56 protein-coding genes, 1 tRNA gene and 1 pseudogene (2 of these 58 only partly in view) are annotated in these 54,925 nt (G+C 69.1%); 23 read left to right on the top strand and 35 right to left on the bottom strand.

Annotated elements, in window-relative coordinates; genetic code table 11:
* From pheT to GGQ96_RS04580, 5 genes are all read left to right on the top strand, one after another.
* Positions 1-1,444: the 3' portion of a phenylalanine--tRNA ligase subunit beta gene (gene pheT, locus GGQ96_RS04600; protein ID WP_184111904.1), read on the top strand. It extends 908 nt beyond the left edge of the window; 1,444 of the gene's 2,352 nt are visible here — the last part of the coding sequence; its start codon lies beyond the left edge, outside the window; its stop codon occupies positions 1,442-1,444.
* 191 nt (positions 1,445-1,635) lie between these two features.
* Complete coding sequence (locus tag GGQ96_RS04595) at positions 1,636-2,511, top strand: aldose 1-epimerase family protein (protein WP_184111902.1); 876 nt, start codon at positions 1,636-1,638, stop codon at positions 2,509-2,511.
* 301 nt (positions 2,512-2,812) lie between these two features.
* Entirely contained in the window at positions 2,813-4,339 is a 1,527-nt protein-coding gene (locus GGQ96_RS04590) for a peptide chain release factor 3 (protein ID WP_184111900.1), read from the top strand.
* 262 nt (positions 4,340-4,601) lie between these two features.
* Positions 4,602-4,985 (top strand): GtrA family protein, encoded by a 384-nt coding sequence (locus tag GGQ96_RS04585; protein ID WP_184111898.1) that lies wholly within the window; start codon positions 4,602-4,604, stop codon positions 4,983-4,985.
* Position 4,986: 1 nt separating this feature from the next.
* On the top strand, positions 4,987-5,715 hold the full coding sequence (locus GGQ96_RS04580) for a class I SAM-dependent methyltransferase (protein ID WP_184111896.1): 729 nt from the start codon (positions 4,987-4,989) through the stop codon (positions 5,713-5,715).
* On the opposite strand, the gene GGQ96_RS04575 is transcribed toward GGQ96_RS04580, so the two are convergent.
* On the bottom strand, positions 5,620-6,747 hold the full coding sequence (locus GGQ96_RS04575; RefSeq protein WP_184111894.1) for a glycosyltransferase family 2 protein: 1,128 nt from the start codon (positions 6,745-6,747) through the stop codon (positions 5,620-5,622). The two genes, GGQ96_RS04580 and GGQ96_RS04575, sit on opposite strands and share 96 nt — an antisense overlap.
* A 240-nt stretch (positions 6,748-6,987) precedes the next feature.
* Between GGQ96_RS04575 and GGQ96_RS04570 the strand changes: the two genes are divergently transcribed.
* Positions 6,988-7,356 (top strand): CsbD family protein, encoded by a 369-nt coding sequence (locus tag GGQ96_RS04570; protein WP_184111892.1) that lies wholly within the window; start codon positions 6,988-6,990, stop codon positions 7,354-7,356.
* Positions 7,357-7,396: 40 nt separating this feature from the next.
* Here GGQ96_RS04570 and GGQ96_RS04565 read toward each other — a convergent pair whose 3' ends face one another.
* Positions 7,397-9,679, bottom strand: a complete 2,283-nt coding sequence (locus GGQ96_RS04565; protein ID WP_246360030.1) for a TonB-dependent receptor — start codon at positions 9,677-9,679, stop codon at positions 7,397-7,399.
* Between the two features lie 305 nt (positions 9,680-9,984).
* On the opposite strand from GGQ96_RS04565, the gene GGQ96_RS04560 reads away from it, so the two are divergent.
* The gene (locus GGQ96_RS04560; RefSeq protein WP_184111891.1) at positions 9,985-10,365 is read left to right on the top strand and encodes a hypothetical protein; all 381 of its coding nucleotides are present in this window, start codon (positions 9,985-9,987) and stop codon (positions 10,363-10,365) included.
* Between the two features lie 178 nt (positions 10,366-10,543).
* Positions 10,544-11,401: a serine hydrolase gene (locus GGQ96_RS04555; RefSeq protein WP_184111889.1), complete on the top strand. Its 858-nt coding sequence runs from the start codon at positions 10,544-10,546 to the stop codon at positions 11,399-11,401.
* Between the two features lie 90 nt (positions 11,402-11,491).
* Here GGQ96_RS04555 and GGQ96_RS04550 read toward each other — a convergent pair whose 3' ends face one another.
* On the bottom strand, positions 11,492-13,990 hold the full coding sequence (locus tag GGQ96_RS04550) for a TonB-dependent receptor domain-containing protein (protein ID WP_184111887.1): 2,499 nt from the start codon (positions 13,988-13,990) through the stop codon (positions 11,492-11,494).
* A 295-nt stretch (positions 13,991-14,285) separates the two neighbouring features.
* Between GGQ96_RS04550 and GGQ96_RS04545 the strand changes: the two genes are divergently transcribed.
* On the top strand, positions 14,286-15,440 hold the full coding sequence (locus GGQ96_RS04545) for an acyltransferase family protein (protein WP_221239758.1): 1,155 nt from the start codon (positions 14,286-14,288) through the stop codon (positions 15,438-15,440).
* Positions 15,441-15,581: 141 nt separating this feature from the next.
* On the opposite strand, the gene GGQ96_RS04540 is transcribed toward GGQ96_RS04545, so the two are convergent.
* The 8 genes from GGQ96_RS04540 to rfbC all read right to left on the bottom strand — a co-directional run bounded on the left by GGQ96_RS04540 (position 15,582) and on the right by rfbC (position 22,973).
* Positions 15,582-15,656: transfer RNA gene (locus tag GGQ96_RS04540), tRNA-Glu, on the bottom strand.
* 50 nt (positions 15,657-15,706) lie between these two features.
* A complete protein-coding gene (locus GGQ96_RS04535; protein ID WP_184111885.1) occupies positions 15,707-17,080 on the bottom strand; it encodes a class II 3-deoxy-7-phosphoheptulonate synthase in 1,374 nt (457 codons plus the stop codon).
* Positions 17,081-17,235: 155 nt separating this feature from the next.
* Positions 17,236-18,549, bottom strand: a complete 1,314-nt coding sequence (locus GGQ96_RS04530; RefSeq protein ID WP_184111883.1) for a UDP-glucose dehydrogenase family protein — start codon at positions 18,547-18,549, stop codon at positions 17,236-17,238.
* 88 nt (positions 18,550-18,637) lie between these two features.
* Positions 18,638-19,582 carry a hypothetical protein gene (locus tag GGQ96_RS04525; RefSeq protein WP_184111881.1) on the bottom strand — a complete coding sequence of 315 codons (945 nt, stop codon included), beginning with the start codon at positions 19,580-19,582 and terminating at the stop codon, positions 18,638-18,640.
* Entirely contained in the window at positions 19,579-20,442 is an 864-nt protein-coding gene (gene rfbA / locus GGQ96_RS04520) for a glucose-1-phosphate thymidylyltransferase RfbA (RefSeq protein ID WP_184111879.1), read from the bottom strand. Before rfbA ends, GGQ96_RS04525 begins: the two co-directional genes overlap by 4 nt.
* On the bottom strand, positions 20,439-21,341 hold the full coding sequence (rfbD, locus tag GGQ96_RS04515; RefSeq protein WP_184111877.1) for a dTDP-4-dehydrorhamnose reductase: 903 nt from the start codon (positions 21,339-21,341) through the stop codon (positions 20,439-20,441). Before rfbD ends, rfbA begins: the two co-directional genes overlap by 4 nt.
* On the bottom strand, positions 21,338-22,393 hold the full coding sequence (gene rfbB / locus GGQ96_RS04510) for a dTDP-glucose 4,6-dehydratase (protein WP_184111875.1): 1,056 nt from the start codon (positions 22,391-22,393) through the stop codon (positions 21,338-21,340). The genes rfbD and rfbB overlap by 4 nt, the downstream gene beginning before the upstream one ends.
* A 13-nt stretch (positions 22,394-22,406) precedes the next feature.
* The gene (gene rfbC, locus GGQ96_RS04505; protein WP_184111874.1) at positions 22,407-22,973 is read right to left on the bottom strand and encodes a dTDP-4-dehydrorhamnose 3,5-epimerase; all 567 of its coding nucleotides are present in this window, start codon (positions 22,971-22,973) and stop codon (positions 22,407-22,409) included.
* A gap of 93 nt (positions 22,974-23,066) precedes the next feature.
* Here rfbC and GGQ96_RS04500 point away from each other — a divergent pair, with 93 nt between their 5' ends.
* A complete protein-coding gene (locus tag GGQ96_RS04500) occupies positions 23,067-24,059 on the top strand; it encodes a M48 family metalloprotease (protein ID WP_184111872.1) in 993 nt (330 codons plus the stop codon).
* Positions 24,060-24,067: 8 nt separating this feature from the next.
* On the opposite strand, the gene GGQ96_RS04495 is transcribed toward GGQ96_RS04500, so the two are convergent.
* Positions 24,068-24,229 carry a hypothetical protein gene (locus GGQ96_RS04495; protein WP_184111870.1) on the bottom strand — a complete coding sequence of 54 codons (162 nt, stop codon included), beginning with the start codon at positions 24,227-24,229 and terminating at the stop codon, positions 24,068-24,070.
* A 72-nt stretch (positions 24,230-24,301) separates the two neighbouring features.
* On the bottom strand, positions 24,302-25,735 hold the full coding sequence (gene cysS / locus GGQ96_RS04490) for a cysteine--tRNA ligase (protein ID WP_184111868.1): 1,434 nt from the start codon (positions 25,733-25,735) through the stop codon (positions 24,302-24,304).
* Between the two features lie 170 nt (positions 25,736-25,905).
* Here cysS and GGQ96_RS04485 point away from each other — a divergent pair, with 170 nt between their 5' ends.
* The 3 genes from GGQ96_RS04485 to GGQ96_RS04475 all read left to right on the top strand — a co-directional run bounded on the left by GGQ96_RS04485 (position 25,906) and on the right by GGQ96_RS04475 (position 27,469).
* Positions 25,906-26,430, top strand: coding sequence for a ferritin-like domain-containing protein (locus GGQ96_RS04485; protein ID WP_184111866.1), 525 nt, complete (start codon positions 25,906-25,908; stop codon positions 26,428-26,430).
* A gap of 146 nt (positions 26,431-26,576) precedes the next feature.
* Entirely contained in the window at positions 26,577-26,783 is a 207-nt protein-coding gene (gene rpsU / locus GGQ96_RS04480) for a 30S ribosomal protein S21 (RefSeq protein WP_007404630.1), read from the top strand.
* A gap of 113 nt (positions 26,784-26,896) precedes the next feature.
* Positions 26,897-27,469, top strand: a complete 573-nt coding sequence (locus GGQ96_RS04475) for an FKBP-type peptidyl-prolyl cis-trans isomerase (RefSeq protein ID WP_184111864.1) — start codon at positions 26,897-26,899, stop codon at positions 27,467-27,469.
* Positions 27,470-27,559: 90 nt separating this feature from the next.
* Here GGQ96_RS04475 and GGQ96_RS04470 read toward each other — a convergent pair whose 3' ends face one another.
* The 3 genes from GGQ96_RS04470 to wecB all read right to left on the bottom strand — a co-directional run bounded on the left by GGQ96_RS04470 (position 27,560) and on the right by wecB (position 30,068).
* Positions 27,560-28,033 carry a hypothetical protein gene (locus tag GGQ96_RS04470; RefSeq protein ID WP_184111862.1) on the bottom strand — a complete coding sequence of 158 codons (474 nt, stop codon included), beginning with the start codon at positions 28,031-28,033 and terminating at the stop codon, positions 27,560-27,562.
* A 100-nt stretch (positions 28,034-28,133) separates the two neighbouring features.
* Positions 28,134-28,892 carry a metallophosphoesterase family protein gene (locus tag GGQ96_RS04465; RefSeq protein WP_184111860.1) on the bottom strand — a complete coding sequence of 253 codons (759 nt, stop codon included), beginning with the start codon at positions 28,890-28,892 and terminating at the stop codon, positions 28,134-28,136.
* Between the two features lie 54 nt (positions 28,893-28,946).
* Positions 28,947-30,068: a non-hydrolyzing UDP-N-acetylglucosamine 2-epimerase gene (gene wecB, locus GGQ96_RS04460; protein ID WP_184111858.1), complete on the bottom strand. Its 1,122-nt coding sequence runs from the start codon at positions 30,066-30,068 to the stop codon at positions 28,947-28,949.
* Between the two features lie 156 nt (positions 30,069-30,224).
* Here wecB and galU point away from each other — a divergent pair, with 156 nt between their 5' ends.
* Positions 30,225-31,085, top strand: coding sequence for a UTP--glucose-1-phosphate uridylyltransferase GalU (gene galU / locus GGQ96_RS04455; RefSeq protein WP_184111857.1), 861 nt, complete (start codon positions 30,225-30,227; stop codon positions 31,083-31,085).
* Positions 31,082-32,083 carry an NAD-dependent epimerase/dehydratase family protein gene (locus tag GGQ96_RS04450; RefSeq protein ID WP_184111855.1) on the top strand — a complete coding sequence of 334 codons (1,002 nt, stop codon included), beginning with the start codon at positions 31,082-31,084 and terminating at the stop codon, positions 32,081-32,083. Before galU ends, GGQ96_RS04450 begins: the two co-directional genes overlap by 4 nt.
* Here the strand turns inward: GGQ96_RS04450 and GGQ96_RS04445 are convergent.
* The 8 genes from GGQ96_RS04445 to GGQ96_RS04410 form a co-directional block, all read right to left on the bottom strand.
* Positions 32,068-32,832: a HesA/MoeB/ThiF family protein gene (locus GGQ96_RS04445; protein WP_184111853.1), complete on the bottom strand. Its 765-nt coding sequence runs from the start codon at positions 32,830-32,832 to the stop codon at positions 32,068-32,070. The two genes, GGQ96_RS04450 and GGQ96_RS04445, sit on opposite strands and share 16 nt — an antisense overlap.
* A 122-nt stretch (positions 32,833-32,954) precedes the next feature.
* A complete protein-coding gene (locus GGQ96_RS04440) occupies positions 32,955-33,179 on the bottom strand; it encodes a hypothetical protein (protein WP_184111851.1) in 225 nt (74 codons plus the stop codon).
* A 238-nt stretch (positions 33,180-33,417) separates the two neighbouring features.
* Entirely contained in the window at positions 33,418-33,798 is a 381-nt protein-coding gene (locus GGQ96_RS04435; protein WP_184111849.1) for a hypothetical protein, read from the bottom strand.
* The gene (dut, locus tag GGQ96_RS04430; protein WP_184112257.1) at positions 33,795-34,253 is read right to left on the bottom strand and encodes a dUTP diphosphatase; all 459 of its coding nucleotides are present in this window, start codon (positions 34,251-34,253) and stop codon (positions 33,795-33,797) included. Before dut ends, GGQ96_RS04435 begins: the two co-directional genes overlap by 4 nt.
* Positions 34,253-35,446 carry a bifunctional phosphopantothenoylcysteine decarboxylase/phosphopantothenate--cysteine ligase CoaBC gene (gene coaBC, locus GGQ96_RS04425; RefSeq protein WP_184111847.1) on the bottom strand — a complete coding sequence of 398 codons (1,194 nt, stop codon included), beginning with the start codon at positions 35,444-35,446 and terminating at the stop codon, positions 34,253-34,255. The genes dut and coaBC overlap by 1 nt, the downstream gene beginning before the upstream one ends.
* Positions 35,443-36,537 carry a hypothetical protein gene (locus GGQ96_RS04420; RefSeq protein WP_184111845.1) on the bottom strand — a complete coding sequence of 365 codons (1,095 nt, stop codon included), beginning with the start codon at positions 36,535-36,537 and terminating at the stop codon, positions 35,443-35,445. Before GGQ96_RS04420 ends, coaBC begins: the two co-directional genes overlap by 4 nt.
* Positions 36,538-36,544: 7 nt before the next feature.
* Positions 36,545-38,080, bottom strand: a complete 1,536-nt coding sequence (gene ubiB / locus GGQ96_RS04415) for a 2-polyprenylphenol 6-hydroxylase (protein WP_184111843.1) — start codon at positions 38,078-38,080, stop codon at positions 36,545-36,547.
* A gap of 7 nt (positions 38,081-38,087) precedes the next feature.
* Positions 38,088-38,819 (bottom strand): class I SAM-dependent methyltransferase, encoded by a 732-nt coding sequence (locus GGQ96_RS04410; RefSeq protein WP_184111841.1) that lies wholly within the window; start codon positions 38,817-38,819, stop codon positions 38,088-38,090.
* A 55-nt stretch (positions 38,820-38,874) separates the two neighbouring features.
* Between GGQ96_RS04410 and mutM the strand changes: the two genes are divergently transcribed.
* From mutM to dnaA, 4 genes are all read left to right on the top strand, one after another.
* Positions 38,875-39,690: a bifunctional DNA-formamidopyrimidine glycosylase/DNA-(apurinic or apyrimidinic site) lyase gene (gene mutM / locus GGQ96_RS04405; RefSeq protein ID WP_184111839.1), complete on the top strand. Its 816-nt coding sequence runs from the start codon at positions 38,875-38,877 to the stop codon at positions 39,688-39,690.
* A 119-nt stretch (positions 39,691-39,809) separates the two neighbouring features.
* Positions 39,810-40,073, top strand: a complete 264-nt coding sequence (gene rpsT / locus GGQ96_RS04400) for a 30S ribosomal protein S20 (protein WP_184111837.1) — start codon at positions 39,810-39,812, stop codon at positions 40,071-40,073.
* Positions 40,074-40,109: 36 nt separating this feature from the next.
* A complete protein-coding gene (locus tag GGQ96_RS04395; protein WP_184111835.1) occupies positions 40,110-40,253 on the top strand; it encodes a hypothetical protein in 144 nt (47 codons plus the stop codon).
* 250 nt (positions 40,254-40,503) lie between these two features.
* On the top strand, positions 40,504-42,120 hold the full coding sequence (dnaA, locus tag GGQ96_RS04390; RefSeq protein WP_184112255.1) for a chromosomal replication initiator protein DnaA: 1,617 nt from the start codon (positions 40,504-40,506) through the stop codon (positions 42,118-42,120).
* A gap of 341 nt (positions 42,121-42,461) precedes the next feature.
* Here the strand turns inward: dnaA and trpS are convergent, their stop codons facing one another.
* The 3 genes from trpS to secB all read right to left on the bottom strand — a co-directional run bounded on the left by trpS (position 42,462) and on the right by secB (position 45,601).
* Complete coding sequence (gene trpS, locus GGQ96_RS04385; protein ID WP_184111833.1) at positions 42,462-43,454, bottom strand: tryptophan--tRNA ligase; 993 nt, start codon at positions 43,452-43,454, stop codon at positions 42,462-42,464.
* An 11-nt stretch (positions 43,455-43,465) separates the two neighbouring features.
* Complete coding sequence (gene murJ / locus GGQ96_RS04380) at positions 43,466-45,031, bottom strand: murein biosynthesis integral membrane protein MurJ (protein ID WP_184111832.1); 1,566 nt, start codon at positions 45,029-45,031, stop codon at positions 43,466-43,468.
* Positions 45,032-45,100: 69 nt separating this feature from the next.
* Complete coding sequence (secB, locus tag GGQ96_RS04375) at positions 45,101-45,601, bottom strand: protein-export chaperone SecB (protein ID WP_184111830.1); 501 nt, start codon at positions 45,599-45,601, stop codon at positions 45,101-45,103.
* A 164-nt stretch (positions 45,602-45,765) separates the two neighbouring features.
* Between secB and GGQ96_RS04370 the strand changes: the two genes are divergently transcribed.
* The 3 genes from GGQ96_RS04370 (at position 45,766) to GGQ96_RS04360 (ending at position 48,517) form a co-directional block, all read left to right on the top strand.
* Positions 45,766-46,410 carry a Tim44/TimA family putative adaptor protein gene (locus GGQ96_RS04370; RefSeq protein ID WP_184112253.1) on the top strand — a complete coding sequence of 215 codons (645 nt, stop codon included), beginning with the start codon at positions 45,766-45,768 and terminating at the stop codon, positions 46,408-46,410.
* Between the two features lie 186 nt (positions 46,411-46,596).
* Positions 46,597-47,955, top strand: coding sequence for a murein transglycosylase A (gene mltA / locus GGQ96_RS04365; protein WP_246360029.1), 1,359 nt, complete (start codon positions 46,597-46,599; stop codon positions 47,953-47,955).
* A 25-nt stretch (positions 47,956-47,980) separates the two neighbouring features.
* On the top strand, positions 47,981-48,517 hold the full coding sequence (locus tag GGQ96_RS04360; protein ID WP_246360157.1) for a Smr/MutS family protein: 537 nt from the start codon (positions 47,981-47,983) through the stop codon (positions 48,515-48,517).
* On the opposite strand, the gene dapE is transcribed toward GGQ96_RS04360, so the two are convergent.
* The 8 genes from dapE to GGQ96_RS04320 form a co-directional block, all read right to left on the bottom strand.
* Positions 48,495-49,625 (bottom strand): succinyl-diaminopimelate desuccinylase, encoded by a 1,131-nt coding sequence (gene dapE / locus GGQ96_RS04355; protein WP_184111828.1) that lies wholly within the window; start codon positions 49,623-49,625, stop codon positions 48,495-48,497. The two genes, GGQ96_RS04360 and dapE, sit on opposite strands and share 23 nt — an antisense overlap.
* Before the next feature lie 259 nt (positions 49,626-49,884).
* Positions 49,885-50,553, bottom strand: a complete 669-nt coding sequence (locus GGQ96_RS04350; RefSeq protein ID WP_184111820.1) for a glutathione S-transferase — start codon at positions 50,551-50,553, stop codon at positions 49,885-49,887.
* A gap of 57 nt (positions 50,554-50,610) precedes the next feature.
* Positions 50,611-51,249 carry a ribosome biogenesis GTP-binding protein YihA/YsxC gene (yihA, locus tag GGQ96_RS04345; RefSeq protein ID WP_184111818.1) on the bottom strand — a complete coding sequence of 213 codons (639 nt, stop codon included), beginning with the start codon at positions 51,247-51,249 and terminating at the stop codon, positions 50,611-50,613.
* Complete coding sequence (yidC, locus tag GGQ96_RS04340) at positions 51,246-52,946, bottom strand: membrane protein insertase YidC (protein ID WP_184111816.1); 1,701 nt, start codon at positions 52,944-52,946, stop codon at positions 51,246-51,248. The genes yihA and yidC overlap by 4 nt, the downstream gene beginning before the upstream one ends.
* Positions 52,947-52,968: 22 nt before the next feature.
* Entirely contained in the window at positions 52,969-53,163 is a 195-nt protein-coding gene (gene yidD, locus GGQ96_RS04335; RefSeq protein WP_206433092.1) for a membrane protein insertion efficiency factor YidD, read from the bottom strand.
* Between the two features lie 68 nt (positions 53,164-53,231).
* Complete coding sequence (gene rnpA / locus GGQ96_RS04330; protein ID WP_343058920.1) at positions 53,232-53,585, bottom strand: ribonuclease P protein component; 354 nt, start codon at positions 53,583-53,585, stop codon at positions 53,232-53,234.
* 62 nt (positions 53,586-53,647) lie between these two features.
* Positions 53,648-53,782: a 50S ribosomal protein L34 gene (gene rpmH / locus GGQ96_RS04325; RefSeq protein ID WP_028056723.1), complete on the bottom strand. Its 135-nt coding sequence runs from the start codon at positions 53,780-53,782 to the stop codon at positions 53,648-53,650.
* A gap of 90 nt (positions 53,783-53,872) precedes the next feature.
* Positions 53,873-54,169: a hypothetical protein gene (locus GGQ96_RS04320; RefSeq protein WP_184111812.1), complete on the bottom strand. Its 297-nt coding sequence runs from the start codon at positions 54,167-54,169 to the stop codon at positions 53,873-53,875.
* 170 nt (positions 54,170-54,339) lie between these two features.
* On the opposite strand from GGQ96_RS04320, the pseudogene GGQ96_RS04315 reads away from it, so the two are divergent.
* Positions 54,340-54,925: pseudogene (locus tag GGQ96_RS04315) on the top strand (ATP-binding protein); its annotated part runs 260 nt beyond the window's last position; the annotation flags it as partial.

Genomic DNA, 54,925 nt, shown 5'->3' with positions numbered 1-54,925 from the left:
CGACGACGTGGCGGTGCACGATATCGGCGGCATCATGGGCGGCGCGCATTCGGGCGTGTCGGCGACGACCACGGACGTCATCATCGAATGCGCGTACTTCACGCCGGAGGCGATCGCGCGCACCGGCCAGGCGCTGGCGCTGACCAGCGACGCGCGCCAGCGGTTCGAGCGCGGCGTCGATCCGGCGTTCCTCGACGACGGCCTCGCCATCGCGACCTTCCTGGTCCTGGAATATTGCGGCGGCACGGCCAGCGGCGTGACCCGCGCGGGCGAGCCGCCGCTCGGCACCCGCACCTATGCCTATGACCCGGCGCGGACCGAGACGCTGGGTGGGCTGGCGGTGCCGGCGGAGCGGCAACGCGCGATCCTCGAAGGGCTGGGCTTCACGGTCGGCGACGACTGGCAGGTGACGCCGCCGAGCTGGCGGCGCGACATCGACGGCATCGCCGATCTGGTCGAGGAGGTGATCCGCATCGAGGGGATCGACAAGGTCGCGCCCGTGCCGCTGCCGCGCATCCCTGGCGTCGCCCGGCCGACCGCCACGCCCGAGCAGAAGCTGGAGCGCCGCGTCCGCCGCGCCGCCGCCGCGCGGGGGCTGGACGAGGCGGTGACGTGGAGCTTCCTGTCCGAGCGGCAGGCGGCGGCGTTCGGCGGGGCGGCGTTCACGCTCGCCAATCCGATCAGCGAGGAGCTGAAGGCGATGCGCCCCTCACTGCTGCCCGGCATCCTGTCGGCCGCCGAGCGCAATCTGCGGCGTGGGGCCGGCAGCGTGCGGCTGTTCGAGATCGGCCGCCGGTACCTGGCCGAGGGCGAGCGCGCGACGCTCGGCCTGGTGCTGGCGGGCGAGCGGAGCCAACGCGGCTGGCGGCAGGGCAAGGCGGCGGCGTTCGACGCCTATGACGCCAAGGCGGAGGCGCTGGCGCTGCTGGCGGCCGCCGGTGCGCCGGTCGACAACCTCCAGGTGATGGGCGAGGCAGGCGACGCCTTCCATCCCGGCCAGTCGGGCACCCTCCGGCTGGGGCCGAAGACGGTGCTGGCGCGGTTCGGCATGCTGCACCCCGCGCTCACCAAGGCGTTCGACCTGGACGGCGCGGTGGCGGTGGTGGAGATCTATCTCGACGCGGTGCCGCCCAAGCGCGGCAGCGGCTTCATGCGCGCCGCCTATGCGCCGGCCGCGCTTCAGGCGGTGAAGCGCGACTTCGCCTTCCTGGTGCCGCCGTCTCTGTCGGCCGACGCGCTGGTCCGCGCGGTACGGGGCGCGGACAAGGCGTCAATCGTCGCCGCCCGCGTGTTCGACGTGTTCGAGCGCGAGGGCGAGAAGTCGGTGGCGGTCGAGGTCGTGCTCCAGCCGGGCGAGAAGAGCTTCACCGATGCCGATCTGAAGGCGGTGGCCGACAAGGTCGTCGCCGCCGCGGCGAAGCAGGGTGCGCAACTGCGGGGGTGAGGGGGCACATCCTCCTGTTCCCCTGCGCCCCCCATTTCCCTGCGAAGGCCGGGGGCCCAGTGGGGAAGGTCGTGGTGACAGCACGCTCTCCTTTCCGACAAACGTCCCCGATTGGGCCCCTGCGTTCGCAGGGGAACTGAGTTCCGTTTCAAACCATCCCGCATCACGGGGGTGGCAATAGGAGGGAAGCGATGACCGATCTCGTCTGGCTGCGATCCGACCGGCTGAGCGCCGCGATCAACCCGCTCGGCGCGGAATTGACGCATCTGCGCGATGCGCACGACCGCGAGCTGATGACGAACGCCGACCCGGCGTTCTGGCCGCGCCACGCGCCCATCCTGTTCCCGGCGATCGGCGTGACGCATGGCGGCGTGATCCGTGTCGACGGCACCGACTATCCGATGCCCAAGCACGGGTTCGCCCGCGACATGGCCTTTGCGGTCCGCGAACAGGGCGAGGATCACGCGACCTTCACGCTCACCGACAGCGCCGCGACGCGTGCCGCCTACCCCTATGCCTTCCGCCTCGACATCACCTTTCGCCTGACGGGCGCGACGCTGGCGATCGAGGCGCGGATCAGCAATCCGGACGACACCGCGCTGCTGGCGCAGTTCGGCTTCCACCCCGCCTTCGCCTGGCCGCTTCCATATGGCGAGGCGCGGGCCGATCACCGCATCGTCTTCGCGGCGGACGAACCCGCCCGGCTGCGCGCGATCACGCCCGACGGGCTGATCGCGGCCGAGACGCGCGACAGCCCGCTCGACGGCCGCACGCTGCACCTCGCCGACGCGCTGTTCGTCGACGATGCGCTGGTCTGGGACCCGGTCGAGTCGCGTTCGGTCCGCTACGGCGCGGCGGCGGGGCCGCAGTTGCGCATCGACTTTCCCGACACCGACAAGCTCGGCATCTGGACCAAGCCCGGCGCGGCGTTCGTCTGTGTCGAGCCGTGGCACGGCATCGCCGATCCGGTTGGCTTCAGCGGCGAATATCGCGACAAGCCGGGCGTCTTCTCGGTCGCTGGCCGGGCGAGCAAGGTGATCGCCATGCACGTCACGCTGGAGGATTGAGCGGGGGCTGAGGTCACGCGGAGGCGCAGAGATGGTCGGCGAAGCGGCGTGTCTTACCTGCCCGACGCCGGTGGGATGACTGATGCGCTTTCGCGCACGCTACACCTCCGCGTCTCCGCGTGAACCATTCTTCTCGTCGCGTCTTCGCGGCATCGCGCGCCATCCAATCCCCATGGCGCATGGCGGGGAAACACCGTAAAGGCCCCTTGCGTCCGCGCCCTGCGCGTGACGGCCCCTTGTCGTACCCGCCGCGCGCCGCCCGTCCGAGAGGCGCGCCGCTGCCAACCCGGATTGCCCGCCCGTGACTTCGCCCCGCCGCACCTTCGCGATCATCTCCCACCCCGACGCCGGCAAGACCACGCTGACCGAGAAGCTCCTCTATGTCGGCGGCGCCATCCACCTGGCGGGCGAGGTGAAGGCGCGCGGCGCGAATCGCCGCGCCCGGTCGGACTGGATGAAGATCGAGCAGCAGCGCGGCATCTCCGTCACCTCCTCGGTGATGACGTTCGAGCGCGACGGCATCACCTTCAACCTGCTCGACACGCCGGGCCACGAGGATTTCTCGGAGGACACCTATCGCACGCTGACCGCGGTCGATTCGGCGGTGATGGTGATCGACGCGGCGAAGGGGATCGAGCCGCAGACGCGCAAGCTGTTCGAGGTGTGCCGGCTGCGCTCGGTGCCGATCATCACCTTCGTCAACAAGGTCGACCGCGAGGGCCGGCCGGTGTTCGAACTGCTCGACGAGATCGCCGACATGCTGGCGCTCGACGTGTGCCCGATGAGCTGGCCGGTCGGCATGGGCGGCGAGTTCGAGGGCGTGCTCGACCTGCAGGGCAACCGGATCAGCCGGCCCGAGGGCGACAGCCGCAGCTTCCAGGGCAAGGTGGAGGAGGCGCCGGTGCTCGCCGAACGCTGGGCCGAGGAGATCGAGCTGGCCCAGGCCGGCTATGCCGAGTTCGACGCCGAGGCCTATCGCAACGGCGACCTGACGCCGGTCTATTTCGGGTCGGCGCTGAAGGATTTCGGCGTCGCGGAGCTGATCGGCGCGCTGGCGAAGTTCGCGCCGCCGCCGCGCCCGCAGCCGGCCGAACCCGCCCCGGTCGCGCCCGAAAATCCGGAGGTGACCGGCTTCGTCTTCAAGGTCCAGGCGAACATGGACCCCAATCACCGCGACCGCATCGCCTTCATGCGGCTGTGCTCGGGCACCTTCAAGCGCGGCATGAAGCTGACCCCGACCGGGCACGGCAAGCCGATCGCGGTGCATTCGCCGATCCTGTTCTTCGCGCAGGACCGCGAGATCGCCGACGAGGCCTATCCGGGCGACATCATCGGCATCCCCAACCACGGCACACTGCGCGTCGGCGACACGCTGTCGGAGCGGGCGGACGTGCGCTTCACCGGCCTGCCCAATTTCGCGCCCGAAATCCTGCGCCGCGTCGCGCTGAAGGACCCGACCAAGACCAAGCAGCTGCGCAAGGCGCTGGACGACATGGCCGAAGAAGGGGTGACGCAGGTCTTCTATCCGGAAATCGGGTCGAACTGGATCATCGGCGTGGTCGGGCAGCTCCAGCTCGAAGTGCTGCTGTCGCGGCTGGACGCCGAATATAAGGTCGCCGCCGGGCTGGAGCCCGCGCCGTTCGACACCGCGCGCTGGGTAAGCGCGGAGGACCCGGCCGAGCTGAAGGCTTTCACCGACCTCAACCGCGCCGCCATGGCCAAGGACCGCGACGGCAATCCGGTGTTCCTGGCCAAATCGTCCTGGGAGGTGGGCTATGTCGCCGACCGCTATCCCAAGGTGAAGTTCGCGGCGACCCGCGAGCGTTGAGGGGGGCTGGAAACGGACGTTTTCCGGGTCCATGTCACCCCACCCCGGTGGAGGCGGGGGTCGGGTAACGGAACGGATTGGGCAAGTCGCCAGCGTCCCCCAACCGGGCCCCGGCCTTCGCCGGGGGTGGTAAGCGGAAATGCAGGGGAGCGGGCACGGGCATTGCCTCGCCCTGCCCGGCGACCTAAAGCGCAACGCTTCACAAAAGGGTCGGACGGTCTTGGCGCTCTCGTCGCATATCGATCATTGGCGGCGAAGCGGGATGCTGGGACAATTGGTCCGCTTCGGCATCGCGGGCGGTCTGTCGACGCTGATCTATTCGGCGGTCTATCTGCCGCTGACCTATTGGGTGCTGCCCCGCGCCTGGGCGGTGCTGGCGGTGCCGCCCGCCTTCCTGGTCGCGGTGATCTGCGGCTTCTTCCTGCACAGCGGCTGGAGCTTCCGCGGGCATGAGGCGAGCGGGCAGGGCGCGCGGCTTCCCATCAAGTTCCTGGTGGTGCAGAGTTTCGGCTTCGTGCTCAACGCCCTGTTCACCTGGATCGCGACCGCGCTGCTGCACCAGCCGCCCTGGGTCGCGCTGATCCCGGCGGCGACGGTCACGCCGCTCGCCACCTTCGTCCTCAACCGCCAATGGGTATTCGGCTGATATGGATCGCATCGTCTACGACCGCATGGCGGCGCACGACTCCACCCATTGGTGGTACCGGGCACGACGCGACATCCTGGCCGATTATCTCGACCGTTATGCCGACCTGCCCCAGGGCGCGCGCATCCTGGAGATCGGCTGCGGCACCGGCCACAACCTGCCGATGCTCGCCGCCTTCGGCAGCGTCGATGCGATCGAGATCGACCCGGCGGCGCGCGCCATCGCGTCGCAGCGGCTGGGCAAGCCGGTGGGCGCGTCGCCGCTGCCCGGCCTGCCCGATGTGCCGCGCGGCCATTACGACCTGGTCGCGGTGCTCGACGTGGTCGAGCATATCGAGGACGATGTCGCGGCGCTGGCGGGGATGCGGTCGCTGCTGCGCCCCGGCGGCAAGATCCTGATCGCGGTGCCGGCGCACCAATGGATGTGGAGCGCGCACGACGTGGTGAACCATCATCATCGCCGCTACTCCAAGGCGACGCTGAAGGCGGCGATCGCCAAGGCCGGCCTGATGCCGGAGCGGCTGGGCTATTTCAACTCGCTGCTGTTCCCGCTGGCCGCGGCGGCGCGCGTGGCGGGCCGGCTGACCGGGCGCGACGACAGCGACGATTCGCCGCCGCCGCCCGCGGTCAACGCGTTATTCGAGCGGATCTTCCGGCTGGAGCGGCATCTGGTCGGCCGGGTGCCGATGGGCCCCGGCGTCTCGATCGTCACGCTGGCGAAGCCCGCCTGACGGAAGCGCGGCGGGCGCGGTGGCGGGGTCGGCTTGGAAGCCGAGCGTCGCCCGGCCGCGCACCGGTCCGGCGACATCGGCGACCAGATAGAGCGGCCGGCGCTTCGATTCGATGTACAGCCGCCCCAGATATTCGCCGATCATGCCCAACACGAACATCTGGGCCGCGCCGATCACGACATTGACCAGCATGGTCGAGGTCCAGCCCGCCACCGCGCTGCCCGACAGCCAGCCGATCGCGATATAGACGATCAGCAACAGCGACACGCCGGTCAGCGCCAATCCCAGATGGCTGGCCCAGCGCAACGGCGCGGTGGAGAAGCCGGTCACCGCGTCGAACGCCAGCCGGATCATCTTGGCGAGGGGATAGTTGGTCTCGCCGGCATGACGCTCGGCCCGGTCATAGGCGAAGGGCACCTGGCGGAAGCCGACCCAGGCGACCATGCCGCGGATGAAACGCGCCTGTTCGGGCAGCGACAGCAAGGCGTCGAGCGCACGGCGGCTCATCAGCCGGAAATCGCCGGTGTCGACGGGGATCGCGGTGTCGGTGACGCGGTCGAGCACGCGGTAGAAGGCGGCGGCGGTCGCCTTCTTGAACAGGGTCTCGCCCTCGCGCCGGCGACGCACGGCATAGACGACATCGGCGGCCTGCGCGTGCATCGTCGCGCGCATCTCGCCCAGCAGTTCGGGCGGATCCTGCAGATCGGCGTCGATGATCAGGATCTCCGCGCCCGAACACAGGTCGAGCCCGGCGGTCAGCGCCAGCTGGTGACCATGGTTGCGCGACAGGTTGATCGCGACCAGATGTGGGTCGCCCGCGCTCAGCCGCTGCATCACCGACCAGCTGTCATCGCGCGAGCCGTCATTGATCAGCACGATCTCGTAATCCTCGCCCACCACCGCGCGCGCGGCGGCGGAGACGCGGGCGTGCAGCACGTCCAGGCAGGCGGCTTCGTTGTAGCAAGGAATGACGATCGAGAGCGTGGGGGCGACGGTAGGGGAGAGCGTGGGGGTCGGGGCGCGCGGATGCATGATGCGCCGCTTGTAACCGGCCATCCCGGCCGCGTCATCGGCTTTCGCCGCCGACCGGCGGGCGGCGCCGGCCGGTATACCGGATGCGATCGGTGGGAACAGGCGGCGCGATCGGCGGTTCTACGTCCGGACCGGTCGTTTGATATAGATGAGGAATGGCGGGCAGCGTGCCCGGACGGCGGTGGCGATCGCCCCACGCCGGCACCATGGCCGCCCATTCGCGAAACGAAAGGCTCTGTCATGAACAAGCATGAGGTTCGTGGTTCGATCGGCTATTACAAGGGCAAGATCGAGAAGGCGGCCGGCGACATGTTCGATCGGCGCGACTGGCAGGTCGGCGGCGTGATCGATCAGGTCGCGGGCACCGGCGAGCATGTCTATGGACGCGCCGGCGCGCTGGCGCAGGAGGTGCGCAAGGCCGCGCCGCCCGCCGTCGAAATGGGCCGGGCGCGGCTGATCGACGCGACCGGCCGGTTCGCGGCATTGGCGCGCGCGAATGGCGAACGGGCACGGGCAGTGGTGGCGCGCCAGCCGGCGATCGCCTGGTCGGTGGTGGCGGCGCTCGCCGGCTATGCGCTGGCCTGGACGATCCACGGTCGCCGTGCCTGATCCCCACCAGATATGGGGCGGCCGTTCGCCGCCCCACCCCCTAAAATCGTCCTTCGAAGCTCAGCCCCAGGATGCGCGGCTGTGACACCGTGCCGCGCACCCGGTTGTCGAAGTCGGTGAAGAAGCTGGTCGGCACCTGCCGGTCGAAGAGATTGCTGGCGATCAGATAGGCGCCGACATGCTCGCCGCGCCAGCCGATCTTGGCATTGACCAGCGTCAGCGGGCGGATGTCGCGGATCGTCTGACCGACGATCGTCTGGAAGAACGCGCCGCGATAGGTCGCGTTGACATTGGCGAACAGGCCGGACCTGTCCTGCCACGTCGCCCCGGCCGAGCCGGTCCAGCGCGGCGCATTGGCGAACTCGCTGCCGACCGCCGAGGCCGACGCCTCTCCGAACGGCACGGTGAAGTCGAGGAACTTCGACCGGGCATGGCCGATGCCGGCATAGAGATCGAGCGTCCGCGTCGGCCGTCCGCGCACTTCCGCCTCGAAGCCGTAGAGCCGGGACCTGCCGGCATTGACGACCTGCGTGTCGAAGACCGAGCCGGGGGTCAGGCGCACCGCCACCTGCTGGTCCCGCCAGTCGATATAATAGGCGTTGGCATTGACGCTCAGCCGGCCGCCCAGCCAGTCGGAACGCAGCGCCAGTTCGTAGTTCCAAATATATTCCGGCGCATAGGTGAAGGCCTGGCCCCGGAACTGGTTGATGCCGGCGCCGCCCGCGCGATAGCCGCGCTGCACCGTCGCGCTCAGCCCCACATTGTCGGCGGCGTCCCAGGTCAGGCCCAGCTTGGGCAGCCAGGCGTCATAGGTGACGCCGCGGACCGGCTGGCTGCTGGTCGCGCCCGCGGCGGTCGCCAGCAGCAGCGCATTGAGTCGGGTGACCACGGGGGCCAGCGCGGGAATCGGCAGCCGCGCCGGATCGGGCAGGGTGCCATTCAGCGTGACGCTCTGGCTCGCGCCGCGACGCTGACGCTCATTGTCGTAGCGGAGGCCCGCGCGCAGCGTCAGCCGGTCGAACAGCGGGAAGGTCAGGTCGGTGAAGCCGGCCAGATTGCGCGTCAGGCGCGGCTGGGTCAGCGTGTTGCGGATCGGGACGACGCCGCCATAAAGGCCGAGCACGGCATCCACCATCGGCTGGTTCAGGCCTAGCGCCAGCAACTGGCGATCGACGCCCAGCCGCGTCAGGTTCATCGCCTGGGTCGCCTGGAACAGATAGCCGCGATTGTCCTCGCGCAGATAATAGGCGCCGACCAGCCCCTGGACCCAGGGCAGGTCGATGCCCAGGCGAAGTTCCTGCTGCACCGTCTTCGCAGGATCGCTGACCCGGCTGCGCTGGCCGGGCGTGGCGTTGCGATCCGGATCGGCGACGAAATCCGCGCGCACGTTCGAAACGTTGGTGATCGAGGTCAGGTCGAAGCCATGCCCCAGGCGATACTGCGCCTCCAGCGTGGCGATGTCGCTGACGGTGCGGGTGTCGGTCGCGACATCCTCGGTGACGATCCGGTCGGTCGGCGCATAGGGGGCATCGAACTCATAGGCATAGACGCCGCGCCGGTGGCGATCATGCTGATAGGTGGCGATCACGCGCAGACCGGGCAGCGCATCCGGCGTGGCCAGCAGCTTGGCGCGTAGCGTCTCCGACTGGCGCGGATCGGCGTCGCGGTGCAGGGTGGTGTTGGTGACCAGGCCGTCGCTGCGCGCGATCTCGCCCGCCAGGCGGAAGGCGAGCTGTTCGTCGACCAGCGGGCCGCCGATCGCGGCTCCGGCGCGGCGCTGGCCGTCGGGCCCGGTCAGCATCACCCGGGCCTTCGCGCTCCAGTCGTACCCGGGATCGGCGGTGCGGATCACCACCGCGCCGGCCAGTGCGTTGCGCCCCTGCACGGTCGATTGCGGGCCCCGGAACACCTCGACGCGCGCGATGTCGTACAGGTCGAGCGGCCCGGTGTTGAGCGCCGCGCGCGGCAGCACCGCGCCATCGACATAGACGCTGGCGAGCGCCCCGTCCCCCGCACCCGAGACGTTGAAGGCGTCGATGCCGCGGATGGTGAAGCTGGTCCGATCCGCGCCGACCGAAACATTGGGGGTGCGCTGGAGCACGTCATAGACGTCGAGCAGATTCTGGTCGGCGATCGTCTCGGCGGTGGTGACGGCGACGCTGGCGGGCGTGTCGCGCAGCGTGCGATGGCCCTTCTCGCCGAGCACTACGATCGCGTTGTCGGCAGCCTCCCCGGCATCGCTGTCCGGCGTCGACACCTGTGCCGCGGCTGGGATCGCGACGGAACAAAGCAGCACGGCCAGAGCCGATCGGAACGGCAGCATTGGAACCCCCTTTTGGTCGAGCGGCGCAATAATCTGGATTAAAATGATAGTCAATCGCATTAGCATAAAAGGATCGCAGGGACGGTCCTTCCTCCGTCCCGCCACTGATCGTGCCTTGTTCAAAGCCAGCGGGCGCACCCAGGCCGCCTCAACGGGACGCCACCGTGGCCCCGACCGGCAGGTCCGCCATGCCGCCAAGGGAAAAGCCATGGGCGTTAACATCGATCACCTTGATATCCCGTTCCTTTTTGGGCCGAGCCTCGTTGAGCGGTCCAGCCGACACTGGCTGGCAAAAGGATGAAGCGATGGCCGTGAAATTCGCTGGAACCATGAACGCGATCAACCGGGGGCTGGAGGGCGCCAAGCCGAGCAAGGGCGCCGACATGGTGGAGGATTGGGAAGCCGCCCTCGCCGATCTCGATACGCCGGGCGCCAAGGGCATCCTTCGCGACCTCGCCTCGCTGCGCAAGCAGCTGGAGAAGAGCGAGCCGGACGCCGACCGAGTCCATGCGCTGCTCCACCGCCTGGGCGCGGCGACGACCAAGATCGCCGACAAGGCCGACAAGTCGCAGGACAAGCTGAAGGCGCTGGGCGAAGCGCTGACCGAGGCCGGCGAGGAACAGCCGGATGAGGAAGAGGATGCCGAGGCCGCGGCCGCCCCGAAGCGGGCGCGCAAGAAGGCCTGACCGGGCGGGGCGGGGGGAGCGTTCCTCCGCCCCGATGGCATCGGCGGTGCGATTCACCGCATCCGCGCATCAAAACGCTTGAACCCGCATCGACAAGGTCGTCAGATGAGACTCGTCGTGCTGCCGCCTTCCGGACGGCGCCGGCGCCGTCTTGGATGTCCCTGTTCGAGGAAGGTCGATGCGTCTCCCCCTGCTGCCCCGCCTGCTTCTGGCCGGCATTGCGGCCAGCGTCATGGTCCCGGCCCCGGTGGCCGCGAATGTGTTCGAGCTGTCCGATCTCCAGCGCGAGATCCAGGCGCTGATGGCGCAGCGCACCGGCGACTATGGCATCGCCGCGGTGGATCTGAGCGACGGCTCGACGGCCGTGGTCAATGGCCACATTGCCTATCCGATGGCCAGCACGGTGAAGCTCGCCATCGCCGCCGCCTATCTGACCGAGGTCGATCGCGGCCGGCGCAGCTTGAGCGAAATGATCGCCGGACGACCCGCCGCCAAGGTGATGGAGGCGATGATCGTCCATAGCGACAATCTGGCCGCCGATCAGCTCTTCGCCACGCTGGGCGGTCCGGCAGCGGTGCAGCAATGGCTATGGTCGCAGAAGATCATCGGCATGCGGGTCGACCGCACCATCGCCCAACTGCTGCGCGAGCGCGGCCATCTCGCCGACAGCAAGGACGTCGCCACGCCGGTCGCCATGGTCCAGTTGTTGAAGGCGCTCGACAGCGACACCGTGCTGGCACCGCAGAGCCGGTCGTTCCTGCTCGGCCTGATGAGCCAGTGCCGGACCGGCACCCGCCGCATCCGCGCGCTTCTGCCCGCCGGCACGATGGTGGAGGACAAGACGGGCACGCTTGACGGCATCACCAACGATGTCGGCTTCATCACCATGCCCGACGGCCGCCGCGTGGCGATCGCGGTGTTCGCGCGCGGCGGCCGCGACCGCCAGCCGATGATCGCGCAACTGTCCCGGATGATCTACGACCGCTTCACCGCCAGCGTCCGCAACGCGGTGGCGGCGTTCATGCGGCTGCAATAGCCCGATCGCGCCGCCAAGGCCCGCTTCCGCCGCCCCGGCAAGCGGCGGAACGGGTGGACCCACTCGATGGTCGGTCCACCCTGCCCCTGGTCAGAAGTCGAAGCGCACTGAGGCGGCGATCGTCCGGCCGTTGATCGAGCGGGCGCGCACGATCTGGTTGGACGGGATGGCGGCATCCTCCGCCTCGGTGATGCCCTTCACGTTGAAGATGTTGTTGGCGTTGACGTTGAAGCTGACATTGTCCGCCGCGCGCACCAGCACGAAGCCGTTGACCTGCGTATAGGCGGGCATCTTCAGCTGGTTGACCGGCTGGGTATAGCTGGAGGTGGTGCCGATCACATTGGCGCCGAAGCTGATGGCACCGAAGTCGAACTGCGGCGTCGCCTGGTAGACGAAGGCGGCCTGTCGCTGCGGACGATTGCCGTCGAGCGTGGGGTCGGTGGCGTCGCGCGTGATCTTCGCATCGGTATAAGTGCCGGCGGCGGTCAGCGAGAAGGGCCCGGCGCGGAACCGGGCCTCCAACTCGACGCCGGTGGCTTCGTAACGGCGGCTGGTGAACTGCTGTTGCGACAGCAGGTAGTTGGTTTCCTGCGTCCGGGCGTTGAACACGGTCGCGTAGAGGCCAATCGGGCCGGACGAATATTTCAGACCGCCCTCGGCCTGGCGAACGAAGTCATAGGGCTTGGAGCCGTTGACCAGCCCGCCGGTCTGCAGGTTGATGGTCGGGCCGAATAGCAGACGATCGGCGTTGACGCGCCCGCCCCGGCTGTAGCGCGCGAAGGCGGCCAGCTGATTGCTCAACCGGTAGTTCGCGCCGGCCGAATAGGACAGGTAGCTATAGTCATAGTCGATGCCGGTGCGGTTGGCGGGCAGGAAGGCGACGGTCCGCTCGGCCGGCGAGATCACGCCATCGCCGTTCATGTCCTGCGCCCGCGTCGTCACCGCGCCGGGCAGGTCGCCGGCGATGCTGCCCTTGGCCGAGCCGAAGTCGTAGCGCACGCTGCCGTCGACGTTCAGACGGCCGATCTCGAAGCCGAGCTGCGCGAAGGGCGCATTGGTCGTGTAGCGCATGTCATAGCTGCGGCGGCAGCAATTGCCGAAGAAGGTCGCCGAATAGAGCGTTCCCCCGGCGGTCTGTGAAACGCCCGCGGCGTTGCGGATGTCGACCAGCACCGACCGGCCGTCGCCCTGCACGCTCTGGAAGAAGGAGGTCCACAGCCAGTCGGTCTTCACGTCCTGACGCGAATTGTAGAGGCCGGCCGCGATCGTCAGCGCGCCGCCGCCCAGATCGACCTTGCCGTTGACGCGCAGGTCGTTGGTGATGTTGTTCAGGCTTTTCAGGTCGACGTCGAACAGCACGACGCTGGCGAGCAGGCCGTTGCCGCCGAGCGTGCCGGGATTGACGATCCGCTGGCCGGTGAGCGGGCCGCTGGCATAATAGAGCTGCGCGCCCGCGCCGGCGAAGCCGTTGGCGGTGGTTTGCGCATCGCCGACGGCGGCGGGGAAGGGCGAGACGAAATCGCCGGAAATGTCCGAATAGCGGAACCGCTCGGTCACGGTCCAGCGATCGGCGATCTCATACTGGCCTTCGAACCCGACCGACTTGACCACCGGGTGCATCCCGTCGCCGATGTTGCGGCGGACCGGGTCGTTGTCGCCATCCAGGGTCAGGACCGAGCGGATATAGCGGCTGTGCAGCGTGTCCTCGTTGATCGAGAAGCCAGGGATGTTGGTGTAGGTCGGGTCGCCGTTGCTGCCGGTCACGCGCACCGGATTGGGCAGGTACGCGATGCTGCGATCGTCGAGATACTTGCCGTAGACGCGGACATAGCCGCGGTCGAATTCGCGGGTGATGTTGGCCTTGATCTGCCCGCCGCGCATCGCGTCATAGCCGACGTCGCGCGGGCCATCGCCCAGGCGATAGAAGCCGCTGAGCTCATAGCGCGTCCGGGCATCGATCTTGCCGCCATAGGCGAAGTCGGCGCGATACTCCCGGTAGTCGAGGCCCGAGGAGAGCTGGAACGACCCGCCTTCCTGCTCGCCGGTCTTGGAAATGAAGTTGATGATGCCGCCCGGCGAATTGCTGGCGAAGGTCGAGGCCGAGCCGCCGCGCACCGATTCGATGCGGGCCAGCGACAGGTCGTTGCGGATGAAGATGTCGGCATTGCCGAAGATGATGTCGCCGAATTCCAGCACCGGCAGGCCGTCCTCCTGCAATTGCAGGAACTTCGATCCGCCGGACGCGACCGGCAGGCCGCGCACCGAGATATTGGCGTTGCCCTCGCCGCCCGAGGCCTCGACGCGGACGCCGGGCAGGTTGCGAAGGATCTCGGCGGTGTTGCGCGGCGGAATCTTGGCGGTTAGGTCGGCATCGAGCGAGCTGACCGATACCGAGGTGTCGAGCCGGTTACGGCCCTGGGCAACGCCGGTGACGACGATGTCCTGCGATTCGGCCGGATCGGCGGCGGGCTGCGCGGCGGCGGCGTCGCTCGCCTGGGCGTCGGCCGGCGGCGTCGCCGTCTGGGCATGGACGGCGCCCGCGATCAGCAATGCGGGGATCGAAGCGAGCAGACGAAAACGCAGCGACATCACAACCTCTCCTGAACGGAACCTCTTCGGGCTTGAGATACGGTGTACGCGATCAGCAAACGATTGCAACTGCTTTTCTGCAATCGTTTGTACAACTCGTGCGTCGGTCCGGCGCCGGTCGGCTAACCGGGCCGTGAGCGACCAAGCCATTGCGATGAAGGGTTTTGCTGTGAGTCGAATCGTCGCGATCGGGGCATGATCCACGGCCATGCGCCTTGTCGGTCGCCCGGACGTCATGGCACGGTTGTCGGCGAACAACCCGCGCCGTTCGAGTGGACGCGGGAAAGGGAGTGGCGTGATCTCATCTTCAGCGGCGACATCGACGACGGCGATCGCACCAGGCAAGCGTCATTTCGAAATCCTGGACGGGCTGCGGGGCGTGGCCGCGCTGATGGTGGTCATATTCCACGTGTTCGAAGCCTATTCGGAGGCGGACCCGACCAGGCAGATCATCAACCACGGCTATCTGGCGGTGGATTTCTTCTTCCTCTTGTCCGGCTTCGTGATCGCCTACGCCTATGACGACCGCTGGCCGGCCATGGGCCAGTGGGCATTCTACAAGCGACGGCTGATCCGGCTGCAACCCATGGTGGTGCTGGGCAGCCTGTTCGGCGGCGCGCTCTACTATTGCCAGGCGGGCGGGCTGTTTCCCCGCATCGCCGAGACGCCGCTGTGGCAGATGCTGCTGGTGATGGCGCTCGGCTGTACGCTGCTGCCCCTGCCCAAGCCGTTCGACATCCGCGGATGGGACGAGCTCCATCCACTGAACGGTCCGGCCTGGTCGCTCTTCTACGAATATATCGCCAATATCGCCTATGCGCTGGTGCTTCGCCGACTCTCGCGATCGGTGCTCGCGGTGTTGCCGGTGCTGGCGGCGGCGCTGCTGCTCGAGGTCGCGCTGCTCGGCGACCGACGCGACCTGATCGGCGGCTGGTCGCTGGACGCGTCCGGCATCCATATCGGGCTTGCGCGCCTGTGCTACCCGTTCCTGGCCGGCATGTTGCTGATGCGATCTGGCCGGCGGCTGCGCGTCCGGCACGGTTTCGCCCTATGCAGCCTGTTGCTCGTCCTGGCGCTGGCGCTGCCGCGCATGGGCGATACGCCGCACCATTGGAGCAATGGCCTGTACGATGCGGCCTGCGTCCTGCTGCTCTTTCCCATCATCGTCGCGATCGGCGCGGGGCAGGAGCCGGTTGAGGGACGGAGCGTACGCGTGGCCAAGTTTTTCGGCGACCTGTCCTTTCCCCTGTACATCACCCATTATCCGCTGATCTACCTTTACACGGCCTGGGTGGTCGACCGGAAGGTGCCGCCCCATATCGGCGCGCCGGTGGGTGCGATGCTGGTGATCGTCGCCGTTGGGATCGCCTATGCCAGCCTGAAACTGTACGACGAACCCGTCCGCCGTTGGCTGGCGGGGCGGTTCCTCCGCCGATCGGGCACGGCGTGACGTCAGGCCGCGTCCAGGCCGGGGCGAACTGGCGTCCTCGCCCGGGCGCGCGCGTGGCGCCGCGAGACGGTCGCGATCCGGGCTGCGCGATGGATGTGGAAGGCTGCTGCTTGCCGACCGCTCCGCGACGTATCGCTGGAATGGTGACCCCTACGAGAATCGAACTCGTGTTTTCGCCGTGAGAGGGCGACGTCCTAACCGCTAGACGAAGGGGCCGTGTGCAGTGGAGGCGCGCAATTAGCCTTACGCCTCCACCGCGTCAAGCATCATGCAGCGGCTTTTTTGCGTTCGGCCATTTCCTCGTTCAGCATCTCGGCCAGCAGGAAGGCCAGCTCCAGGCTCTGTCCGGCATTCAGGCGCGGGTCGCAATGCGTGTGGTAGCGGTCGGCGAGCGACTGTTCGGTCACGTCGATCGCGCCGCCGGTGCATTCGGTGACGTTCTGCCCGGTCATCTCGGCATGGATGCCGCCGGCATGGGTTCCCTCCGCACGGTGGACCGCGAAGAAGCCGCGCACCTCAGCCAGGATGCGCTCGAACGGCCGGGTCTTGTAGCCGGTCGTGGCCTTCACCGTGTTGCCGTGCATCGGGTCGCAGCTCCACACCACCGGATGGCCCTCGCGCGTCACGGCGCGGACCAGGCGGGGCAGGGCGCTTTCGATCTTGTCATAGCCGTAGCGGGTGATCAGCGTCATCCGTCCCGGCACCCGGCCCGGATTGAGCGTGTCGAGCATCCGCAGCAGCGCGTCCGGCTCCAGGCTTGGGCCGCATTTGACGCCGATCGGATTGCCGATGCCGCGCAGGAACTCGACATGCGCCGAACCCTCGAAGCGGGTACGGTCGCCGATCCACAGGAAATGCGCCGAGGTGTCGTACCAGTCGCCGGTCAGCGAATCGCGCCGGGTCAGCGCCTGCTCAAAGGGCAGCAGCAGCGCTTCGTGGCTGGTGTAGAAATCGGTCTGGGCGAGCTGTGGCACCGTCTCCGGATCAATGCCGCAGGCGGCCATGAATTCCAGCGCCTCGCCGATGCGGTTCGCCGCCTCGGTATATTTCTGCGCCCAAGGGCTGCGGCCCATGAAGTCGAGCGTCCAGCGATGCACCTGGTGGAGATTGGCATAGCCTCCTTGCGCAAAGGCGCGCAGCAGGTTGAGCGTCGCCGCCGACTGCGCATAGGCGCGGATCAGCCGCTGCGGATCGGGCTGGCGCGATTCCGGCGTGAAGGCGATGTCGTTGATGTTGTCGCCGCGGTAGCTGGGCAACTCGACGCCGCCGATCGTCTCGGTCGGGGCGGAGCGCGGCTTGGCGAACTGGCCGGCCATGCGACCCAGTTTGATGACCGGCAGCTTCGACGCCCAGGTCAGCACCACCGCCATCTGGAGGAGGACGCGGAAGGTGTCGCGGATGTTGTTGGCGCTATGCTCGGCGAAGCTCTCGGCGCAGTCGCCACCCTGGAGCAGGAAGCCGCGTCCCGCCGCCACCTCGCCCAGATGCTGGGTCAGCGCGCGCGCCTCGCCCGCGAAGACCAGCGGCGGATAGGTCGCCAGCGTGTCGGTCGCCGCGGTCAGCGCGGCGGGATCGGGGTAGTCGGGCATCTGGCGCGCATCGGCGGCGGTCCAGCTGTCGGGGGCCCAATTGGCGGCCATGATCGTCCTCGGATGCTGTGATCCGCAGGGCCATGCGCCATGGTGGCGGCCGGTGCAAATCTTTTGCGGGCGTACCAGCCGCCGGGATGATGGTTTGTGACCCCTATGCCACGAAGAACGTAACGATCGTTACGTCTTGGTGAAACAATCGATCGTCAGCGACCGATCGCGGCATAGGTGAAGCCCGACCCCTCGACATCCGTCCGACGATAGATGTTGCGCAGGTCGATCAGGACCGGGCGGGCCAGGACGTCTTTCAGCCGCTTCAGGTCGAGCGCGCGATAGGCATCCCATTCGGTCACGATCACCACCGCATCGGCGCCGCGCGCCGCCTCATAGGGATCGGTGACATAGTCGAGATCGGGCATGATCCGGCGGGCGGCGTCCATCCCCTCGGGATCGTGCGCGCGCACCGTGACGCCGGCATCCGCCAGCGCCTGGGCGATGGCGATGGCGGGGGCGTCGCGCATGTCGTCGGTATTGGGCTTGAAGGTCAGGCCGAGCAGCGCGACGGTCTTGCCGCGCACTTCGCCGTCGCCGTCCTGTTCCAGCGCGTGCAGCACCTTGCGGCCCATCTTGCGCTTGCGGGCGTCGTTCACCTTCACCACCGCGTCGACGATCTGGATCGGGCTTTCGAAATCCTCGGCGGTCTTGAGCAGCGCCAGCGTGTCCTTGGGAAAGCAGGATCCGCCATAGCCGGGGCCGGCATGGAGGAACTTGCGGCCGATGCGATTGTCCAGGCCGATGCCGCGCGACACGTCCTGCACGTCGGCGCCCACCGCCTCGCACAGGTCGGCGATTTCGTTGATGAAGGTGATCTTGGTCGCCAGGAAGGCATTGGCGGCATATTTGATCAGTTCGGACGTACGCCGGCCGGTGAACAGGATCGGCGACTCGTTCAGGTAGAGCGGGCGATAGATCGCCCGCATCACCGCGCGCGCGCGTTCGTCGTCGGTGCCGATGACGATCCGGTCGGGCCGCTTGAAGTCGCCGATCGCCGCGCCCTCGCGCAGGAATTCGGGATTGGAGACGACCGCCACGTCCATGTCCGGCCGCTCCTCGCGCAGGATCCGCTCGACCTCGTCGCCGGTGCCGACGGGCACGGTCGACTTGGTGACGACGACGGTCGGGCCAGTCACGGCGGCCGCGATCTCGCGCGTCGCGCCATAGACATAGGACAGGTCAGCATGGCCGTCGCCGCGCCGCGAGGGCGTGCCGACCGCGATGAACACCGCATCCGCGCCGGCGACGGCGGCGGCGAGGTCGGTGGTGAAGGTCAGCCGACCGGCCTGGACATTGGCGGCGACGAGCTGGTCGAGTCCCGGCTCGTAGATCGGCATCCGGCCGTCGTTGAGCGCGTCGATCTTCGCCTGATCCTTGTCGACGCAGCAGACGTCATGGCCGAAATCCGACAGGCAGGCGCCCGACACCAGGCCGACATAGCCGGAGCCGATCATCGTGATACGCATCGTCGCTCAAATTCCTTCTGGTGCCCACAAGGGGGATGGCGGTCTCCCTAGGGGGATCGGCGGCGGCGCGCCACCATCGCAATCGGTTTCAGATCAGAGGATCATGGCCGAGACCGGCGAGCAGCGCGGTGTAGCGGCGCTGATCGAACGTGTCGGCGAATTTCGTGAAGATGCTCTTCTTCAGGAAAGGATAGCCGATGGCGACCAGACCTTCGGGGTTTTCAAGATAATGGAAGGTCATGTCCTGGCGCGACACCGGACCAAACAGGCTGCCGGCGGTATAGTGGCGGGCCGCGACCCGCGCCATCCGGGTCTCCTGAAGATAGGCGACCGGGCTCTGCCCGTCGAACGCGATCCGGTTCAGGAAGACGCTGCGCATACGCCGCAGGAAACGCCGGTCGGCCTGCCGGATGAAGAAGGCGAAGCTGTTGAAATGCGGCTCGACGCCGTTGTTCGACAGGAAGCCGGTGAACGCCCACGGTGCCGAGTCGATCAGCGGCGTCAGCGGGTGGAAGGGGCCGAGCACGCTGTCGTTCATCACCAGCACGTCGACCGTGCCGAACGCCGCGACCAGCGCTTTCAATCCCAGCGTATAGCCTGAAAAATCGTACCCGCTCAGACCCTTGACGATCAGGCCGTCCAGCCCGAGCGCGGAATAGGCATCGCCCTGCGCGGCCTCGCGCGCGGCGAGCACGACCAGCACCGCGAATCCCTCCGTCTGCAACCGGGCGATGGTGAAGCGGTGGCCGGGATCGATAGGGCCGGGTTCGGGTTGGTAGCAGAAGAGCACCGCCCAGCGCCGGCCCGGGCGCGGGTGGAGGAAGAGCTGGCGATGGTTGGGAAAGCGCCGCGCCCGGCGGACGAACGCGGCCAGTCGCTTGGCGCGCAGGGCCGGCGCGACCCGATCGGGTACGAACGGGATCCGTCGCGCGATCGGCCGGCTGGGTTCGGTCGGCGTGGCGGGCAGGGTGACGATCGTCGTCAGGCTGCCCGCCCGCTGGTCGCCGCTCCCGCCGGCCGGGTCCTGCATCATCCGACGGCCGCCAGGATGGCGCGGCCATAGGCGGTCTTCTTCAGCCGCTCGCCGGCCTCGCGGGCCTGGTCGGCGGTGATGAAGCCCTGCTCATAGGCGATTTCCTCCAGGCAGGCGACCTGGATGCCCTGGCGATGCTGGATGGTGCGGACGAATTCCGATGCTTCCAGCAGCGAGTCGTGCGTGCCGGTGTCGAGCCAGGCATAGCCGCGGCCCATCTGCTCCACATACAGGTCGCCGGCCTCCATGTAGAGGCGGTTGAGGTCGGTGATCTCCAGCTCGCCGCGTGGGCTGGGCTTGAGGTCGCGGGCCATCTGCACGACGCGATTGTCGTAGAAATACAGGCCGGTGACCGCGCAATTCGACTTGGGCACGGCCGGCTTCTCCTCCAGGCTGATCGCCTTGCCGTCCGCCGCCAGCTCGACCACGCCGTAACGTTCCGGGTCCTCGACGCGGTAGCTGAACACGGTCGCGCCCTCGGTCCGGGCCACCGCGCTCGCCAGCAGGTCGGTCAGGTGCGCGCCGAAGAAGATGTTGTCGCCCAGCACCAGCGCGACATTGTCGTCGCCGATGAAGTCCGCGCCGATCGTGAAGGCCTGGGCCAGACCCTCGGGCCGGGGCTGCTCGGCATAGTGGATCGACAGGCCCCAGTTCGACCCATCGCCGAACATCCGCTTGTAGTTATCCAGAAATTCCGGGCTGGAGATGATCAGGATGTCGCGGATCCCGGCCAGCATCAGCACCGACAGCGGATAATAGATCATCGGCTTGTCATAGACCGGCAGCAACTGCTTGTTGATCGCCAGCGTCGCCGGATGGAGACGGGTGCCGGAGCCCCCCGCCAGAATGATGCCCTTCACGCCGTCTTCTCCACCTTGGAGGAACCCAGGAGCTGGTCGAGGATGTCGCCCAGCGCCGATTGCCACCCCTGGGGGTGGATGCCGTAATCCTGCTCGATCGCGCGGTGGCTCAGCACCGAATTGGCCGGCCGCGCCGCGGGGGTGGGAAATTCGGCGCTGGTGATCGCCTCCACCTGCGGCGACGGACCGCCGCGCGCCGCCGCCTGGCGGAAAATCTCCTCCGCGAAACCGTGCCAGCTCGTGGGACCGGCATTGGAGAAATGATAGGTGCCGGTCGGCGCGGCGGGATCGTCGACCAGCCGCATCGTCATCGCGGCCAGCGCGGCGGCGAGATCGGCGGCGGCGGTCGGGCTGCCCTGCTGGTCGGCGACGACGCGCAGCACCGGCCGCTCGGCCCCGACGCGCAGCATCGTCTTGACGAAATTGTTGCCGTGGGCGCTCACCACCCAGGCGGTGCGGACGATCGCATGCCGCTTGCAGCCGGTGCGCACCGCCAGCTCGCCGCCCAGCTTCGACGCGCCGTAGACGCCGAGCGGGGCGACCGGATCATCGACCTCCCACGCGCCCTGCTTGTCGCCGGCGAACACATAATCGGTCGAGACATGGACGATCGGGATGCCCGCCGCGGTGCAGGCCGCCGCCAGCGCCGCCGGGGCCAAGGCATTCACCTGCCAGGCGGTGACGCTGTCGCTCTCCGCCTTGTCGACCGCGGTATAGGCGCCGGCGCTGATCACCGCGGCCCATGGCCGCTCCGCCACCTTGGCGGCGATCGCGGCCGGGTCGGTCAGGTCGAGTTCGGCGCGGGTCAGCGCCACTGCTTCCCAGCCTTCCGGCCAGGAGAACCGCGCCAGTTCGGTGCCGAGCTGCCCCGAGCCGCCGGTGACCAGGACCGCCTTCACGCGGCCAGACCGCGACGCTGGTCGGCCTGGCGCTCGGCGACGATGCCGCGCCACCAGGACTCATTGTCCAGATACCAGCGCACCGTCTTCTCGATGCCGGTCTCGAACGTCTCCTGCGGCTCCCAGCCGAGCTCGTCCTTGATGCGCGTGGCGTCGATCGCATAACGGGCGTCATGGCCTGGCCGGTCGGCGACGAAGCCGATCTGGCTGGTGTAGGACTGGCCGTCGGCGCGCGGGCGCAGCCGGTCGAGGATCGTGCAGACCGTCTCGACGACCTCCAGGTTCTTCTTCTCGTTGTTGCCGCCGACATTATAGGTGCGGCCGACCGCGCCCCGCTCGAACACCGCCTGGAGCGCGCGGACATGGTCCTCGACGTACAGCCAGTCGCGGACGTTCGCGCCCTTGCCGTAGACGGGCAGCGTCTCGCCGGCGAGCGCCTTCACGATCATCAGCGGGATCAGCTTCTCGGGGAAGTGATAGGGGCCGTAATTGTTCGAGCAGTTGGTGATGAGGACGGGCAGGCCATAGGTATGGCCCCAGGCGCTGACCAGATGGTCCGACCCCGCCTTGGACGCCGAATAGGGCGAGCGCGGGTCATAGGGCGTCTCCTCGGTGAACAGCCCCTCGTCGCCCAGCGAGCCGTACACCTCGTCGGTCGAGATATGGTGGAAGCGGAAGGCGGCCCTGGCCTCCTCGTCCAGCCCCAGCCAATAGGCGCGTGCCTCGGACAGCATCACGAAGGTGCCGACCATGTTGGTCTGGATGAACGCGCCGGGGCCGTCGATCGAGCGATCGACATGGCTTTCGGCGGCCAGATGCGTGATCACGTCGGGCCGGAAGTCGGCGATCGCGGCGCGGACCGCGGCGGCGTCGCAGATATCGCCCTGCACGAAGCGGTAGCGCGGCGAGTCGGACACCGACTCAACCGTGGTCAGCGTGCCGGCATAGGTCAGCTTGTCGAAGTTGAGCACCTCATGCTCGCTGTTGGCGATGAGGTTGCGGACCAGGGCCGAGCCGATGAAGCCGGCGCCGCCGGTGACGAAGATGCGCATGGGTGTCTGATCCTCAGGCGAGCGGCAGCAGGGGGCGGCCGTCATAGGGGAAGGGGCTGTCGAAGTCGGCGAGCGAAGGCAGCTTCACGTCCTTGGGCGACAGTTCGGGCTGCGTGCCGGCGGGCATCGGCCAGTCGATGCCGACGCTGTCCCAGCGGACGCCGCCGTCGCACTCGGGCGCGTAGAGGTCGGAGACCTTGTAGCTGACCTCGCAATCGGCCTCCAGCGTCAGGAAGCCGTGCGCGAAGCCGACCGGCACGAAGAGCTGGTGGCCGTTCTCCGCCGACAGCGTCGCGCCGACCCACTGGCCAAAGGTCGGCGATGTGCGCCGCACGTCGACCGCGACGTCGAAGATGCTGCCGCGGATGCAGCGGACCAGCTTGTCCTGCCCATGCGGCGGCGTCTGGAAATGCAGGCCGCGCAGGGTGAAGGCGGGCGCCGAAAGCGAATGATTGTCCTGCACGAAGCGGCAGGTGATGCCGAGCGCGTCGAACGTCTTTTCGCTATAGACTTCGGTGAACCATCCACGGGCGTCCCCGTGTCGGCGAGGTTCGATCAGTTGCACGGGATTTTGGCTCATGTCGCGCTGGATAGAGGCTTGGTGTCGTTACGGCAACGTATTGCGGCATCGCGGTAATGGATTGCCCCGCTTCGGCACGGTAAAGGCGTGGTCATGAAAAGATCGTCTGCCGTGTTGTCGTTCCTGACCGCAACCAGTCTGCTGCTGTCGCCGGTGCCCGCCGCCGCGCAGCTGTCGGAGCAGAGCCTGGCGGCGTTGCGGGCCGTCGACCTGCGGCTGGCGACGATCGCATACCGGCTGACCACCGCCAATGCGCCGCTCTGCCGCGATCTCCAGCCGACGCCGGGCTGGGCGCTGCATGCGGTGGACCAGTATGACGCGGCGACCCGCCCGGCGGCGCGCCAGGTGTTCGGATTCGCTATGCCCGTCGCGGTCGAGGCGGTCGTCGACGGAGGGCCGGCGGCGCGCGCCGGCGTCGCGCCGGACGATGCGCTGGTCGCGGTCGCCGGTGCTCCGCTCGCCGGGCCGGGCGAGAGCCAGGGCAGCGCGACCCGCGACGCGGCGCTGGCGCAGATCGCGGCCCAGCCGGCGGACCGGGCGCTGGCCGTCACCATCCGCCATCAGGGCGCGGACCGGGCGGTGACCATCCCGCCCAGTCCCGGCTGCCGCTCGGCGTTCGAGGTGCTGCTCGGCCCCGGCATGGCGGCCATGTCGGACGGTCGGACGGTGCAGATCGCGGTGCGCTTCTTCGAACGCTATGACGACGAGCAGGTCGCGGTGATCGTCGCGCATGAACTGGCCCACACCATCCTGCGCCACCGTGTCCGGCTGGAGGCGGCGGGGGTCAAATGGGGCCTGTTCTCCGAATTGGGCCGCAACGGCCGGCTGTTCCGCCGGACCGAGGAAGAGGCCGACCGGCTGGGCGCGGTGCTGATGCGCAACGCCGGCTACGACCCCCGGGCGGCACCACGCTTCTGGCGCGACCATGGTGGCGACGTGGATGGGGGCCTGTTCCGTAGCCGGACGCATCCCTCCTCCAGCGCGCGCGCGAAGTTGATCCAGGCGGAACTGGACGCGATCCCGAAGGATGCCGGCCCGGTCTATCGGCCGCCGCTGCTCGACAGCCGCGACACGCCGCTCGACTGAGGCTCGGCTCAGCGGCGGGTCGTGTTGTAATCCTTGATCCCACGTAGCCGCCGTTTCCGCGCGGCGCGCTTCCGCGCGGTAATCGCCAGGATCACGGCGCCGATGACGATAATCGACGCAAGCAGGACATAGGCAATGAGTTCGCGAGATTCCAAAAGCTGATCCACCATTGCTAAACGAGGTGCCGATTACAGGGGCACGGCATTGGATTCAATGAACCCGGATCAGTTCTGGGCGATGAATTACAGGCTCGGCCGCCAGTCCCAGCCCAGCGGATCGCCGTCCATCACCTCGACCCCGGCCGCGACCAGCGCGTCGCGGATCGCGTCCGACCGCTCGAAGTCCTTGGCGGCGCGCGCCTCCTTCCGCTCGGCCAGCCGCGTGGCGATGGCGTCCGCGTCGATCGTCGCGGTCGCCGGCCGCACCCGCAGGTCCGCGCGGGTGAGGCGCGCCAGGTCCAGCCCCAGCACCGCGTCGAACGCCGCCAGCGCCGCGATCCGGTCCTGCGGAGCGATCGCCTTGTCAGCGAGCATCGCGTCGAGCACCGGCAGCACGCGCGCGGTATTGAGATCGTCGGACACCGCCGCGTCGAGCTGCGCGAGATAGGCGTCTGCGTCACCCTTGGACGCCGTGGCCGGCCGGGCGCGCAGGCCTTCGACCGCCTGCACCCAGCGCTTCAAGCGCGTCTGCGCCGCCGCCAGCCCGTCCCAGGCGAACTCCATCTCCGACCGGTAATGCGCCTGCAGGCACATCAGGCGGTAGGAGAGCGGATGATAGCCGCGGTCGACCAGCGTCTGGAGCCGGGTGAAGTCGCCCGACGACTTGGACATCTTGCTGTCGCGCTCGACCAGCCAGTTGTTGTGCAGCCAATAGGCCGCGCCCGGATCGGCGGTGCAGCCATGCGCCTGGTTCTGCGCGATCTCGTTGGGATGGTGGATTTCGCGATGGTCGATGCCGCCGGTATGGATGTCGAAGCGCGCGCCCAGGTAGCGCTTGCTCATCACCGAACATTCCAGATGCCAGCCCGGCGCGCCGCGGCCCCAGGGCGAATCCCATTCCATCTGCCGGTTCTCGCCCGGCGCGGAGGTGCGCCAGATCGCGAAATCAGCGGGATTGCGCTTGCCCGCGACCTCGCCGATCCGGCTCTCGCCCGGCGACCAGGGCTCCGCCGCATGGCCGGCGAGGCGGCCGTAATCGGGCACCGTCGTCACGTCAAAATACAGGCCGTCGGGCAGGCGGTAGCAATGCTTCGCCTCGATCGCGCGGCCCCATTCGATCATCTCCGCGACATGATCGGTGGCGAGCGGGAAATGCGTCGGCGGCCGGATGTGCAGGTCGTCGAGATTCTGCTTGAAGACCTGGGTGTAATAGGCCGCGATCGCCCAGATGTCGCGACCCGCGCGCTTCGCCGCCGCCTCCATCTTATCGTCGCCGGCATCAGCGTCGGAGGTCAGGTGGCCGACATCGGTGATGTTGATGACATGGGTCAGCGGCCAGCCCTTCCATGTCAGCACCCGCGACAGCGTGTCGGTGAAGACATAGGCGCGCAGGTTGCCGATATGTGCGTAGTTGTAGACGGTCGGCCCGCAGGAATAGACGCGCACGTTCGAGGGATCGATCGGCACGAAGGTCTCGGCCGAGCGCGACAGGCTGTTGAAGAGCGTGAGCGGCGTCATAGGCCGCGTGCCTTAGCGTCGCCGGTGCCGAATCGCCAAGGGGGCGTGCGGCCGCGCCGCCCACTTGATCTGGATCGCGTAGAAAAACCGTTTCTAAGCAACGCCTTGGGTGGGCGTTCATGCGTTCGCTGGCCGAACCCTGATTGGCCAACCACCGGGAGATTGCCGTCATGACCACGCACCAGGACACGCTCCAGCACCTGTTCGTCACCGGGCTGATGAACCTCCATGCGGTCGAGAAGCAGGCGCTGTCGATCATCACGCCCCAGGCCGCGCGGCTGGAACATTATCCGGAGGTCGCCGACCGGCTGCGCCTGCATATCGACGAGACCAATGCGCAGATCGCGCGCCTCGACGAGCTGCTCGCCGGCTTCGACACCAGCGGCTCGTTCCTGAAGGATGCCGCGCTCAGCCTGTCGGGCGGCATGGCGGCGGTGGTGCACAGCGTCGCGGGCGACGAGATCCTGAAGAACAGCTTCGCCAACTATGCCTTCGAGCATTTCGAGATCGCCGCCTATCGCTCGTCGCTGGTGCTGGCGGAGGATGGCGGCTTCGCCCAGGCGACCGGCCTCCTCCAGCAATCGCTGCGCGAGGAGGAGAGCATGGCGCAGTGGATCGGCGAATCGCTGCCCCAGGTGACGCGCCGCTATGCATCGCTCTATGCGGAACAGGGTGCGTCCCAGGCCAAGGTGTGATTTCCGAGGCATCCGGCGGTCGCGAAGAGTCCGCCGGATGCCCGTCCGGGCTTGCTAAACGCGACTCATATTGGTAGGCGGGCCCATTCCACGGCGCGAACTTGGTTCGTGCCGCGTTCGTTATTGACCGGAGTTCATAGGTTCTCATGCAGATCATCGTTCGCGACAACAACGTCGACCAGGCCCTTCGCGCGCTCAAGAAGAAGCTGCAGCGTGAGGGCGTGTACCGCGAGATGAAGCTGCGTCGCCACTACGAGAAGCCGTCGGAGAAGCGGGCGCGCGAGCGCGCGGCGGCGGTGCGCCGGGCGCGCAAGCTGGAGCGCAAGCGCGCGGAGCGTGACGGCGCGCGGTAATCGGTTGCCGGCCGGGCGGGGCATCCCGCTCGGTTGCCTTCGGATACGCCTATGATTCGGCGGCGGTCCGGCGCCTGCGGGCGAACCGTCGCCGCGACCGGGAAGTTGCTGATATGTCCAGTGTTACCGCCGTTCCCTTGCAGCCGGTCAAGCGCAGCTACATCGTGTATCTGTGCATCGGGATCGCGCTTGCGCTGATCGCGGCGGTGGCGCTGGCGGTGCAGGGTGACGACTTCCTCACCCGCAATGCCCGTGCGCGCGGCGTTGTGACGACCGCGTCCGGCCTGCAGTACAAGGTGCTGACCCCCGGCAAGCCCGGTGCGGCCAAGCCGACCGACGCGGATGTCGCCCTCGTCAACTATGAGGGCAAGCTGCTCAACGGCACCACCTTCGACAAGTCGCAGCAGCCGACGCCGATGCCCGTCGCGGCGGTGGTGCCCGGCTTCTCCGAGGCCTTGAAGCTGATGCCCAAGGGCTCGAAGTACCGCGTGTGGATCAAGCCGTCGCTCGGCTATGGCGATCGCCAGACCGGTCCGATCCCGCCCAACTCGACCCTGGTCTTCGACATCGACCTGCTCGACTTCCTCCCCGAGGCGCAGGTCCGCCAGATGCAGATGATGCAGCAGATGCAGCAGCAGGGCGGCATGCCCGGCGGCGCGATGCCGGGAGCCCCCGGCGGTCGTTGATCGACGCGGATTGCGGTTCCGATGATGAAACGGGCGGCCTGCGGGTCGCCCGTTTTCGTTTGGACCGGGTCGCGGGGCGGGTCGGACCTGTTACCGGGTCGTGGTGTAGAAGGAGTCGACTTCGCTGATCGCGATGGCATGCACCAGGCCGTCGGGACCGAAGCGGTAGAAGGTCGATCGGGTCGCGAAGCGTGGATCACCGGCCGGCGGCGGCGTGGCGGCATTGTCTTGGCGATCGAATGTATCGAGTATGAGCAGCGCGCCATCGCCGTTCCAGCCCATGCTGGAGCCGATCGTCTGGCCAAAATATTGCGCGCGGTCCTTGCTCCACCATGACAGCCAGGCTGCCCGTCCCGTCGCAACCCGCTCGCCATTGAGGCTGGCGGAGATATCCGGTGCGATGAAGGGCGCGAGCTTCGCGGAATCCTTGTTGGCGGCATCCATCAGGACCGCGCCCGCCGCGACGACATAGGGTGGGGGAGGCGCGGGCGGACTGGCCGTCGCCGAGCCGGGCAGCATCGCGACGGACAGAAGGCAGGCGAGGCGCAGGTCGTTCGGGCGCATCGAGCAGGGCTCCATTCGCAAGGACGCTCCGATGCTATCGCATCGCCGAGCGCATGTCAGCCCATGGCGGCGCTGGCCAAGCCGCCCATCGAACGGCCTCTTAGCGTGTGTCGAGCAGCCAGCGCTCGCCCTCTTCCAACCCGATGGCGGTCAGCACGCCCGACTGATAGGCGCCGGTATCAATGCCGATCCGGTGAGCGCGCATTTCGGGCGCGTCGGTGACGGTGTGGCCGTGGACGATCATCTTTTCCAGAGGCCGGGGATGATCCAGGAACGGGTCGCGGATCCAGCGCAGATCGGCGGGGCGCTGCGCGTCCAGCGCCACCTCCGGCCGGACGCCGGCATGGACGAACAGATAGTCGCCGATCGCGATGCTGTCCTCGAAGCCATCGACGAAGTCGCGATGTGCGGCCGGCACCAGCCGCTGCATGGCGGCGAGCAGCTCGGCATAGTCGAGGCGATTATACTCCTCCTCGCTCATGCCATAGCTTTCGATCGTCTCGCGCCCGCCGATTCGGCAGAACAGGCGCAGCGCCTTGTCGTCGCCGTCCAGCGCCTTGAGGAAGATCTCCTCGTGATTGCCCTTGAGGATGCGCAGGCGCACCTCCGGCTGGTCGAAGCTGCGCAGCCGCTCCAGCACGGCCGCCGATTCGGGCCCGCGATCGACCAGATCCCCTAGGAAGATCAACGTGGTGTTTGCGGGCGCGCGGGCGGCGCGATCGGCGGCGATCGCCGCCAGGATTGTGTCCACCAGCGACAGGCAGCCATGGACATCGCCGATCGCATAGACCCGCTCGCCCGGCGGCAGCGCGAAGGACGGAGCGCTGGATCGGCGCGCGTTGAGGAACTTGCGGAACATGCTCGGTTCGCCGTGGAAAGGCGGGGCTATAGGCGCTTGTCGGCCGAGCGGCAATCATGCCGCAACATCCGCCGCGATCCGCGCCGCGGCTTGGCCATCGCCATAGGGGCTGTGCGCCCGCGCCATCGCTGCATATGTCGCGGGATCGTCGAGCAGCCGGGCCGTCTCCCGCACGATCCGGTCGGGATCGGTGCCGATCAGCCGGGCGGTGCCGGCGGCCACGCCCTCCGGGCGCTCGGTCGTGTCGCGCAGCACCAGCACGGGCTTGCCGAGCGCGGGCGCCTCCTCCTGCACGCCGCCCGAGTCGGTCAGGACGATGTGGCAGGCCTGCATGGCGCGGACGAAACAGGGATAATCGAGCGCCGGCACCATGACGATCGCCGGATGCGCCGCCAGAACCGGTCCGATCGCGGCGTGAATCGCGGGATTGGCGTGGAGCGGCAGGAGCACGCCGACATCGCCGCGATCGGCGATCCGGACCAGCGCCCCCGCGATGCGGACCAGGCCACCGTCCCAATGCTCGCGCCGGTGCATGGTCGCCAGGATCATCCGCCGGCCGGCCATCGTCGCCAGCACGGGATCGAGGCGGCCGGCCAGCCCCGGCTCCGCCCCCAGCCGATCGGCCATCCCATGCAGCGCATCGATGACCGTGTTGCCGGTGACGCGGATCGTCGCGGGATCGACACCCGCCCGCATCAGCGCTTCCGCCGCGACCCGCGTCGGGGCCCAGTGCCGGTCCGCCAGTTGCGTGATGAGGCGGCGATTGCCCTCCTCCGGCCAGGGCTGGAGGAGATCACCCGACCGCAGCCCGGCCTCGACATGGCCGACCGGGATCCGGCGGTGATGCGCGGCAAGCGCGGTCGCCATGGCGGTGCAGGTGTCGCCTTGCACGATCACCCGGTCGGGCCGCTCGGCGTCCAGCACCGCGCCCACCGCTTCGATCAGTCGCATGGTGAGTCGGTCGAGTGACTGTCCGGGGGCCCCGACCGCCAGCCGGATGTCGGGCGCCAGTCCGAGCTGCGCCAGGATCTGGTCGAGCATCGCACCGTGCTGGCCGGTCGCGCAGCAGCGCAGATGGATGCCCGGAGTTCCCGCCAGCGCCCGGGCGACCGGAGACAGCTTGATCGCCTCGGGACGGGTGCCGAGCACCAGCAGCAGCCGTCGCGAGACCGTCATATGCGAATCCAATCCCTAACTGATGTAGATCAGTAATATGCCCTGTTTGCAGCGGGGGCGAGGGGGGGATAGAGGCGGCGGTATAATTCCGTGCCCTTGGCGGGGCGCATCGGTTCGACCGGCCTCATCCTGCCCATCCCGTTCTGGAGACCTGAAGTGACGATCAAGCGCGTACGAAAGGCGGTCTTCCCGGTCGCCGGTCTGGGCACCCGGTTCCTGCCCGCGACCAAGGCGATGCCCAAGGAGATGCTGACGGTCGTCGACAAGCCGCTGATCCAGTATGCGGTCGAGGAGGCGCTGGAGGCGGGGATCGAGCAGATCATCTTCGTGACCGGGCGCGGCAAAGGCGCGCTTGAGGACCATTTCGACGTTTCCTACGAGCTGGAAGCGACGATGAAGGCGCGCGGCAAGTCGATGGCGCTGATCGACGGCATCCGGCAGAAGCCCGGCAGCCCGGTCTATGTCCGCCAGCAGGAACCGCTGGGCCTGGGCCATGCGGTGTGGTGCGCGCGCGAGATCGTCGGCGACGAGCCCTTCGCGGTGCTGCTGCCCGACGAGTTGATGGTCGGCGGCTTCCTGAAGCAGATGGTCGGCGCCTATGAGCAGGTCGGCGGCAACGTCATCGGCGCGCTGGAAGTGCCCGACAGCGAGACCGACAAATATGGCATCATCTCGCCGGGTAAGACGGACGGACGGCTGACCGAGGTGGTCGCGCTGGTCGAGAAGCCGAAGGGCAAGGCGCCGTCCAACCTGATGATCCCCGGCCGGTACATTCTCCAGCCCGAGGTGATGCAGATCCTCGACGCGCAGGAACCGGGGGCCGGTGGCGAAATCCAGCTGACCGACGCCATGGCCAAGTTGATCGGCCGGCAGCCTTTCCACGGCTTCACCTTCGACGGCACCCGCTACGATTGCGGCGACAAGACAGGCTATGCGCAGGCGAACCTGGCGCTGGCGCTGGCGCGGCCGGAGATCGGCCCGGCGCTGCGCGACTTCGCCCGCACGCTGCTGGGATGAGCGCGGTCCTGGTCACCGGCGCGGCCGGCTTCATCGGCTATCACGTCGCCGATCGCTTGGCGGCGCGGGGCGAGCGGGTGATCGGAATCGACGACTTCAATGCCTATTACGATCCGCGCCTGAAACGGGCGCGGGTCGCCGATCTCGCCGCCCGGCATGGCGAGCGGGTGACGATGCTGCCGGTCGATTTCGCCGACGACCGGGCGCTGGCCGAGGCGCTGGCGGGCGAGACGTTCGACCGGATTGTCCATCTTGGCGCGCAGCCGGGCGTGCGGCATTCGATTGACCATCCGATGGCCTATGCGCGCGCCAATCTGGTCGGGCACCTGGCGATGCTGGAGCTGGCGCGGCAGCGCCGCGTACGCCATCTGGTCTACGCCTCCTCCTCGTCCGTCTATGGCGGCAATGTCAGCCTGCCCTTCCGGGTCGGCGACGCGGTCGACCATCCCGTCTCGCTCTATGCCGCCACCAAGAAGGCGGACGAGCTGATGACGGAAAGCTATGCGCATCTCTATCGGGTGCCGGCGACGGGACTGCGCTTCTTCACCGTCTATGGGCCTTGGGGCCGGCCGGACATGGCTGTGTGGCTCTTCACCCGGGCGATCCTGGCGGGCGAGCCGATCCGCGTCTTCAACGAAGGGCGGATGGAGCGCGACTTCACCTATGTCGACGATATCGTCACCGGCGTGGTGGCGGCGCTTGATCGCCCGCCCGCGGATGACGGCCGGGCGAAGCCGGGCGGGTCGATCGGTCCCCATGCCCTGTACAATCTCGGCAACCACCGGGCGGAGCCGCTCGGCCGGCTGATCGACCTGGTCGAGGCGGCGTGCGGCGTGCCCGCGATTCGCGATCTCCAGCCGATGCAGCCGGGCGACGTGCCGGCCACCTTTGCCGATATCGGCGACGCCGCGCGCGACCTGGGTTTCGCGCCGGTAACCGGGATCGAGCTGGGCGTGCCGCGCTTCGTGCGCTGGTACCGGGACTATGCCGACGTCTGAGCGCCGCCACAGGTCGTGCAGCCCGGGTCCTTGGGCAAGCGGACGGAGCGGAAGCGCAGGCTGAGCAGATCGGCGAGGAGGACCGTGCCCGCCGGATCGTCGCCGAAGGGCGCGATGACGCGAATCACCTCCAGCGCGGCCAGGCTGCCGATCACGCCGGTCACCGGCCCCAATATCCCGGCATCGGCGCAGGAGCGGCCCGGCCGTTCGGGCGAATCGCCCACGAAGCAGCGGTAGCAGGGCCGCCCCGCCTCCCAGCCGCGATAGGTGGCGAGCTGGCCCTCGAACTGGTCGACAGCGGCGGAGACCAGCGGAATTCGTGCCTGGTGGCACGCATCGGCCACCAACAGCCGGGTGGCGAAGTTGTCGCAGCCGTCCAGCACCGCGTCGGCGCCGGCGATCGTCGCGGCGATGTTGCGCGAATCGAGGCGCAGGCGGTGGGGCAGGATCTCGACATGCGGGTTGATGGCCCGTGCGCGCGCCGCGCCGGCCAGCGCCTTGGCATAGCCGCGATCGTCGGTGGAGAAGATCGTCTGGCGCTGGAGATTGGACAGGTCGACCACGTCGTCGTCGACCGCGACGATCCGGCCGATGCCCGCGGCGGCGAGGTATTGCAGCGCAGGGGAGCCGATGCCGCCGACGCCGACCAGCACGACCGTCGCCTCGCGCAACCGTATCTGCCCGCTGCCGCCGATCGCGTGCAGCACGATGTGGCGGGCGTAACGCTCCAGTTCCAAGTCGGACAACATGGGGCGGCTATACGCCTCCGCCGCCGGTCCGCAAATGCCGGTGGGACGTGTTCGCCGGGCCGGACGCCAGGCAAAAAAATAGCGGCCCGAAGACCGCTATTTCCCGAAACTGTAGCCGAGGCTCAGTTGCTGTCCGAGTTGTCATCGCTGTCGGCAACGACCACGATGCCCGCGACAACAGCCGCCGCCGCCAGGACGGCGACGATGATGCCGCCACCGGCCAGCTCGTTCTTCTTGCCCGAAACCGAAGCGGCGCGAGCCGACTTGGCAACCGACAGGCTCGCAGCCGGGTTCGCCGGAGCGGCGACAGCCGGAGCAACCGCCATCGTGGCGGCCGCGGCGGCCATGAGATACTTCCCAAGACGCATGTTGAACTCCCTTTGTGTTCGTCAATCGCCCTGCCACATCAAATGTGAAAGAACAACTGACAAGCTTCCTCGACCACGAGAACATCCGCGACCGATGCGGCGTTGCAACAGGGTCACAGGCCGCCATAGCGCTCTAGCCCAGCAAGCCAGTGGAGTGGAAGACAGGATTTACGGCTAAAAGGCGCTTTGCCCTTCCTATGAGCCGATATGATCGCCGCTACCAGCGATAGGTCGGGGTCAGCTTGTACCAACCAGGGGCAGGCGGTGTCGTCCACCAGGCGGGATGGCGCGTCGCCGACAGCAGGAAGCCGACCGTATATTGTTCGACAGATGGGCAATCGATCGCCTGGGGAACGATCTGGCGGATGCTGCCCTGGGGACCGACCAGCACCGCGACGGGGACCACCAGCGTCCGGGCGGAAGCCGGGATCGGCGAGGGGGCAGGGGTGCAATGCCCGTCCCGGACCTGCGCCCGGACATAGGTGACCGCGCCGGCCGACACCGCGATATCGGCCGGGAAGGCCGGCAATGCGCTCCAGTCGTGCGGGAGCGGCGGCGTCGCCGTCGCCACCGCCTGTGCCAGGAGCAGCGCGTTCAACACCGCACACCCGTGGAGCCGAAGCCGCCATCGCCGCGCGCGGTCTCGTCCAGCACCTCCGCCTCGACCAGCGTCGCGCGCTGCACGACCGCCGGCACCAGCTGCGCGATCCGGTCGCCGATCGCGATCGGGAAGGGCGCATCGCCCAGATTGGCCAGGATGACCTTCACTTCGCCGCGATAATCCGAATCGATCGTGCCCGGTGTGTTGAGGCAGGTGACGCCATGTTTCAGCGCCAGGCCGGACCGCGGGCGCACCTGCACCTCATAGCCTTCGGGGATGGCGAGCGCGAAGCCGGTGGCGACCGCATGGCGCGCGCCGGGGGCCAGCAGCAGCGACTCGGCCGCGACCACGTCCAGCCCCGCCGCCCCGGCGGTCGCATAGGCGGGCAGCGGCAGGCCGGCGCCATGCGGCAGGCGTCGGATGGCGATAGGAAGGGGGGCGGGCGCGGTCATCATGCCTCCCCCCTTAGCCGCTCGGCGATGCGGAGCGCGAGTCGGCGGGCGACCTCGCCCTTGCCGGCGCGGGGCCAGTCCTCGACACCGGTCGGCGTCACCAGATGGACCGTGTTCGAATCCCCGCCCATCACGTCGCCCGACACGTCATTGGCGACGATCCAGTCGCAGCCCTTGCGCGCCAGCTTGGCGCGGGCGTGATCGACGACCCGTTCGGTCTCCGCCGCGAAACCGACGACCAGCGCCGGCCGGTCGGGCGCGCGGGACAGCGTCGCCAAGATGTCGGGATTCTCGTGCAGGACCAAGGCGGGTGGCGCCGCGCCCTTCTTCACCTTCTGGGTCGCGGGCGCGACATGCCAGTCGGCGACCGCCGCGACCATCACCGCCGCATCGGCCGGCAGCGCCGCCGCCACCGAATCGGCCATCTGGCGCGCGGTCTCGACATCGTAACGGTCGACGCCGGGTGGCGTCGGCAGCGTCACCGGGCCGGCGATCAGCGTCACCCGCGCGCCCAGACCGGCGAGCGCCCCGGCGATCGCGAAGCCCTGTTTCCCCGAGGATCGGTTCGCGAGATAGCGGACCGGGTCGATCGGCTCGTGCGTCGGACCGGCGGTGACCAGGACATGGCGGCCGGCGAGCGGCCGGTCGGTGGGGCCGGGCGACCGCGACGCGGCCTCGATCGCGGCGAGGATGGCGACCGGCTCGGGCAGGCGGCCGGGACCATATTCGCCACAGGCCATGTCGCCCGAATCGGGCTCCATCACCGTCACGCCGTCGCCGCGCAGCCGAGCGACGTTGCGCTGCGTGGCGGGGTGCAGCCACATCCGCACGTTCATCGCCGGCACCGCCAGCACCGGTGCGTCGGTGGCGAGCAGCAGGGTGGTGGCCAGGTCGTTGGCCTGGCCCGCGGCCATGCGCGCCATCAGGTCGGCGGTGGCGGGGGCGACGACGATCAGGTCCGCCTCGCGGCTGAGCTGGATATGGCCCATCTCCGCCTCGTCCTTCAGGTCCCAAAGGCTGGTATAGACCTGGTCGCCGGACAGGGCGGCGAGCGTCATCGGCGTGACGAAATGGCTGCCGCCCTCGGTCAGTACGCAGCGGACGCCGTGTCCGGCGCGGCGCAGCAGGCGGATCAGCTCGCAGGCCTTGTAGGCGGCGATGCCGCCGCCGACGATCAGCAGGACGCGTGTCATCGCACCACCCTTTTCACCGTGATTCGCCGCCCGTCGAGCGCCGCCAGCACCAGGTCGCGCAGGCCGTCCGCCGCGAAGACCAGCCCGGCGAGCGCGAGCGGCGCGGCGACCGCCGCCGCCTCGACCTGCCCGACCCGCGCCACCAGCGCCAGCATCGCGGCATAGAGGATCAGGACCGCCGCGATCCGCCCGGCCAGCGGATCGGGAAGGGCGGTCCAGCCAAACAGCGCCAGCAGCATCAGCAGCGCCGCCGCGCCGGCGGGCAGGCCCGCCGCCGCCGTCACCGCGGCCAGCGCGCGGATCGCGTAAGCGGGTCCGGCCAGGCCCGGCCCGGTCGCGCCCGCCAGGTCCGACTCGCGGAGCAGCCGCGCGACCGCCTGGGCGTGGACGCCGAGCACGACCATGAACAGGCCCAGCGCCAGTGCCCAGCCGATCGCCTCGCGCCGGTCGCCGTCGCGCCAGGCCAGCGCCGCCATCAGCAGCAGGGCGGGCGCCGCGGCCTCGCTGAGCAGGGCGGCGGCGAGGCCGAGCGCGGCGGCCTCGACCCAGTGGCCGGGTCGGCGGACGAGCAGCGCCAGGGCGAGGAGCAGTCCCGCCCAGATCTCGGGCAGCAACGCCAGCGCGAGGGGGGCGGCGGGTATCAGGCCGGCGGCCAGCGTCGCGCCCAGCAGCAGCGCCGCGATCCGGCGCCGGCCCAGCCATGGCCGCAGCCGGGCCCAGGCGGCGACGCCCACCGCGACCGCCAGCAGCGCCAGCAACCCCGCGAACAGGCGCGGCGACACGGCGGCGGCGACGATCGGCAGCGTCGGCAGCGCAAAGGCGGTGAACGGGCGGAGCGGCAGGCCGGCGCTGCGCAGCGCATCGGCCGCAATCGGATAATAGGTGCCGCCATGACGGATATTCTCGACGATGGTCGAAGCCAACGCCACCGCGCCGCCATCCCCAGGCTGGGCCGGCTGCACCCCCGACCAGGCGAGCAGCAGCAGCGCCGCCAGCGCGAGTAGCGCCAGCAGCACCTGCGCGCGGCGCTGGGCCAGGCCCGCATAACGGGTCGGGATCGACAGGAGCAGCGGAGGGGCCGCGCGACGCATGCTGGCCCTAGTGCAGCACCGCCAGCGTCGCGGCCACCCCGGCCGCCGCCGCCAGGGCGGCGGTGACGGCATACCGCCAGCCGCCGCCGATCCGCACCACCTCGATCTCGCGCAAGGGGGGCGCAGGCGGCTCGCCGCCGGGCGCGGGGAAGCGCGCCTCGATCCGGCGGACCAGCTCGGGCACGCCCGCCAGCGTCCGCAGGTCGAGGATCAGCCGGTCGGCGATCGCCGCCTCCGGCCCCAATTCGGTTCGAATCCACTCGCGCACGAAGGGAGCGGCCGAATCCCACAGGTTGATGTCGGGGTCGAGGCTGGTCGCCACGCCCTCCACCATCACCATCGTCTTCTGGAGCAGCAGCAGGTGCGGCTGGGTCACCATGTCGAAATCGCGGGTGATCGAGAACAGCCCGTCGAGCATCATGCCGATCGACATGTCCTTGACCGGCAGGCCGCGCATCGGCTCGCCCACCGCGCGCAGCGCGGTGGCGAACTCGGCGACGTTGTGGTGCGCGGGCACATAGCCCGCCTCGAAATGGATTTCGGCCACGCGCTTGTAGTTGCCGGTGATCAGCCCGTAGAGGATCTCCGCCAGCCAGACGCGCGCGCGCCGGTCGATCCGGCCCATGATGCCGAAATCGATCGCGGCGATCCTGTTGCCGGGCAGGGCGAACAGATTCCCCTGGTGCATGTCGGCATGGAAAAATCCCTCGGCGATCGCCTGGCGCAGGAAGGCGCGGACCAGCGTCTCGGCCAGCCTGGGCAGGTCGTAGCCGGCGGCGACCAGGGAAGCGCGATCGGACAGCTTGATGCCGTCGATCCACTCGACTGTCAGCACCTTGGCGGTGGACCGGGCCCAGTCGATGGCGGGGACGACGAAGTCCGGCTCCGCCGTCATCGCCTCGGCCAGTTCGGACGCCGAGGCCGCCTCGCGCCGGAAATTGAGCTCGCGCAGCGTCCAGCGCCGGAAGTTCTCGATGGTCAGGCGCGGACGGAGGCGCCGGGCCTCGACGCTCATCCCTTCGAGCTGCGCCGCCGCCCATTGATAGGTGTCGATGGCGCGGGCGAAATCCTCCTCGACGCCGGGGCGCAGCACCTTGACCGCGACCTGCCGCCCGTCGGTGGTGACGGCGCGGTGGACCTGCGCGATCGACGCCGCGCCGACCGGGGTCTCCTCGATCCGCGCGAACAGCGCGGCCGGGTCGCGGCCCAGGCTGGTGCGGATCGCGGCATGGATCGTGTCATAGGGGACGGCGGGCAGCTGGTCCTGCAGGCGCAGCAGGTCCTGCGCCGCATCCTCGCCGACCAGGTCGGGGCGGGTGGCGAGCGTCTGACCCAGCTTGATCGCGGCCGGGCCGATATCCTGGAAGGCGTCGGCATAGCGCGGGGTCGCGGGCAGGCGCGCGCCGAACCGCGCGACCCGCGCCAGCCGGCGGACCGGCGCGGGGGCGTTGGGGTCGCGCTCGATCCCGCGCAGCGCGCCGTGCCGGGCGAGGATGCGGCCCCATCGGAAGAGCCGCCAGCCATGGACGATCGGGGAGGTCACGAGGGCGTCAGATCTTCCAGCCGGAATGGATGGCGACCAGCCCGCCCATGATCGGCTCGACCCGCGTGTTCACGAAGCCGGCCTCGCCGATCATCGCCTCGAAGCGCGGCATGGGCGGGAAGCGGCGGATCGACTCGATGAGATATTTGTAGCTGTCGGCATCGCCCGCCAGCATCTGCCCCAGCTTGGGCACCAGATGATGCGAATAGGCGTCATAGACCTCGGCGAAGCCCGGCCATTCGACCGTCGAGAATTCCAGGCAGAAGAAGCGGCCGCCCCGCCGCAGCACCCGGTGCGCCTCGCGCAGCGCCTTGGGGATGTCGGTCACGTTGCGGATGCCGAAGGCGATCGTATAGGCGTCGAAGAACCGGTCGGGGAAGGTCAGCACCTCGGCGTTGGCCTCGGTCCAGACCAGGCCGTCGATGCCACGCTTCTGCGCGCGCTCCATCCCGACCTCCAGCATCGCCGGATTGATGTCGGCGACGGTGATCGACGCGCCGCTTTCCGCCAGGCGGAAGGCGATGTCGCCGGTGCCGCCGGCCATGTCGAGGATCTGCTCGCCGCGCCGGGGCTTCACCCGGCGGACGAATCGATCCTTCCACAGGCGGTGCATCCCGCCCGACATGGCGTCGTTCATCAGATCGTAGTTCTTGGCGACGCTGGCGAACACGCCACCGACCCGGCGGGTCTTTTCCTCGGGAGCGACGTCTTCGTAGCCGAAGGAGACTGTATCGGTCATGCGTACGCCCTAGCGGGCGCTTGTGGCAGGGGCAAACGCTACCTAGCTGATCGCCGTGCCAGAACTTCCCGAAGTCGAGACCACCGTGCGTGGCCTCACCCCCGTCCTCGCCGGGCAGCGGCTGCGCCTGGTCGAGCCGCGCCGCGCCGACCTGCGCAAGGCGATCCCCCTCGACCTGCGCCAGCGGATGCAGGGCGCGGTGGTCACCGCGCTCGGGCGGCGCGCCAAATACGGGCTGGTCGATACCGATCGCGGCGACACGATGATCTTCCATCTGGGCATGTCGGGCCGCTGGCGGGTCGACCCGGCCGAATCGCTGGCGCACGACCATCTGCTGATCGAGACCGAGGCGGGGCGGCGGCTGACGCTGAACGACCCGCGGCGATTCGGCTTCATCGACCTGGTGCCGACCGCCGGGGTCGAAGCCTACCCGGCGTTCCTGGCGATGGGGCCCGAGCCGCTGGGGCCGGGCCTCACGGCCGACTATCTGCTGCGGGCGCTGGAGGGGCGGTCCGCGCCGATCAAGGCGATGCTGCTCGACCAGCGGATCGTCGCCGGCCTGGGCAACATCTATGTGTGCGAGGCGCTGCACATGGCGCGAATCGCCCCGTCGCGCGAGGCCGGCCGGATCGCGCTGCCCCGACTCGAACGGCTGGTCGCGGCGATCCGCGCGGTGCTCGAATCGGCGATCGCGGCCGGGGGCTCGACCTTGCGCGACTTCGCCGCGCCGGACGGCGAACTCGGCTATTTCTCCAAGCAGTTCCTGGTCTATGGCCGCGAGGACGAACCCTGCGCCTGCGGCGGGCCGGTCCGGCGGCGAACCGAATCGGGTCGCTCCACCTTCTGGTGTCCGCGCTGCCAGCGGGGCTGACCCGTTTGGGGGGTGGTTCCGGTTGACCGCGGGCCCCGAAATCGGTAAGGCCGCGACCAATCCGAGCGTGGAGTCGTCTCCGCGCTCCTTTCCCGTTTATAAGTCGAGGACGTTCAAGAATGGCGAACACGCCGCAAGCCAAGAAGCGCATCCGCCGCAACGAGCGCCGCGCCGAGATCAACGGCGCTCGCGTCAGCCGTATCCGCACCTTCGTGAAGAAGGTCGAGGCGGCGCTCGCATCGGGCGACAAGACGGCGGCGACCGCGGCGCTGGCCGCGGCCCAGCCCGAGCTGGCGCGCGGCGTGGCCAAGGGCGTGCTCCACAAGAACACCGCCAGCCGCAAGTTCTCGCGCCTGACCAAGGCGGTCGCGACGCTCGCCTGAATCCCCGAAAAGGTTAACGAATTGGCCCGTCGGAGCATGGCTCCGGCGGGTTTTTTCGTGCCTGTCGCGGAACAAAAAGCGAAGCATTTCAAACCCAAGGATTCCCCACGATTCGAGTGGGACGTGATTCGGGTGGCGCGTAAAAAACATGGCGAAATCAAAGGCTTAGAAGATTTCTGACGCGTTTCTGCGGCCGATGGCGTGTCAATCCCGTATATTTCCGTTTCGTGACTTGATCAGACCCCCCGGTCCTTCATATCCGGGGACCACAGCGGCGGTGACCATCGTCGCTTCTACATCACCAGCGAACTGGGGCTGGGCGATCGGTGATCGCTCAACAGGGATTGCTGACACTTTTTGATTCAAGGACCGGCGAGCCAGTCGTGCTTTGCCGCGGGGAGATGTGTGCGTGACGAATGAGCAGTCCGGCATGGCGAGCGAACAGGCCCTGGCCTGGGCGCAGGTCCGTGCCTCGCTGCGTGAGTCGGCCGGCCCCCGCGTGTTCGACCAGTGGCTGAAGCCGATCGAGCTGGTGGCCAGCGACGACGCCGAATCGATCCGGCTGGCGCTGCCTTCCGCCTTCGTCACCAACTGGGTGCGCAGTCATTATGCGGACCGGCTGGCCATGGAGTTCCGCCGCGTCCTGCCCCAGGTCCGCACCGTGTCGATCGAGACGCGCCCACGCACCACGCCGCCGGTGGTGGTGACGGCGCAGACCCCGCCGATTCCGCTGCCGGGCGTGCCGAAGCTGCGCGAGGATATCGAGCGCGCGGCCGAGAGCGCCCGCCAGGCGGTCCAGGCGCGGCGGCCGGCGAAGCCGGTGGTGCAGGCCGCCCCGGCGGTCGAACCGGCGCCCATGGTGGCTATGGCCCCCGTGATCGCGCCGGCGGCGGCGCCCGCCGCCGTCGAGGCCGCGCCACCGATGCGGGTCGAGGAGGAGCAGCCGGTGACGCCGCGCCCGGTGTTCGGCGTCGACATCCCCGCGCCGGTGGCCGAAGCCGCCGCGCCGCGCGCCGCCGCGGAGCGCCCGGTGCTCGACCCGCGCCTCACCTTCGACCGGTTCGTAGTCGATTCGTCGAACCTTGTGGCGTTCAACGCTGCCCGCGCGCTCGCCGAGCCGGGCGTGCCGCGCTTCTCGCCGCTGTTCCTCCATGCCGGCACGGGCCAGGGCAAGACCCACCTGATGCATGCGATCGGCCATGCCTATCTGGCGGCGGTGCCCGAGGCGCAGGTGCTCTACATGTCGGCCGAGCGCTTCATGTTCGAGTTCGTCTCGGCCCTGCGCGCGCGCGACACGCACGGCTTCAAGGCGCGGTTGCGCTCGGCCGATCTGCTGATGATCGACGATCTCCAGTTCATCGCCGGCAAGGGCTCGACGCAGGAGGAGTTCTTCCACACGATCAACGAGATCGTGCTGAGCGGCAAGCGGCTGGTGATCTGCGCCGACCGTTGCCCCCAGGCGCTGGACGGCGTCGAGTCGCGGATCATCAGCCGGCTGTCGGCCGGGCTGGTCGCGGACATCAAGGCCCCCGACCTGGCGCTGCGCCGCGCGATCCTGGAGCGCAAGCTCGCCGACCTGCCCGAGGCGGCGGTGCCGGCCGAGGTGCTGGACCTGATCGCGGCGCGCATCCACGCCAATATCCGCGAGCTGGAAGGTGCGCTGAACCGGGTCGTCGCCTATGCGCACCTGACCGGCGAGCGGGTCGACCTGGACTTCGCGGTGCAGACGCTGGGCGACACGCTGCGCGGCGCCGAGCGGCGCGTGTCAATCGACGACATCCAGAAGCTGGTCAGCCAGCATTTCGAACTGAAGCCGCTCGACCTGATCTCGGCGCGACGCAGCCGGGCGGTGGCGCGGCCGCGCCAGATCGCCATGTACCTCGCCAAGCGCCTGACCACCCGCTCGCTACCGGAGATCGGCCGCAAGTTCGGGGGCCGCGACCATTCCACCGTGATCCATGCGGTGCGCAAGATCGAGGAACTGCGCGACACCGACCGCGAGATCGATTCGGCGGTGCGGGTGCTGTTGCGCGAACTGGAAGCCTGAGCCGTGGCGCGGGCGCGCGCCGGGCATGCCTGTGTTCCTGTTGCCGATCAGGGGTGCGCGTCCGCTCAGCCGCGTCGCCCGTCGGGCTTGCATCCCCACGCCGCTTCATCCTGGCGCGGGCCGGAAGCCATGGCGGCGCTGGTCAGGCCTTGCCCATGCTCGGATACTGGACCCCGGCCGGTGCCGGGGCGGCGCATCGGGGGCGGGCGATGACCCAAGGCCCGAGCGGCGGCGGCCCGAACGCGGTCGATCGCGCGAACAGCCAGCCGTGACCCGCCGTCCCGGCGCCGCCCCCATCGACGCGCTCCGCCGATGCTGGGCAGCGCTGGTCCGCCTGATCCTCAGACTTGCAGGCCGGTCGCCCGCTGGGCCTCCAGCAGCGTCGGCGCGGCCAGCGCGCGGGCGCGCTCGGCCCCCCGTTCCAGGATCGCCGCGACGGCGGCGCGATCGTCCAGCAGGCGGGTCAGCCGGTCGCGGATCGGGGCGAGCTGGGCGATGGCGAGGTCGGCGAGCGCGGGTTTGAACGCGCCGAATCCCTGGCCGGCATGGTCGGCCAGCACCGAATCGACACTGGTCCCCGCCAGCGCCGCGAAGATGCCGACCAGGTTGCGCGCCTCGGGTCGGTCGGCGAGGCCCGCCGCTTCGCCGGGCAGCGGCTCGGCGTCGGTCTTCGCCTTGCGCAGCTTCTGCGCGATGACGTCGTCCGAATCGATCAGCGCGATCCGTGACGCCTCGGACGGATCGGACTTGGACATCTTGGCGCTGCCGTCACGCAGACTCATGATCCGGGGGGCTGCGGGCGAGATATAGGGTTCGGGCAGCGTGAACAGCGCGACGTCGAAGTCGAGGTTGAACTTGGTCGCGATGTCGCGCGCCAACTCCAGATGCTGGCGCTGGTCGTCGCCGACCGGCACATGCGTCGCCTGATAGAGCAGCACGTCGGCGGCCTGGAGCACGGGATAGGTGAACAGGCCGACGCTGGCGCCCTCGCGATTCTTGCCGGCCTTGTCCTTCCACTGGGTCATGCGATTGAGCCAGCCCATCCGCGCCGTGCCCTGGAGCAGCCAGCACAGTTCGGCGTGAGCGGGGACGCGCGCCTGATTGAACAGGATCGCCGTGTCCGGATCGATGCCGCAGGCGACCAGGGTGGCAGCCATTTCGATCGTGTTGGCGGCCAGTTCCCTGGGGTCGATCGCGACGGTCAGCGCGTGCAGGTCGGCGAGGAAGAACAGCGACTCCGCCTGGTGCTGCATCGCGACCCATTGCTTGATCGCGCCCAGATAGTTGCCGAGGTGGAGGTTGCCGGTGGGCTGGATTCCGGAGACGACGCGCAATGTGATGTCCTTCAGACGGGGCGGCGCACCAATCGCTTGAGGTCCGCCAGGCGGACCGCGCCGGTGAGCACGGTGGCGGCGGCATAGACGAGGAGGCCGGTCGCGACCAGCACGCTGAGCGCGGTCCAGCGCGCCAGGCTGGTGCCGGTGACATAGGGCCGGAACAGGTCGTTGAGGCCCCACATCGCCGCGCCCATCAGCAGGGCCGCGACAAGCAGCCGGGGCGCGCGGCGGCGAAGCTGCGCGTCGGGTGCGAACTGGCCGCGCTGGCGCAGCGTGCGATAGAGGAGGACGACGTTGACGCTGCTGGCGATCGCGGTGGCGAGGGGCGGCCCCATATGCCCGAGCGGCACGATGAAGGCGAGGTTGAGGACGAGGTTCACCGCCATCGACATGGTCGCGAAGCGCACCGGCGTCCGGGTGTCGGCACGGGCGTAATAGCCCGGCGTCAGCACCTTGACGAGGATGTAGGAGGGCAGGCCGATCGAGAAGGCGGCGAGCGCCTGCGCGCAGAAATAGCTGTCGGCCGCGCCGAACTTGCCGTGCTGGAACAGCGCCGCGACGATCGGCACGCCGCAGACCACCAGCGCGACCGTGGCGGGCAGGGTCAGGAACAGCGCCAGCTCCATGCCCCGGTTCTGGGTCGCCATCGCCTCGGCCGCGTCGCCGCGTCCCAATTGGCGCGAGATGGTCGGCAGCAAGACGGTGCCAAGGCCGATGCCGATCAGCCCGAGCGGCAACTGGTTCAGCCGGTCGGCATAATAGATGTAGCTGACCGAGCCCGCCGGCAGCAGCGTCGCGGCGAGCGCGGTCGAGACGACCAGGTTGATCTGCACCGCGCCCGCGCCGGCGGCGGCGGGCCAGATCAGCGCCATCAGCCGCTTCACGTCCGGATTGAGCGTCGGCCGCTTGATGCGCAGCCGCACGCCCGCCTGGCGGCAGGCCCACCACAGCCAGGCGAGCTGGAACGCGCCCGACACCGTCACCGCGACCGCCTGGTTGCGCGCGGTCAGCAATGGGTCGGGGGTGTGGAACAGCAGCAATGCCGCGATCAGCGTCAGGTTGAGCAGGATGGGAGCGGCGGCATTGACCCAGAAACGGTGCAGCGAATTGAGGATGCCGCCGAGCAGCGACACGATGCTGATCAGCAGCAGATAGGGAAAGGTCAGCCGGCACAGCATCACCACGAAGGCGAACCGCTCCGGCGTCGCGTCGCGAAACCCCAGGGTCAGCAGCCAGGTGACCGGCCAGGCGAAGACCTCGACCAAGGCGGTCATGCCGATCAGCACCGGCAGCAGCACCGACAGCGAATCCTCGGCGAAGGCGACGCCGTCGGGCAGGCCGCGCCCCTTGGGATCGGCGACCTTGTGGTTGAACATCGGGATGAAGGCGGCGGAGAAGGCGCCTTCCGCGAACAGCGCGCGGAACAGATTGGGCAGCCGGAAGGCGATCAGGAACGCGTCGGAGGCGAAGCTGGCGCCGATGAAACGCGCGAACAGCGTGTCGCGGACGAGTCCCAGGACGCGGCTGGCGAGCGTCAGCCCCCCGACCGAACCGAGCGCTTTGGTGAGATTCACGGGGCTGGGGTTCCGGCAGGAGGGATCACCGCCCCGGCGCGGCGGCCGGGACGGTGGCTGGAGGACGGATCAGGCGTTGCCGAAGGCCGCGCCGCTGGCGTCGGCATTGGCCTGCGCCTGCTGCAGGTAGAGCGCGCCGAAATCGATCGGCTCGAGCAGCAGCGGCGGGAAGCCGCCGTCGCGCACCGCGTCGGCGAGCACGCGGCGCGCGAAGGGGAAGAGCAGGCGCGGCGCTTCGCCGAGCATGAACGGCTGGATCTGGTCTTCCGGCACGTTGCGGAAGCCGAACAGGCCGGCATAGGACAGATCGACGATGAACGCGGTCTGGCCGTCGCTGTCGGCCTTCACCTCGATCTTCAGCACGACCTCGTGCACGTCGTCGGCGACCTTGCTGGAGCCGATGTTGAACTGCACGTCGATCGCCGGCGGGGTCTGCGCCTGGAAGATCGCCGGCGCGTTCGGATTCTCGAACGACAGGTCCTTGATGTACTGCGAGATCATGCCGGCGGCGGGTGCCGTGTCGGCGCCATTGGCCATCGGCTGCTGCGACGCGCCGTAATCCTGGTCCATTTGCTATTCCCTTGGTCTATAGGAGAGGGGGAGCGAGCGGCGCGTTCGCGCGTTCGATCTGTCGGCCGTCGCAACTAGCAGCGCGGGTGTACGGATTCAACGGGTGCGTATTTGTAACGGGCGGCATAGACGCCTATGTTGGCGGGAAGATCGGAGGCCTGGTGCTGTACGTAATTGTGTTCGCGATGATCGCCGCGTTTCTCGCGCTCCGGCTCTACGGGGTGCTGGGCAAGCGCACGGGCCATGAGCAGCAGCCTCTGGCGCGCACCGCCGAGGACCGTCCCGCCGTGGCCGCCGCGCCGCGCACCATCGACGTGACGCCCGAGCCGCGCGAGCTGGCCAACCGCAACATCGACCCGCGCGCCGAGGCCGGCCTGCGCGCGATCGTCGCCGGCGAGCCGGGCTTCGATGTGGGCATGTTCCTGGGCGGCGCGCGGTCCGCCTATCGCATGATCCTCGAAGCCTTCTGGAAGGGCGACGAGGCGACGCTGGCCGAGTTGACCGAGGATTCGGTCCATGCCGCCTTCGCCGAGGCGATCGCGATGCGCCGCGAAGCGGGCGAGACGCTCGACAACCGCCTGGTCACGATCGAGCGCGCGGTGATCTCCGATGCCAGCGTGCAGGGCCGCGAGGCGCGGATTACGGTGCGCTTCGACGCCGACATCGCCGCCGTCACCCGCAATGCCGAGGGACAGGTGGTCGCCGGCTCGCTGACCGACGCGGTCGAGACGCACGATGTCTGGACCTTCGCACGGACGCTGAAGAGCCAGGATCCGAACTGGCGGCTGGCCGATACCGACGAGGCGTGATCGCCTTGGTCTGATCGACCACCCCGAACTGTTCCCCGGCGAAGGCCGGGGTCCAGTTGGGGGACAACTCTGGCGACGCGATGCGCCTCGTTACCTCAGCCTTGCCAACTGGGCCCCGGCCTTCACCGGGGAACAAGAAGGGCGCGGTTTCTCCAAGATATCTTGAACGTACCGGGAAGGACAGGCATGCGGTGGATCGGAGGCGTGGCGCTGATGTTCGCGCTGAGCGGATGCGGCGGCATGATCGTGCCGCCCGCCCCCGGCGGCGGCCCCGCGCCGGCCAGCAGGCCCACCGCCACCGCCGCACGCCCGACCACCCATCATCTGGTCCGTGACGAGCGTCCGGTCGCGGTCCGCCAATCCGATGGTCGCATCGTCGCGGCGACCCCGATCCCGCCCCAGGCGGTGGTCGTGCCGCCCGCGCCCGCCAATGCGCTCGCGGCCGGCATCGTCGCCGGGCCGCCGGTCGCGACATTGCCGATCACCGACGTCCAGGCCCAGGCGGCGCGCGCCGCCTTCGCCCGCTCCTGCCCCGGGTTGATGCGTCGCACCGATGCCACCGGCCTGACCCGCGGGGCCGACTGGCAGGTCGCCTGCGCCGCCGCCGGTGCCGGCGGCGATGCGCGCGCCTTCTTCGCCAGCCAGTTCGAGGCGGTGCAGGTCGGCGACGGCCGGGCCTTCGCGACCGGCTATTACGAGCCCGAGATCCGCGGCGCGCTGGAACGGCGCGCCGGCTATGAAGTGCCGGTCTATGGCCGGCCGAGCGACCTGATCGATGTCGATCTCGGCCAGTTCTCCGACGATCTGAAGGGCAAGAAGGTGCGCGGCCGGGTGCAGGGCAGCGCGCTGGTGCCCTATTACGACCGCACCCAGATCGAACAGGGCGCGCTGGCCGGCCGTGCGCCCGTGATCGCCTGGGCCGCCGATCCGGTGGAAATGTTCTTCCTCCAGATTCAGGGATCGGGGCGGTTGCGCCTGCCCGACGGCAATATCCTGCGCATCGGCTACGACACGCAGAACGGCCGCGCCTATACCGGCATCGGCAGCCTGATGCGCCAGCGCGGGCTGCTCCAGCCGGGCCAGGCGTCGATGCAGGGGATCGTCGCCTGGCTGCACGACCATCCGGTCGAGGGCGCGGCGTTGATGCGCGAGAACAAGAGCTTCGTCTTCTTCCGCGAGCTGGACGGCCCGCCCCAGGGCGCGATGGGCTATGCGGTGACCGGTCAGGTCAGCGCCGCCGCCGATCCGAAATTCGTGCCGCTTGGCGCGCCGCTGGTCCTGTCGGTCGACCGCGCCGACGCGACGGGGCTGTGGGTCGCGCAGGATACCGGCGGCGCGATCAAGGGCGCGAACCGCTTCGACACCTTCTGGGGCGCCGGGCCTGGTGCCGAGGCGACCGCCGGCGGCATGTCGGCGCGCGGCACCGCCTGGTTGCTGCTGCCGGTCGGCACGCTCGCCCGGCTGACCGCTGCCGCCACCGCGCCCTCCTATCCGCAGACGCCCTATCCCATGACGAGCGCGCCGGGTGCGACGCCTCAACCCTGAGGAAGCCACCGCCTGGCAGAAGGTGATGGCGACGGTGCGGCCGATGCGCGCCGTCGCCACCTCGATGCCGGTGCGCGCGGTCGCCGTCGCCACCGCACCCGTCGTCGCGCCGCCTGCGCCGCCCCGGCCCGGCGCGCCGAAGGTGCGGACCCCGGCTGCGCCGCGCGCCACCGCCGCCGTCGCGCCGCCGCGTCGCGAGGATGGCCTCGCCGCCAACACGCTCGACGCCTCCTGGGACAAGAGGCTCTCACGTGGCGGGGTGATCCCGGACAGTTCGCTCGACCTGCACGGCCATACGCTCGCCTCCGCCCACGCGCTGCTCGACCAGGGGCTGGATCGCGCGATCCGGCGCGGCGACCGCGTGCTGCTGCTGGTGACCGGCAGGCCGCCGCGCCCCGAATCGGAGCGACCCCATGCGCGGGGTGCGATCCGCGCCGCGATCGCAGACTGGCTCGCCATGTCGCGCCATGCCGACGCGATCGCGGCGGTGCGCGGCGCGCATCCCCGTCATGGCGGCGCGGGTGCGCTCTACCTGGTGCTCAGGCGGCCGCGCGGCGGATGAGGTCGGCGTAGATCGCGGTCAGCGTCCGCAGGTCGTCGATCGCCACCGCTTCATCGACCTTGTGCATCGTCGCATTGAGCAGGCCGAACTCGACGGTCGGGCAGAGCCGCGACAGGAAGCGCGCGTCCGACGTGCCGCCGGTGGTCGACAATTCGGGCACCAGCCCGGTCTGCGCCTCGATCGCGGCGGCGATGGCGGTGGACAGCGCGCCCGGCCGGGTCAGGAACGCCTCGCCCGAGATGCGGCCGGTGACGATCGCTTCGGGGGCATGGCGTTGCGCGACGGCGCGGATGCGCTCGATCAGCGCCGCGCCCGACTGTTCGTCGTTGAAGCGGATCGACAGCCGCGCCTCGGCCTTCGCCGGGATGACGTTGTGCGCGGGGTTGCCGACCGCGATGTCGGTCACCTCGATGTTGGATGGCTGGAACCAGCGATTGCCGGTGTCGAGCACGATCGCGTCCACCTCGCCCAGGATCGCGATCAGCTTGGGGATCGGATTGTCGGCGAGATGCGGATAGGCCACATGGCCCTGCCGCCCCGGCACCGTCACCCAGATGTTGACCGAGCCGCGCCGGCCGATCTTCATCATGTCGCCCAGCCGCTGGGTGGAGGTCGGCTCGCCCACCAGGCACCAGTCGGGCGCGATGCCGCGTTCCGCCATCCGCGCGATCAGCGCGACCGTGCCATAGGTGGCCGGCCCCTCCTCGTCGCCGGTGATAAGGAGGCTGAGCGCGCCGCCCGTCTCCGCCGCGGCGGCGGCGGCGAAGGCGGCGACCGCCCCCTTCATGTCCACCGCGCCGCGTCCGTAGAGCAACCCGCCCCGTTCGCTGCCGGCCCAGGGCGAGTCGGTCCAGCCCTCGCCGGGCGGCACCACATCGACATGGCCGGCGAAGGCGAGATGCCGGCCGCCGCCGCCGCGCGTGGCGAGCAGGTTCTCGACCGGGCCGTCCGGGGCCTCGCCGGCCGTGAAGCGGTCGACCGCAAAGCCGATCCCCGCAAGCGCTTCCTCCAGCACGTCGAACACCGCGCCGCGCGCCGGGGTGACGCTGTCGGCGCGGAGCAGCGCCTGGGTGAGGGAAACGACGTCGAGGGGCGGGGTGGCGGTCATGGGCCGGCCTTCGCGCAACTGGCGTCGGCGTGCAATCGGGTTCACGCGAGGACGCCGAGACGTGAAGAGGGGCCGGGCATCCGTTCTACACAGCCGCTCCCCGGCAAAGGTCTGGACGCCGTGGGGAAGGTTGCAGTGACGGAGCGTCGCGCGTCGTCCCCATCTCCCCCCACGGGGCCCCGGCCTTCGCCGGGGAACAAGAAGGCAGGGCGAAGCAGGTGCCCGTGACGCCACGTCCTCGCTGCGTCGTGCGGACGCTTCAACCCGCCGCCGGTTGCTCATATTGCTGGAGGATCCAGTCCTCCTCCTGCGCCCCCGCGATCCAGTCCTGCATCCAGCGATGGCCGATCACCGCCTGGATGTAGCCCGCCGCGAACCGCGCGATCGGCAGCTGGTAGGTGACGATGCGCGTGCAGACCGGGGCGAACATGATGTCGACCGCGCCGAAATCGCCGAACAGGAACTCGCCGCCGCCCCCGAACCGGGCGCGCGCCTGCGCCCACAGGCTCATGATCCGCTGCAGCTCCGCCATCACCTCGGCGCTGGGGGGCGCGGGCGGGAAGATCTGGCGGACGTTCATCGGATGCTGGCGCCGCAGATTCTGGTAGCTGGAATGCATCTCCGCCGCCATCGACCGCGCCATCGCGCGCGCCGAATCATCCTCCGGCCAGAAATGCGCCCGCCCGACCCGGTCGGCGAGATAGTCGATGATCGCCAGGCTGTCCCAGACCACCGTGTCGTCGCCGCACCACAGGATCGGCACCTTGCCGGAGGAGGGGGCGAACTCGTCGCCCTCGCGCCGCCGGTCCCATTCCTGGTCGTAGAGCGGCACGACCACCTCCTCGAACGGCAGGCCCGATTGCTTGCAGGCGAGCCAGCCGCGCAGCGACCAGGAGGAGTAGGCCTTGTTGCCGATGATGAGCTTCATGGCCAATGGCCTAGCGGCTCGACCGGGTGGCGGCAACCGCCCGGCCGGCCGGAGGGATCAGGCGTTGACCGCCTCCAGCACCGCTGCGCGCAGCTCGGCGATGCCCATGCCGCCCTCGCTGGAGGTGGCGATGATATCGGGATGCGCGGCGGGGCGTTTGCGGGCCTCCTCCTCGGTCGCCCGGGTCACGGCGGCGAGATCGGTCGCCTTGATCTTGTCCGCCTTGGTCAGGACGATGCGGTAGCTGACCGCCGCCTTGTCCAGCATCCCCAGGATCTCGCGATCCACCTCCTTGATGCCGTGGCGCGAATCGATCAGCACCAGGCAGCGCTTCAGCACGTCGCGCCCGCGCAGGAAGTCGTTCACCAGATAGCGCCACTGGCGGACCATGTCCTTGGGCGCCTTGGCGAAGCCGTAGCCGGGCATGTCCACCAGCCGGAAGGCGAGCGGCTGACCGACATCGAAGAAGTTCAGCTCCTGCGTCCGTCCCGGCGTGTTCGAGGTGCGCGCCAGGCCGTTGCGGTTGGTCAGCGCGTTGAGCAGCGACGACTTGCCGACGTTCGACCGGCCGGCGAACGCCACCTCGGGCGCCACGGGGGCGGGCAGATGCTCCAGCTTGGGCGCGGACTTCAGGAAGGCGACCGGGCCGGCGAACAGCTTGCGCGCGGCCTCGATCTCCTCGTCGGTGAAGCTCATTTCGCCACCGGCGTGCTGAGACCCGGATGCCGGGCATAGAGCAGTCGCTGCTGCAGGATCGAGATGCAGTTGGTCGTGATCCAGTAGATCTGCAGGCCGACCGCGAACGGCGCCATCACGAACATCAGCACCCAGGGCAGGAAAGCGAAGACCTGGCGCTGGGTCTCGTCCATCGCCTGCGGGTTGAGCTTGAACTGGAAGTACATCGAGATGCCGAGCAGGATCGGCACCACGCCGATCGCGGCCCAGTGCGGCGGGACGAAGGGCAGCAGGCCGAACAGGTTGACCGGGGTCAGCGGATCGGGCGCGGACAGGTCCTTGATCCACAGGATGAACGGCTGGTGCCGCATCTCGATGGTCAGCATCAGCACCTTGTAGAGCGCATAGAAGATCGGGATCTGGATCAGCGTCGGCACGCAGCCGGCCAGCGGATTGACCTTCTCCGCCTTGTAGAGGGCCATCACCTCCTGCTGGAGACGGACCTTGTCGTCCTTGTACTTCTCCTGCAGCGCCTTCATGCGCGGCTGGATCGCCCGCATGGCCGCCATGGAGGCGAACTGGCGCTGCGCGATCGGGAACAGCAGCGCCCGGATCGTGATTGTCAGCAGGATGATCGCGACGCCGAAGTTGTAGACATGGCTGAACAGCCAGTCGAGATAATAGAAGATCGGCTTTTCGATGAAGCGGAAATAGCCCCAGTCGAGCGCGTAATCGAGCTTCGTCGCGCCTTCGTGATCGGTATATTGGTCGAGCAGGCGCACTTCCTTGGCGCCCGCGAAGAACCGGGTCGATTGGGTGATCGCCTGGCCCGGCTTCAGCGCGCGCGGATTGATCGTCACGTCGCCCTGATAGGCGTCGTTGGCGCCCGCGCGGAACTGGCCGGTGAAGGTCGCGGACTGGTCGGGCAGCAGCGCCGTCAGCCAGTATTTGTCGGTGAAGCCCAGCCAGCCGCCGGTCGTGCTGAACTGGGTGGGGCCCTTGGCCAGGTCCTTGAAATTGGGGCCGTAGCTCGCCGAGCCGTTGTTGACCGACATCGGCCCGGTATGGATCGTCCAGCTATCGGGGTCCTTCGACACGCCAATCCGGTTGACATAGCCATAGGGCGCGACGCTGACCGGCGCCGCGCCGGCGTTCAGCACCGTCTGGCGCACCGTGAACATGTAGTTGTCGTCGACCGAGAAGGTGAGGCGGAAGCGTTGTCCGCCCGGCCCGGTCGCATCGAGGTTGACCGGCTTGCCGGGCGACAGGACGGGGGCGGAGGCGGTCCAGACCGTGTCGGCGGCGGGCGGCTGCAACCCGTCGGTGCGCCAGCCGAAGCCCGCAAAATAGGCATCGGGCGCGCCGGCCGGCGACAAGAGGCGGATCGGCGGCGAGTTCTTGGCGACGGTCTCCTTGTAGTCGATCAGCACCAGATCGTCGATCCGCGCGCCCTTCAGGTTGATCGACCCGCGCAGGCGCGGCGTCTCGATGCGGACGCGCGGCGTCTCCGCCAGCACCACATTGCGGTCACGGGTGGCGGCCGGGCCGGTGGCGGTGGGATAATTGGCCGGATTGGGCACCGGCACCTGCTTGCCGTCGACGATCTTGGTCGCGGGCGGATTGGTGGGGAAGAACTTGTTCTGGATCAGCGGCCAGCCGAACAGGATCAGCGCCGCGAAGACCGCGAACAGCACGAAATTCTGGCGATCGTCTTTCACGGCGTCGTCATTTCCCAATCAATTACGGGACAGGATCGGGGCCAAAGCCGCCCCAGGGATGGCAACGGGCGATCCGCCGCGCTGCCAGCCAGCCCCCTTTGAGCGCGCCATAGCGGCGAAGGGCGGTGATTGCATAGGCCGAACAGGACGGATCGTACCGGCAGGAGGGCGGCATCACCGCCGACGGGCCGATCTGCCAGCCGCGGGCCAGCAGGATCAGCAGCCGGGCCGGCCAGCGCGGCGGCCGATCGTCCGCGGATGCGGGCGAGTCGTCCGCCGGTGCGCTCACCGGACCACCTTTTTCAGGGCTTTGCGCAATTCGGTGCGGAGCAGGGCGAAGTCGCGCTCGATCCCGCCATTGCGGCCGATCAGCACATGGTCGGCCCCGGCCAGCCCATGCTCCGGCAGCATTTCGCGGGCCAGCGCGCGCAGGCGGCGCTTCATGCGGTTGCGGACCACCGCGTTGCCGACCTTCTTGGTCACGGTATAGCCGACCCGCATGGTGCGGTCGTCGTCCTGGCGGGCGCGAACCAGCAGGACGAAACCCGGCATCGGCGCGCGCTTGCCGCCATTCGCCGCCAGGAAGTCGCGGCGCAGGCGCATCTGGACGATCTCAGCGGGGTCGCCGGGCCCGGACACGCGATTCGGGCCGCCGTCCACCGGGGACGGGGCCGAATCGGTCACGCAATCGTGAAAGGCTGTTACGCCGACAGCTTCTTGCGGCCGCGCGCGCGACGCGCCCGGATCACCGCACGGCCGCCGACCGTCGCCATCCGCGCGCGGAAGCCGTGACGGCGCGCACGCACCAGGTTGCTCGGCTGGAAGGTCCGCTTCATCGTTCATTCCTCGGTATTCATCGAAAACAGAAAGGGCCGCCACGCGGGACGGCCATGTGGCTGTGCGCATAGGCAGGATCGGGCGCGAAGTCAACGTGGCCGAACCGCCGGGCAGGGCGCGCGAGGCGGAGAAGCGGCGGCCCTCCGTTTCTCCAGCGCGATGCGGCGGAGCGTGCTGCGCCGTCGCATCGCCCGGTCGATGATTCGCCCCATGCGTGGCCAGCGCCGCTTGGCGCGCGCGAAATGCCGGCGGGCGAGTCGCGAGTTGCGCAGGATCAGGATCAGGCCGCCGGCGAACAGGAAGATGCCGGCCGGGCCGGGCAGGGGAATCACCGCCGGCGCGAGCAGGATCAGCACGCCGCCGAGCGTCAGTTGCGCGATGCGCATGATCGGGGAGCGCGGCGCGGTGGATCGGGACGGAAAGCGGAACCGCGGCACGCCAGTGGCTTAGCTAGTGTGTATTATCCAGGCAAGGCGGTGGGGTGCGGAAAGGCCGTCGCGCGCGCCATCGTTGCGGCTATGGAACGGATATTGGGTGGCGTTTCGGGGGCGGGCGAATGGCGACGATCGTGCGGACGGTGGCGTATCTGGGGCTGGAGGCCCGCGCGGTCGAGGTGCAGGTGCAGTTGATCCCCGGCCTGCCCGCCTTCAACGTCGTTGGCCTCGGCGACAAGGCGGTGGGCGAGAGCCGCGAGCGGGTGCGCGGCGCGATCGCGGCGCTCGGCCTGGCGCTGCCGCCCAAGCGGATCGCGGTGAACCTGTCTCCCGCCGACCTGCCCAAGGAGGGCGCGCATTTCGACCTGCCGATCGCGCTGGCGCTGCTGGGGGCGATGGGGGTGGTCGATGTCGAGACGCTGGCCGGCTATGTCGTGGTCGGCGAACTGGGACTGGACGCGCGGATCGCGCCATCGCCGGGCGTGCTGCTCGCCGCGCTCCATGCCGGGCAGGCGGAGCTCGGCCTCGTCTGCCCCGCCGCGCAAGGGGCGGAGGCCGCCTGGGCCGGATCGGCCGAGGTCGTGGCCGCGCCCGATCTTCTGGCGCTCATCAATCATTTCAAGGGCCATGGCCTGCTCGCCGCGCCGGGCCCCGGCAAGGTGGAGGCGGAGGCGCCCGGCCCCGACCTGCGCCAGGTGCGCGGCCAGG

Origin of the sequence: Sphingomonas abaci (assembly GCF_014199625.1) — a bacterium.
In the GTDB taxonomy this organism is placed as follows: domain Bacteria; phylum Pseudomonadota; class Alphaproteobacteria; order Sphingomonadales; family Sphingomonadaceae; genus Sphingomonas; species Sphingomonas abaci.
Note: the sequence above shows the minus strand (reverse complement) of the source record. Positions and strands in the feature narration are given on the sequence as shown.

Bases quoted from the DNA above. Each gene is read 5' to 3' on its own strand.
- GGQ96_RS04595 (WP_184111902.1), top strand. From the start codon at position 1,636: ATGACCGATCTCGTCTGGCTGCGATCCGACCGGCTGAGCGCCGCGATC.
- GGQ96_RS04585 (WP_184111898.1), top strand. From the start codon at position 4,602: ATGCTGGGACAATTGGTCCGCTTCGGCATCGCGGGCGGTCTGTCGACG.
- GGQ96_RS04580 (WP_184111896.1), top strand. From the start codon at position 4,987: ATGGATCGCATCGTCTACGACCGCATGGCGGCGCACGACTCCACCCAT.
- GGQ96_RS04575 (WP_184111894.1), bottom strand. From the start codon at position 6,747: ATGCATCCGCGCGCCCCGACCCCCACGCTCTCCCCTACCGTCGCCCCC.
- GGQ96_RS04570 (WP_184111892.1), top strand. From the start codon at position 6,988: ATGAACAAGCATGAGGTTCGTGGTTCGATCGGCTATTACAAGGGCAAG.
- GGQ96_RS04565 (WP_246360030.1), bottom strand. From the start codon at position 9,679: ATGCTGCCGTTCCGATCGGCTCTGGCCGTGCTGCTTTGTTCCGTCGCG.
- GGQ96_RS04560 (WP_184111891.1), top strand. From the start codon at position 9,985: ATGGCCGTGAAATTCGCTGGAACCATGAACGCGATCAACCGGGGGCTG.
- GGQ96_RS04555 (WP_184111889.1), top strand. From the start codon at position 10,544: ATGCGTCTCCCCCTGCTGCCCCGCCTGCTTCTGGCCGGCATTGCGGCC.
- GGQ96_RS04550 (WP_184111887.1), bottom strand. From the start codon at position 13,990: ATGTCGCTGCGTTTTCGTCTGCTCGCTTCGATCCCCGCATTGCTGATC.
- GGQ96_RS04535 (WP_184111885.1), bottom strand. From the start codon at position 17,080: ATGGCCGCCAATTGGGCCCCCGACAGCTGGACCGCCGCCGATGCGCGC.
- GGQ96_RS04530 (WP_184111883.1), bottom strand. From the start codon at position 18,549: ATGCGTATCACGATGATCGGCTCCGGCTATGTCGGCCTGGTGTCGGGC.
- GGQ96_RS04525 (WP_184111881.1), bottom strand. From the start codon at position 19,582: ATGATGCAGGACCCGGCCGGCGGGAGCGGCGACCAGCGGGCGGGCAGC.
- rfbB (WP_184111875.1), bottom strand. From the start codon at position 22,393: ATGCGCATCTTCGTCACCGGCGGCGCCGGCTTCATCGGCTCGGCCCTG.
- rfbC (WP_184111874.1), bottom strand. From the start codon at position 22,973: ATGAGCCAAAATCCCGTGCAACTGATCGAACCTCGCCGACACGGGGAC.
- GGQ96_RS04500 (WP_184111872.1), top strand. From the start codon at position 23,067: ATGAAAAGATCGTCTGCCGTGTTGTCGTTCCTGACCGCAACCAGTCTG.
- GGQ96_RS04495 (WP_184111870.1), bottom strand. From the start codon at position 24,229: ATGGTGGATCAGCTTTTGGAATCTCGCGAACTCATTGCCTATGTCCTG.
- cysS (WP_184111868.1), bottom strand. From the start codon at position 25,735: ATGACGCCGCTCACGCTCTTCAACAGCCTGTCGCGCTCGGCCGAGACC.
- GGQ96_RS04485 (WP_184111866.1), top strand. From the start codon at position 25,906: ATGACCACGCACCAGGACACGCTCCAGCACCTGTTCGTCACCGGGCTG.
- rpsU (WP_007404630.1), top strand. From the start codon at position 26,577: ATGCAGATCATCGTTCGCGACAACAACGTCGACCAGGCCCTTCGCGCG.
- GGQ96_RS04475 (WP_184111864.1), top strand. From the start codon at position 26,897: ATGTCCAGTGTTACCGCCGTTCCCTTGCAGCCGGTCAAGCGCAGCTAC.
- GGQ96_RS04470 (WP_184111862.1), bottom strand. From the start codon at position 28,033: ATGCGCCCGAACGACCTGCGCCTCGCCTGCCTTCTGTCCGTCGCGATG.
- GGQ96_RS04465 (WP_184111860.1), bottom strand. From the start codon at position 28,892: ATGTTCCGCAAGTTCCTCAACGCGCGCCGATCCAGCGCTCCGTCCTTC.
- wecB (WP_184111858.1), bottom strand. From the start codon at position 30,068: ATGACGGTCTCGCGACGGCTGCTGCTGGTGCTCGGCACCCGTCCCGAG.
- GGQ96_RS04450 (WP_184111855.1), top strand. From the start codon at position 31,082: ATGAGCGCGGTCCTGGTCACCGGCGCGGCCGGCTTCATCGGCTATCAC.
- GGQ96_RS04445 (WP_184111853.1), bottom strand. From the start codon at position 32,832: ATGTTGTCCGACTTGGAACTGGAGCGTTACGCCCGCCACATCGTGCTG.
- GGQ96_RS04440 (WP_184111851.1), bottom strand. From the start codon at position 33,179: ATGGCCGCCGCGGCCGCCACGATGGCGGTTGCTCCGGCTGTCGCCGCT.
- dut (WP_184112257.1), bottom strand. From the start codon at position 34,253: ATGACCGCGCCCGCCCCCCTTCCTATCGCCATCCGACGCCTGCCGCAT.
- coaBC (WP_184111847.1), bottom strand. From the start codon at position 35,446: ATGACACGCGTCCTGCTGATCGTCGGCGGCGGCATCGCCGCCTACAAG.
- GGQ96_RS04420 (WP_184111845.1), bottom strand. From the start codon at position 36,537: ATGCGTCGCGCGGCCCCTCCGCTGCTCCTGTCGATCCCGACCCGTTAT.
- GGQ96_RS04410 (WP_184111841.1), bottom strand. From the start codon at position 38,819: ATGACCGATACAGTCTCCTTCGGCTACGAAGACGTCGCTCCCGAGGAA.
- rpsT (WP_184111837.1), top strand. From the start codon at position 39,810: ATGGCGAACACGCCGCAAGCCAAGAAGCGCATCCGCCGCAACGAGCGC.
- GGQ96_RS04395 (WP_184111835.1), top strand. From the start codon at position 40,110: ATGGCTCCGGCGGGTTTTTTCGTGCCTGTCGCGGAACAAAAAGCGAAG.
- dnaA (WP_184112255.1), top strand. From the start codon at position 40,504: ATGGCGAGCGAACAGGCCCTGGCCTGGGCGCAGGTCCGTGCCTCGCTG.
- secB (WP_184111830.1), bottom strand. From the start codon at position 45,601: ATGGACCAGGATTACGGCGCGTCGCAGCAGCCGATGGCCAATGGCGCC.
- mltA (WP_246360029.1), top strand. From the start codon at position 46,597: ATGCGGTGGATCGGAGGCGTGGCGCTGATGTTCGCGCTGAGCGGATGC.
- GGQ96_RS04360 (WP_246360157.1), top strand. From the start codon at position 47,981: ATGGCGACGGTGCGGCCGATGCGCGCCGTCGCCACCTCGATGCCGGTG.
- dapE (WP_184111828.1), bottom strand. From the start codon at position 49,625: ATGACCGCCACCCCGCCCCTCGACGTCGTTTCCCTCACCCAGGCGCTG.
- GGQ96_RS04350 (WP_184111820.1), bottom strand. From the start codon at position 50,553: ATGAAGCTCATCATCGGCAACAAGGCCTACTCCTCCTGGTCGCTGCGC.
- yihA (WP_184111818.1), bottom strand. From the start codon at position 51,249: ATGAGCTTCACCGACGAGGAGATCGAGGCCGCGCGCAAGCTGTTCGCC.
- rpmH (WP_028056723.1), bottom strand. From the start codon at position 53,782: ATGAAGCGGACCTTCCAGCCGAGCAACCTGGTGCGTGCGCGCCGTCAC.
- GGQ96_RS04320 (WP_184111812.1), bottom strand. From the start codon at position 54,169: ATGCGCATCGCGCAACTGACGCTCGGCGGCGTGCTGATCCTGCTCGCG.